Below are 57671 nucleotides of genomic sequence, written 5' to 3'. Positions count from 1 at the left end.
GGCAATGTGCTGCTGTGCTGCAATCGTTTTGCCACGTTTAGCCAGCATGTAATAAAACAGCGGCGTTAAAATCAGACCAAAAATGGTGACGCCTATCATACCGGCGAATACCGCTACCCCCATGGCCTGGCGCATTTCGGCGCCGGCACCGGTTGAGAACACCATTGGCACCACACCCATAATAAAGGCGATAGAAGTCATCAAAATTGGCCGCAAGCGTAAGCGACCGGCTTCTAAGATCGCCTCCAGTGCGCTCATGCCCTGATCTTGCAGCTCTTTGGCAAACTCGACGATTAAGATGGCGTTCTTGGTGGCGAGGCCAACCAGTACGATCAAGCCGATCTGGGTGAAGATGTTGTTATCGCCACCGTAGATCAGCACGCCGCTTAGTGCCGATAACAGCGTCATCGGAATAATTAAGATAATCGCCAGCGGTAAGCGTAAGCTCTCGTACTGCGCCGCCAGGACCATAAATACCAGCAGGATCACCAGCGGGTAGATCAGCATGCCCGCATTACCGGCCAGAATTTGCTGGTAAGTTAACTCGGTCCACTCGTAGGTCATGCCGTTTGGCAGCGTTTCGGCGAGGATTTTCTCAATCGCCGCTTGCGCTTCGCCACTACTGTTGCCTGCCGCCGGGCCACCGTTAATTTCAGCAGTGGTAAAGCCGTTGTAATGCATTACCCGATCTGGCCCTGCGCTGTTAGTGACGTTAATAAATGACGCCAGCGGGATCATCTCGCCCTGGTTATTTCGTACCTTTAACTGGCCAATTTGCTCTGGTGTTTGGCGAAACTTCTCGTCGGCCTGCATATTGACCTGATAGGTACGGCCAAACTGGTTAAAGTCATTGACATACACCGAGCCCATATAAGCCTGCAGCGTCTGGAAGATTTCATCCATCGCCACGCCCTGCTGCTTAGCTTTAGTGCGGTCGATATCTAAATCCAGCTGCGGCACATTCACCTGATAGCTGGAGAACACACCGGCCAGCTCTGGCGTTTGCCAGGCTTTCATCATTACCTGCATGGTTACTTTATACAGTTCTTCATAGCCGTGGTTACCGCGGTCCTGAATTTGCAGCCGGAAACCACCTATGGTACCCAGCCCCTGTACCGGCGGCGGCGGGAAGATAGCGATAAAGGCATCTTCAATACTGGCAAACTTCTGGTTTAGTGCACCGGCAATCGCATTGGCCGATAAAGCGGCACTGTCGCGTGCCTCAAAGCTGTCTAAGCCGACAAACAATACGGCACTATTCGGGCTATTGGTAAAACCGTTAATGCTCAGGCCCGGGAAGGCAATGGCATTGGCCACGCCAGGGTGATCCAGTGCAATAGCTGACATGCGTTTTACTACTGCATCGGTGCGATCCAGTGACGAAGCATCCGGCAACTGGGCAAAGGCCACAAGGTACTGTTTGTCCTGCCCCGGCACATAACCGGTTGGCGTACTGGCAAACTGCAGGCCGGTTAAGCCAACCAAGGCGATATACAGCATACCGACGATGGCGCCAAAGCGGATCACTTTACGCACCAGATAGCCGTAGCCTTGGGATAATTTGCCGAAGAAACGGTTAAACGGCGCAAATAACCAGCCACCTAACAGTTTATCCATGGCGCGGGTTAAGCCATCTTTCGGTGCATCATGGCCTTTTAGCAGCAGCGCGGATAGCGCCGGGCTTAGCGTTAACGAGTTAATGGCCGAGATAAAGGTCGAAATGGTAATGGTTAAGGCGAACTGCTTATAGAACTGCCCGGTTAAGCCCGACATAAAGGCGGTAGGAATAAATACCGCTGCCAGTACCAGCGTGGTGGCAACAATAGGGCCGGTCACTTCTTTCATCGCTTTTTGCGTTGCCACTACCGGCGATAAACCCTCACTGATATTACGCTCAACGTTTTCCACCACCACGATGGCGTCATCGACCACTATACCAATCGCCAATACCAAGCCAAACAGGGATAACGCATTAAGCGAAAAGCCCATCAACTGCATAAAGGCAAAGGTACCCACTAATGACACCGGCACGGCCACTAACGGAATAATAGAAGCGCGCCAGGTTTGCAGAAACAGCACTACTACTAATACCACCAGTAATACCGCTTCGAGCAAAGTTTTTACTACCGCTTCAATCGACCCGCGCACAAAAACTGTTGGGTCGTATACGATGTCGTACGTTAAACCGTCCGGGAAGCTTTTTGACAGCTCGGCCATTTTGGCGCGTACATCATCCGAGATTTGAATAGCGTTAGAGCCAGACGCCTGGAAAATCGGGATGGCCACCGCTTCTTTGTTATTTAACAAGGAGCGCAGTGCATAAGTTGAGGCGCCCAGCTCAATACGGGCCACATCTTTTAAGCGGCTAATTTCACCATTGGCACCTACTTTAATAATGATGTTTTCAAACTCTTCCACCGCCGATAAGCGGCCTTTGACGTTAATCAATAACTGAAACTCAGCGTCGCCACTTGGCTGCGCCCCCAAACTACCGGCAGCAGCCTGCTGGTTTTGCTCACGAATCGCTGCAGTGATTTGCGACGGCGATAAACCCAGTGCTGAGACCTTGTTCGGGTCCAGCCAAATACGCATGCTGTAGTCACCGGCACCAAACAAACGCACCGCACCCACGCCTTCAATGCGCGCCAGCTCATCTTTTACATTCAGCGCGGCGAAGTTAGACAGGTACAGCATATCGTAACGCTCATCTGGCGAGGTTAAATGCACCACCATCGTTAAATCGGGTGAGGATTTCTCGGTAACCACACCCAAGCGCTGCACTTCCTGCGGCAGGCGCGGCTTGGCGCGCTCTACTCGGCTTTGCACCTGAGTTTGAGCTAAATCGACATCGGTGCCAATAGCGAAAGTAACGGTTAAAGTCATGCGGCCATCGGATGTAGCCTGCGATGACATATACAGCATGTTTTCCACGCCGTTAATCTCCTGCTCCAGTGGCGATGCCACCGTTTGAGCAATTACTTTCGGATTGGCGCCGGGATAATTGGCGGTCACCACCACGGTTGGCGGCACCACTTCAGGATACTCGGTGACAGGCAACTGCCACACTGCGATAGCCCCGGTTATAAAAAACAGCAAGGATATCACCGCAGCAAAGATTGGCCGCCTAATAAAAAATTGCGATAACATGATTTACACCTTACCCCTGATTTTCCGAAGTACCTGTTTTAGCTTCGCTAGCGATTTTGTCAGTCTGAACTGTCAATGACCTTGTTGTCTGATCCAGCAACTCTTGCGCACTTCTTAGCTCAGCTAACTGCTCGTATGAAGCCATTTCGACTAATTTGGGTTGAATTTGCATGCCGGGACGCACACGCTGAAGACCGTTTACGACAATACGATCTGAAGGATTCAATCCTCTTCGTACGAGGCGCAGTCCATCAAGTTTTTCGCCCAATTCGATAGCGCGGTACTCAAGCTGATTACTTTCATTCACCAAAAGCACAAACTTATTATTTAGATCGGTGCCAATAGCTTTCTCATCAATCAGCACACCGTCATAGGTAGCACTGCCTGCCAACCTTACCTTAGCAAACAGCCCAGGTAATAACTGGTTGTCTGCATTAGCAAAACTGGCACGTAAACGGATAGTTCCGGTTTGAGAGTCGACGCGATTGTCAACGAAATCGATAGAACCAACGTGGCGAAACTCGTCATCAGTCGCCAACGCCATATAAACTGGATTAGCGCCAACTTCCCGGGTATCGACTCTATGTCCACTTTTTGCCAAGTGCCTATATTTTAAAAAAGTCTGCTCATCAACATCGAAATATGCATACATGATTTCTGTTGATACCAAGTTGGTGAGCAGTGTTTGACCAGCGGTCACGTAGTTCCCAACAGTAACTTCTGCAAGAGACACTCGACCACTAATCGGAGCTTTAACTTTTGTAAAACTTAATTCCAATTCAGCACGTTCCAACGCTGATTTGACAGAGTCATGCTTGGCCTTGGCTTGGCGTTTGTTAGCGAGTCGATTGTCCAGAACTTCTATCGATATCGCTTGTTGTTGACTGAGTTTCTCAGCTCGAGAGTACTCATTGTCAGCTAAAATTGCGGCACTATTGGCACTCTCAAGCTCAGCTTTCAAACGAGAAACCTCAGCTGAAAAAGGGCGAGGATCAATCTGAAATAACAGATCTCCTTTTTGCACTAACGATCCCTCAGTAAAGTTAAGATGCTCAATATAGCCCGATACCCTTGGCATTAATTTCACCGATAATGGAGCTTGTAAGCGCCCGGTAAATTCATCCCACTCAGTTACTTTTTCATAAACGACCTCTGCAACACTTACTTCAATAGGCCCTTGCTCGACTGGCGCACCACCCTGGTTACCGCATGCAGTGAGGAAAATAACTGCAAAACCCATTTTTAACATTAACTTACGTATATTCTTCAACATCGTTAGCGCCTTAAAATTTCAGCTCTTTACGCAGTAAGGAGCATTGCCCCTTCCAAATGTGTACCGGTCGGTATATATTACATTACAAGAAATCCGTGTCAAAAGATTTATGTACCGCGCGGTACATTTGTATAAAAAAATCTAGATATATTCAATAATATCTGATACTTACTAGAATATTGACTTGTGTTAACCGACGTTATCAAAAGTGATTTTGGCCATGGGGAATAGAGACCTAATGGGTACTCCTTGAAGGCTAAACGTGATAAACTTGCAACTGCCGAATGGTTATTCCAGCGCTATAGCCTAATGCTAAGCAATTGTTTCTGGACTGGTGATTGGTTTTTAACTGTACTATCTGAATGTAGGAATTGTTGTCATGTCAGATGCTCATAACTCCCCTTCTGTTGGACGCCCACGCACTTTCGATTGCGAGGCTGCACTGGAGAAAGCTCTGGAAGTTTTTTGGCAAAAAGGCTACGACGGCGCTTCACTCTCTGATCTAACAGAAGCAATGGGCATAAATAAGCCCAGCCTGTATGCCGCGTTTGGCAACAAGGAAAAGTTGTTTTTAAAAGCAATTGAACTTTATGAAAACAGACCGAGTTCGTTCTTTTTACCTGCTTTAGCAAAACCCACAGCTTATGAGGTCGCAGAACATATGCTATACGGCGCAGCAATGAATATGGCCGATAAAAGCCATCCTCAAGGCTGTGTCATCATACAGGGCGCTTTATCCTGCAGTGAGGCTGCCGCTACGGTTAAGGAAGAATTGATTAATCGACGCATTGAAGGTGAACTGAAACTGCGAGAGCGGTTTGCCAAGGCTGTTAGGGAAAGCGATTTGCCAGTAGATACGGAAGTCGAGGTGCTAGCTCGATACATAGGAACTGTCCTACAAGGAATGGCGATTCAAGCAAATAACGGTTCTACCCGAGAAGAGTTAATGCAAGTAGCTAATATAGCTTTAAAAATTTTCCCTAAGAACGATCATGAATCAGCCTCCGCCAATGCGGACAGCGTCTAAATACTATGAACCTTAATAAATAGATGCGTGTTTTCGTAAAGAACTTTTCACGATCGTAGTCAGCATCTCCCTACATGACGCCTAAAGCGTCTTTATCGACGTCCTGTGGTTCGATTTTCCAACTTCCAACCCAATATCGTCTCTACGCGGCTGATTTTGGCCCTGTTTAAGGCCAATTTTCCCATTTTAGGTAGATCTCGCCTGTGCCCGTATCAATTAGTCCACTCGAACCAGGTTTGCCAGGGCAAATAACATCTCCAACGGACTGTCGTTTTTAGCCAGCCCCTTGTACCTAGCTTTGACGAAACCAAACTGACATTTAACTATCCGAAATGGATGCTCAACCTTGGCTCGGATACTCGCTTTCAGATTTTCATACCTGATGTTAAGCTTATTCTTGCGCGGGTGTTTCGTTAATGCATTCACCTTGCCGGGACGCTCGGCGATAAGCCAGTCCGCGCTGACATGGCAAAGCTCATCGCGCTTTTCGGCCCCCTGATAGCCAGCATCTACTGAGATAAATTCTTCATCGCCATGCAGTAACTTACCAACCTGATTGAGGTCGTGCTGTTAGCCGCAGTGGTCACCAAGCTGTGGATCGGGCCACTTTGGGCGTCCACCCCGATGTGCGCTTTCATACCGAGCTACCACTGGTTACCTTTCTTGGCTTGGTGCATGTTTTGGTCGCGGCTGTTGTCTTAGTTTTTAGTGGAACTGGGGGCTTGAATTATCGTGGCATCCACCAAGGAGCCCTGAGTCATCAGCACGCCACACTCTGCCAGCCAGTGAATAAATAGTACTGAAGATTTTGCGTGCCAGTTCATGCTGCTCCAGTAAATGAATGATATTCATGATGATAGTGCGGTCTGGAATGGCTTTATCCAGTGACAGGCGAGGAAATTGGCGCATGGAGGCGATTTCATAGAGGGCATGTTCCATGGCCTCATCGCCCCAGATTATACCATTGTTGCATACAGTGAATGCGCAGTTTGGTTTCCAGTGGATAAGGCCTGCGACCATTACCGGCCTTGGGATACACAGGCTCGATAACGCCAAATAGTTTGCCCCAGGGAAGTAAGCTAATCCATTCTATCAAGGGTGAATTCTTTGCGGGTCTGGCGGCGTTTGCTGGAAAACTCACTGTCGGAAAAAGTCAGCTGGTGGCTCATCCGGTTACTCATTCCTGTTTCAGGTCACGACAAGAAGATCGCACATCTCGGTCTTATTCGCCCGCTCCTTAATCCTAGCTTCCTTAACGATTCCTGTTCATTTTAAGATTTGCGTTGCAAATCTTAAACATAAACTTAGTACCCCCCAGCGCCCGCGGTAAACTGTCCCTAGAGGATTCACTCCTTTGTCATCGTCTTTTGGCAAGTCAGCCCCGGGGAGGGATTATGTTTAGAGCCCTGATGTTTTGTTTTCTGTTACTCTCGAGCGCACTACCCAGCTTCGCTCAGGCCGAGGAACACACAGTGTCTCAGAATGCCACCTGGCATTATGTAGATGCCGACGGTCAGCTGAAGATTAAGCTCTATTTCTTCTGGTCTAAAACCTGCCCGCACTGTGCCGAGGCGCACCCCTTCATCGACAGTCTGCCGGAAAAGTATCCCTGGATAGTGCTGGAGTCACACATGGTGTCTCAGGCGGGTACGCAGGAAAAATGGCAAGCCATCGCCGAGCAGACCAAGGTTGCCGCCCGTTCCGTGCCCTATATCGCCGCCTGTGAAAATGCGATCATAGGCTACAGCAACGAAGCCGTGACAGGACAATTTATTCTGCAGCAACTCAAGGCCTGTTACCGCGCCTTGGGCGGTGTGGTCGCAGTCGATGATCAGGCTACCCAGACAGGGACGGCTTCCACTGAGGGCGAGCTGCTGTTTGCCACCTGTAGCGCCAGTAGCGAACTCGGTACCTGTGACCTAGGACTGGAAGAAAGCGCACCTGCAGCGCCCGTCACTAAGGTACAGCCTATAGATCTGCCGCTGATCGGCGTGGTGGCGCCCGAGCAGCTCTCCTTGCCAGTGTTAACCGTGGTGCTGGCAGGCGTCGATGCCTTTAACCCCTGCGCCTTCTTCGTGCTGCTGTTTCTGCTCTCTATCATGGTAAATGCCAAGAGCCGCAGTCGCATGTTGATCGTCGGCGGCATCTTCGTCTTCTTCTCGGGCTTTATCTACTTCCTGTTTATGATCGCCTGGCTCAACATCTTCGAGCTGCTGGGCGCGGGGAGCGATGGTGGCCTCATCATACTCGGAGCGGGCCTGATGGCATTGGTCGCCGGTGCCATCAACATCAAGGAATACTTCTTCACCAAGGGCGAGGTCAGCCTCTCCATGTCGGCGGAGAACCGCACCGGGCTTATCAAGCGCATGGGTAAACTCACCAGCGCCAGTAGCATGGCGGCGATGATTGCCGGCACTGTGGTCTTGGCCATACTGGCCAACGCCTATGAGCTGCTGTGTACCGCAGGCTTCCCGATGATCTACACCAGCGTCTTGTCTATGCATGAGCTGCCGGCATTCGAGCGCTACCTCTATCTGGCCTTCTACAACATAGTCTATGTGATCCCGCTAGCGGCTATCGTGATCGCCTTCAGTGCCACCCTGGGTAAGCGCAAGCTCACCGAGAAAGAGGGACAGACATTGAAGCTGATGTCGGGTATCATGATGATAGGCTTGGGCGGCATGCTGGCCCTAGATCCGACCGCACTGCAAAATGCCGGTTTGGCCATTGGCTTGATCTTCGCCTCCATCGGCCTAACCTTCATCATCAGCATGGGACGCAAGTTGATAGAGAGACGCGATACCATCAGTTAATTAGGAAAAGCCTAAAACTATCCAAAACGTTGCCGATAGGACTATGGTTAATCTGTGCGAAGTATTTCGATTAACCATAGTCAAAGTAAATATGCTCCCACCCAGTTAAAGGTGGTAATCATGGCACTAACAGTTGGAACCAGTAACCTACAACCGAATCTCAGCAATAAAACCCACCTCAACACTAGCTCATTCTCCGAATATTTAGACTTCCAATTAACCATACAAATAGAAGTAAGCTCCACGACAAAATTTTCCTCTTGTGATTAGTACTGTTAGATAAAGTAAATTTCAAATGTTAAATTGCCCCCCAAAGTGATCCACTTTACCCCTTAATTTGAACAGAAAGCTGGTCTAGATATTTAATAAATCCTGCGTCTTTAAATCGGGAGTTTATTAAATATTTGGAGTGTTCGATATTTCACTATTAAGCATCATTCGCCGTTGGCAATTCCATGATAGGATGTCTAGCCGAGAAATGGTTTAGACCGACAAGATCATCGAGAAGTACCGTCAGACGTTATCTCAACAGCAAGCTTCCAGTGCCTAAATATCCTATACGCATATCTCAGAATAAAACGGATGAGTTTCAGGAAATACCTATTAGTTAGTTGAAACATGAAGAAAAAAACAGAGCAAGGCGATAAAAAATATCTATGAAGACTTCGTATGTTTGTATCATAGCGGCGCTTATGACAAACTGGCCGCCTTTGACCATAAATGCCGCGAAGAAGAAAAGCCAGCAATTTTTGTTCCAGCAAGTGTGCCTACAAAAGACTATTAGTTTAACTTATCTGACAAATAATCAATTAACGTTCTGACACTTTGCGGCATATACTCTCTAGATGAATAATAGAGATAGACTGGTAGTTGTGGCCCCCAGTGTTTTTGCAGAATGGGCACTATCTCCCCTTGCTCTAGCTCCGCTTTGATCATCCACTCTGATAGACCTACAATCCCCCAACCAGAACATAGCAGGGTCTTTGCTGCGATAAAGCTATCCACGGTAATGCTTCCCTGTGGCGTAATTAAGTGCTCCTTATCACCGTCATACAAATTGATACTTCGAAACTTACCCGTTTCAATCGAACGGACCGGTAAGCAGCGGAAATCAACCAGTTGCTCTATCGTATTCGGCACTCCATATTTTTCAACAAACAGCTTTGATGCATATAGACCAATATTGCTATGAAATAGTCGCTTAGCTATCAAACGAGAATCTTGGTTGATTGAAGTACCAATACCCAAATCGAATCCATGGCTAATCAGATCTACACTGGCATCACTAAAGTATAAATTTAGCTGCACATCTGGATGTTTATAATTAAACGCCATCAAGTGCGGGAGTATAGTATCCACACCCAAAGCTGTTCCTGGAAGATTAACTTTAATTGTGCCAGCAAGCTGTAAGTTCGTTTCTTTACATGAGTCTATAGCAGAAAAAATACTCATCACTGCTGGTTCAAGATTTGCCACTAACTGGCGTCCAGCCGAGGTTAAGCTCAGAGAGTGGGATGAGCGATGAAACAGTTTAAGCTTCCATTCATCTTCTAACTTATTAATTGCTTTACTCACAGCAGGCGCAGAAATGCCAAGGTTTCTCGCTGCTGCGGAAAAACTCTGTTCTTTGGCGACCTCAATCAAAATAGGTAGCTGGCTTGGGAGTGATTTCATAGAAAACTCTTTATTAACCATTGGTTAAGGCGGTTATAACTTATACTCTATAGATGGTTTATGAAACCTAATATATTATTCCTGCCAACGCAACTAATGACGAGATTGAGATTATGTTTAAGCAAACATTTACGACTTTAACTCTAGCTACTGTAACGATGATGGCTCCAGCTTTGGCTGCAGGCAAACATCACCAACAGCCAGTTATTGATTCAGTTATATCCATGCCAGCAGGTCACTTTTTTGAGAACCTTACCTACAAAAACGAGCAGGAACTGGTTGCGACAGATTACACAGGTCAATCGCTATATAAGTACAATGAACAAGGTCAAGCAGCACTTTGGGCGAAGGTAGATGGTCATCCTGCATCAATCCGTTTTGATGAAAAGGGCGAAGGGCTACTATCAGTACATGAACTATCTATCATGGCAGGTGCTGACTTTCTAAACCATATGGCTCTATATAAAGTCTCAACGAAAGGTAAACTAACACGTCTTGTTAGTCTTGATACCCCTGCTTTTCTAAATGGCATGCTCTATCTTGGCGAACAGCAGTATCTCATTGGGGATGCTGCTATGGGTAAAATTTACCGATTTGATATGAATAGTAACAAGATGTCGTTGTGGCTTGATGATGAGGCACTACAGCCAATGCAAGAGCGCCCTAGTCTGCCTGGTGTAAACGGAATTCAACTCTACAAAGGTGCGATTTACTTTACAAACTCAGCACAACAAACTCTCGGAAAAATCACTTTAAAAAATCATCAAGCAACAAAGGTTGAGATCATCGAAACAGGTATTCAAGCCGATGATTTTATTATCAATGAACAGGGTGATTGGTTTATCACGACTCACCACAACGAAGTGATCAAATTCACCGCTCGAAAGGAAAAATCTGTGGTTTTAGAGGATGGTATAAAGGGCAATACAGCGATTCAAATGAGTAAGCAAGACAAAGGCTACTTCTACATAACTAACGATGGCGGCTTATTATTTGGTGGTAAAGAAAACGCTGGCCTGTATAAAGTTAAGCTGTAAATAACATTCGCAATATTAACTAGTTCAAACAGAGCAGTCCGCGCAGATGATCAGAGTATTGGAGAGAATAAAATGAATATCCTTGTTGTTTACTGGCACCCTGAGCCAAAAAGCTTTAACGGCGCAATGTTTCGCACCGCCATAAAAACACTAGAGGCAGCAGGGCATAGCGTCGAAACCTCTGACTTGCATGCGATGAATTTTAATCCAGTGTCAGGCCGCCATAACTTCATTAGCACCAATGACGCTGAATTCTTCAAACAACAACTTGAAGAAGTGTACGCCACCGAACATGATGGCTTCGCACCTGAGATTGAGACGGAAATCCAAAAATTGGAATGCTGTGATCTCGTCATCTTCCAGTTTCCACTCTGGTGGTTTGGCATGCCGGCCATGATTAAAGGCTGGGTAGATCGCGTGTTTGCAATGGGTCGAACTTACGGTGGTGGTCGTTTCTATGAAAATGGCGTCTATAAAGGCAAAAAAGCTATGATTAGTGTAACCATCGGCGGTTCAGAAGAAATGTATCTCAAAGGTGGTTGGAATGGCGATTTAGATGCTATTTTACGCCCTATTCATCGCGGCATTTTTGAGTTCAATGGTTTTTCAGTATTAGCACCACAAAAAGTGTTTGGCCCAGCGAGAAGAGCTGAACAAGAACGCATCGCTGAATTAGAACGGTATGCAAAACGTTTGCAAACGATCTTTGATGAGTCTGCGATAGAAATAGGTCAATACTAAAACCGAATGATGGAGACCGCGATGAGTGTAGAAAGAGTGAACAAGATCCTGGAGCATTGGGGAGCAACACTAAGTCAAATTGAGTTGATTTTACCCCGCGCCATCGAGTCAGAAATACAACAACGTGAGCAGTATATCATAGCGATTAATGAGTGTTTGCAGTTGCTGTATAGAGAAAGTTCAGAACAGAAAAACTTTATGAATCATGTGAGTAAAAGTTTGTTCTTTAAAGGAAGGAAACCACTTGCGGTCATAACATCAGGCACGCTCGATGACTTAGCCCAAGCACATCAGAGCATTCGCAGTATGGTGTGCATTTAGCATGCTGTTCTGCTCTATGTTTTAAACTAGTAAAGCCTGAATTTTGTAGGTGAGTCTAGAAGTCACGACACTTAGGCATACTGGCACTGACCTCTCCCCCAAATTTAAGACCATGACATTGATGAGATTTCCAATAAACTGGAGCCAATGGAGATCTCATCATCAAGCAACGCTACACCGAATAACAAATCATTAAGGCCATTAAACAGCATGAGGCAGAGGCAAAGGTCGATGACATTTGCCGAGAGATGGGCACATCCACGGGCACATTCTACAACTGGCGCAGCAAGTATGCGGGGCTAGAAGTAAATGAAGCGAAGCGGCTGAGAGAGTTGCAGGCCGAGAACAACAAACTCAAAAAGATGCTGGAAGTCGAAACCATGAAGGATGTCCAGTCAAAAAAGTGGTAACGCTAGCGGAAAAAAGCCTGTTGCTACACAATTGATTGAATGTTTCAGTCTCAGTGAGCGAGTGGCCTGCAAGCTGGCTGGGTTGAGCCGGACCGCGTTTCGCTATCAGCCCAGGACAAACGCTGACAATGAGCTCAGACAGCGGCTGAAGGCGCTGGCGACGCAATATTCCCGCTATGGGTATCTAATGCTGCATGGTTTGCTCAGAGGCGAAGGCTGGGTCAAAAACCGCAAACGAACCTATCGGCTCTACACGGAGGAAGGCTTGCAGGTCAGAACGAAGAAGCGCAAGAAGCTAACCCGGCCAAGGCAGCCGATGGAGGTGCCGACAGCACCGAATCAACGTTGGTCTATGGACTTTGTGTCAGAGCAACTCAGCAATGGTCGCCGCTTTCGGTTACTGAATGTCATGGATGATTATTCGCGGGAAATGGTCGGTCAATTAGTCTCTGTAGCCATCAGTGGCAGGCAGGTCGCCAGATTCTTGGACCAGTTGATGGAAGAGCGAGGCAAGCCAAACAAGGTTACTTTCGACAATGGGACAGAATTTACCAGCAAGGCAATGTTCTTCTGGAGTAAGGAAACGGGCGTCACACTGCCCTTTATCCAGCCAGGAAAGCCGCCGCAAAATGCCTTTGTGGAACGCCTGAATGGCAAATTCCGGAACGAATGTCTGAACTGAACCATCACGCCAATCCTAGACAAACACAATTATTCTACCTCCTTTGTTGCGCTATTAATCTTTAGGCAGTTGACCTTTATCAAAGCTCAAGATCAACATAAAATGCAGGAAACTAAACAAGCTTTGGTGTCTTTGTACCCGCTTATAATTGTTGTTAACCAATGCAATCTCTAAAAAACCGTTTCCATCATGCCGTCCTAGAAATTGACCTTCAGTGGTACTCGCAATGGTGAAATTGGTGTCACTGAAACCATATTCACAGATTGTCTTCTTCCACCTAGCCTTAATTAAGCTGCTCTTTTCAGTGTCAAGATCCGCGCTATGGTGCCTAAACTTTAAGTGCCGTGCTTTAAGTCCAAGCAGTTGACAGAGCCGTATAAACATTCTGGACACTTTTGAATCGGGACACCGTAAGGCATAATCTTTCCCAGGTACGGCGTACAAGATAATTTCCATACCGAGACGAATATGTTCCAAGGTCAATGCCCCTGAATCCAAACTGGTATCTAATTTTTTGCACAAAAATGAGAATACTTTTGTGGAATTAGCTGCTGGCGAGTTGTTTTGACCATATTCTCCGCAAAAATTCGGAAACTTGGGTATTAAGGGTAACCGCTTCCCTCTGCGAGGATAAGTTTGATGAATGGCCTCTGCATTTGTGAATAACTGCTGCAATTGCGGCAATGGAACTGCAAAATGAGTCGCAACGTCAATGGCCGATGATGATTTCAACGCCTTCAATGCTTTTGACCAAGTTAAACTGCTTATAGTCTGATCTGCTTTTATGTTGATGGAGAAATTCGTTAAATTTGGGAGTTTCAAACCCAAAACAAGAGGCGCTGGCTTGATAGCTAGTTTCTGTGCTACTTCCTGAGTGTAATAATTAATTCGCTCGGCTAAGCTGAGGCCAGGCTCTGACGGCGATAGAGTCGCACGTCCCAGACTCTCTGATGTGAAATATTTTGTCAGAACGAAACGCGATTTTTGTTGCAGGTAATAAAGTACGTCTTTCAAATGAAGGTAACTGTTCAGCGTCGATTGCACGTCTTTATGGCCCATCATGTGTGACAAGATGAACATCTTTTTTCGTGTGTTGTCGCTGAAGCGTAAGCGACTTTGTAACCTGCATAGATATTGAACATCAAAAATTTCATCACTGAACATCGCTAGCTCTGCTCTGCCAGCCTCTATAAGCTTTGGATTCAGACGGCACCAGGTCCAATTGGCGAAACTGTGGCGTAAATGATGAATGCGCAGGCTATGATCTTTTGTGTAATGGCGCATTAAATTCGTAATAAGTTCATAGGCAAGGTTTACTCTTCTCTCATTCTCGAACAATAAGGTGCTATTGTTAGTGCCTGTGCTTTTGACGATTCGATAGAAGCTGCGCAATTTCATTATTTCCGTTTTAGGCCACAATGCGTCTAGTGGTAGCTCTCGTCTAGCTGACGTTGTTTTTAATGACCTATGTTTATTGGGTCTTACTGAAAGTTGAACATAGTCGAAATCGTTCATACTTGGTTCTTCAAGAGAGAATGAAAAGTCACCCCAGGTTAACTTCGCAGCTTCATTTCGACGTAATCCGCTGTAAAAACAAAAGCACAGCAGGAAAAAGGCGTCACGATGCACCAGACACTCAGCTGACTTGCCACCCAAATAGGACAATATGACTTGTGCATGTTCTACTGTTATAAGGTTCGCATCTACTTCACTCGAGCTACCTACTACCTCTATATCAGATAGACATAAATCTCTTGAAAATCCTGAATCGACTAAGAACTTGGCAAAATAATAGACATATATTCTTCTTTTTGGCGATGAAAAATGGTCAGTGGCTTCATTTAATTTGTTGGTCCACTCTGCACCAGAAAGCAAGCTGATGTCACTTGTGCAAAAAACGAGTAAAAATGGTCGGCTAAGACTTCTTACGTAATCGATTGTTGTTGATATTTTTAAACGACGTTTGATAGTACCGCCGACTTTCAGTAGTGAGTACAGCCATGCACACAGTATCCAAAAGCACGGATTCATTTTAGACGACGATTGTTCGAGGATAATGGCAAGTGAGTTAAGGCAATCAGTACGAGTGGCTTTTTGGCTTTCAAGTTGTATAAGGTGGCTAAACACTTTATCTAATTGCTTCAATGTCTCTGACATTGGTACAAAGCATGTCGTTCCGTTAGCAACTTGCGACCACTCGCGAAGAGCCTTCGTTTTTTCAGAAATGGAATCTAAAAGGTTTGGTTCAGCATATGCACAGGCTTTTCCTGTCATAAGACGCAGGAATGAATGGATTGGCAATGACTGGCAAACGCCTGGTAAAATGTACATCTGATATTGAACGGGTCCATATCTCAGCACTGTATCTATCCGGCGTATTACCCTTAATTTCAATATTGACATATCAGACCAATCGAAATGCGATACTTGATTCAGGTAGCGCACTAATGCAGGTTTGATTTGACTTGATTTTATTGCAGATGTTGAAGCAGCATAATGCTCAAGATGCCATTGTTGCAATGCCATAACCGCCATGTCATTGAGTACATACCGTGGTGAGTTAACTCTAGGAGTTTGACATTGCCAATAACAAATTCCGCCGACATAGAAGATGTCTTTAGGGTATGCCAACATTAGACATAAATGTTCAGTCTTCTCAATATTCACAGTCCAATATAATATAAGAAACAATCTACCGATTTTAACCTGACGATCATGCGTTCTTGCTGGTGAGATCAACTCTGCCTGCAAAATTGAGTTGATTTTTTCTACGAAAATTAATTTGGTCAAATCGACAGGTGAAAGTAACGGTTTCTCGCGCTTCAGAGTCACTATCGCAGGCACGTTAGGTGAATCGATGTCGAAATGAAGTTTGGCGTAATTGAGTAAGGACTGTAGGATTGTCAACTGTCTCTGTCGATTTGAAACTTCAGCCTTTAATCCTGAAATAACATTTTTTAACTCTTCATGTAATAGTGTTTCCTTAGATAATCTTACATTTTTATTCAATAAAACCAATAGGTTAAAGTAATCAGACCATAGTTCACATTCCTTTTTGACCTGCTTGTTATTTAATGGGTCTAAAGTTGAATAATGTTCTTGGAACACTGCCAGGTACACTTCTTGGTAAAACGGGTGTTTTCTCCCCTCTTTCCGAAGGTCACTTATGAAAGTGCGGATTTTACAAACTGCCATCCTACCTCCCTGAACAGATGGTCTAGAGTGGGTATTAACTCATTGATGGCATCCAGGTGACTTAACGCTGAATAATGCCCGAGCGGCACTTCACCGGCTTGCCAATGACCCATCTGGAAATTGATAAGCTCTGATGCAACATTCATTTCCAACAAGCGACTCTTCAACCAATGGCGCCCCGCATTAGCAGGAAAATTTATCTCTCCTTCGTACATGCCCACGAGTTGTGATGGCGACAAGCTCTTTGCGACGATGCCAGATTTCTGAGTCTGGAACACGAAAAACGGCCCATGCTGGTGACGTGAATGTCTGACTGTTCTATACCATTGAGACGCTTGTGAATGTCCATAACCCAACACTTCTTGGTCGACATCTACAATCGAGTCTAGGTTATTACTTAGTCCCGGCATCAAAATACGTATTAGTCCTCGTAAGCATCCAAGATGGCGTCGGTACTCATTCAGCTGCGCAGTCAATACCGTCGGGACTGCAACGATCCTTGAGTGTGTAAAATCGGAATCATCTTTGTCACTTATCCCCATTAAATTGAGAGATGGCAGAAATAATGCCAAAGTCGGTAATGGATTCCAGGCCGCGCGGTAGCCAGTTCCGAACAACAACATCCACACCGTATAGGCTGTAAATGCGTTATGGTAGGCAGTGATTTCATCTAATCGATGCCGATATGTGGGAGTTAATTCGTTGAGGCGGGTGACAGACAATTGGATCAACTGCTGAACGGATGTTTTCGATGGGGTGAAGGATGACCCCACATAATTCTCTTTGCATTGCCGATTTTTTAATTCAAATAAACTCACCGGCAGTTCCTTGCCACTGTATAATTTGCAGCCCATCTCGACATCGAGCCAAAGTCTGTGAAGTTGGTGAAGGCGACTGGACATATCAACACAGGCATAGCTACGAGCCACGCGCGTTGTATACAAATTAACGGCATAGCTAAAATCAATATAAATGGGGTCTATCACCCCTGTAGAATTGATATAACAGCTGACAAAGTTTGTTAGCCTTCTCATACTAAAACGCCCTGCGCCATGTCGATCTGAAAGCTTTTTTAGCTTCTTTACCAGTTGAGCTTCTAACTGTTTCATTTCTGTTTGGTCAACTAGACTGCCGGTCAATTGTCCACATTTATGAGTGACAATTAACTCGACTAAGAAGCTTGGGCAAGGAGTGAATGAAGTCTCTATCGTCTGCCTGAGACCCGATTGATTCAAACGCGACTTCGCTGATTGGTGAACGTGAAAACTCCACCACCCGTCGTTATTTTTATCAATATACAGGCCTTGTTTGATGGGAGAACTGTCACAAAATACAACAAGGTTCATCACCTCCGAAACAGTTTTACTAAGGAGTAACATGACCCATGCGACGATTGCAATCTGGCGAGTCTGCGCGCGATTACCATACGCGAGCAACTTATGTACTAGAATATGTAACTCTGCCGGCATCAACAATTGGGTATCTTGTATACCCATGTTATGAGAGCGTCTAATGCTGCTGGTTACATCGATTTCTGAACGTAATTTTACTGACGAATTGAACGCTATTTCAGTCGCCAACAGATCGGTTTTTTTCCTCTTTTCAGTCAAGTTTCTATTGGTCATCACGAATGATTGCGATGGGTAAAGGTCGTCCTCATCAAGGCCTTCTCTATCTGGGAAAAGCCGCGTTTTAGGCGTCAACACGCCCAAATCATCTGCTGCTCCAACTACGGGTGCTACATTGGGGTCTTGGTAACGTTTAGGTGTTCGATCACCATCACTATTTCCACGGATATAGCTTTTTGAGGGCTTCCAATCATTGTGGAAAAAATGACGTAGACAGCGTATGTATCCCAGTATTATAGGGTCCACATTTTGGCTTTTTGCTTTAATGAAAAATACATCCAGCTTAGCCGCTATGGATGCAGGATCGTCTTCGTGTGATGTAATAAATTCGTAGCTAACTCTAGCGAACAGATTATTATTAGGTTTCAAAATCAGGCGCAAACTGCGGCAGGCGTCTTCTGCTCGCGTCGAAGTTTCTGTGGCTAAATCAGGGTCATTCAGCGTATCAATCGTAGCAAAATACTGTTTGATGAATGCAGCTAACAGTGCAAAAGATGTGGGTTCCGACTTGTAAGTCGCACCCTCTAGAAGCAGGGTGTAGAACGGCCGTTCACTGCACCAATTGGCGCGTTTACTTTTCCGATAGAACTCTTTTTTTAATACCGGATCATCTAGGGAAATCGCTTTGCTGTGCAAGGCATCATAGATATAAGTTGCTAAGTAAAGTTCTTGTCTAATGAACTGGGCAAGGTCTTCAGCTACCCCACTCACCCGAGAAATAAGACCTATCACTTGATGGAGACCAGCAAGGTCATCCGGAGCTTCAATACGCTCGAGAAAATCATCGAGATCAGCCAGTATCTCTTCTTCATCAATGCCAATATTCAGCTGCAAACAGTACAGACGAAGATGATTTACGACGTTAATTTTTAGTGATGTCATCGTAATTTCACCGTTTTTGTACTGATATGTAACCATTTGCACAACTCAGTTTTACTGCGGATCTCTGGGAACATTATTTGCCATTCGGGCGATTGAAATACCGATGGTTGCTCATCATTTGTGAACCAGGCATGCAGTGATTCGGTGACCGTACTGCCATTGACATCAACAAACTGTTTCAACAATGGCCTAACAACATCATTAAGTAGAAGAATCCTTAATACCAGAGATTTGGGCCTTCTAGGCAGGACAAAACAGGGGATAATTGAGTCATCTTTGAGACCGAATTTCATCTTACACAGCTTGTGAAATGTCAGTAATCCGGAAACCAACCGGTAGTGTCCAGTCGCGGTTTTGCACACCAAAATGGGGGCTTGGTAGGCATCAAGCATGATGGTGGCAGATGGTTCAGACGCATCGTCTGAACTGGGTTTTAGCGTACTAAACAAGTTAAAGTTTTCGACAAATAGCAGTACTGATTTATCGAGCGTTACCCGATGGAAAGGCACCCGTTCAAACTTAACATCGGCGAGCAATTTGGCCATTTCGCGTTTTATGAATTCTGCCTGTTCATTCATCAAATACCGCCGCACATGTTGGGGTAGTGGTCAATTTTGACATTTACAGAATGTGCCTGTTTTGTGACCAAAACTACACCAGTTTTAGAATAAATCCAGTAAAACGATTAAACGAAAAAGATAGTTGTGGGTTTTAATTGTTTAAAAAACATCAATATAATATAAAGAACATATGGTTGCAGAAATTGCAGAGCTCGATGATTAACGTCTTGACATGGTAGGGGTCGGTGGTTCGAGTCCACTCGGGTGTACCAAAAAGCGCTCTTAGCTCAGTTGGTTAGAGCACCACCTTGACATGGTGGGGGTCGGTGGTTCGAATCCACTAGAGCGCACCATTCAAACCTGCATTAGCAGGTTTTTTTGTGCCTGTTATTTCTGCTCTTTCCTGGCAACCACTCCCCTGCGGCTTATTCCCCTTACTATCGCGCTCGGGATTCGGCCAATAATTCGTATTAACATTATAAATTCATGATATTTCTCAAGTGATGCCTGTCTGTGCTTCATGTAGACTGTTTCCTATGCGTCAAAGGATGGAGTCTTCATGAGTCAGCGCACCCTCAATACCCTGTTCAAACCTTCGTCAATCGCCATTATCGGTGCCTCCAATGGGCCAAGGCGCGCCGGTAATGTGGTGATGAAAAATCTGCTTGCGGGCGGTTTCTCAGGCCCCATCATGCCGGTCACTCCCAAGTACCAGGCGGTGATGGGCGTGCTTGCCTATCCAAGCATAGAAGCGCTGCCCATAAAGCCTGACCTTGCCATCATCTGTACCCGCGCCAGTCGTGTGCCGGGAATAGTGGAAACCCTCGCTCAGTTTGGCTGCAAAGTCGCCATTATTATGGCGTCGGGGATGGCAAATGAATTGGATACGGAGGGACAGTCGCTGCTCGCCACCACCCTTACCAACGCCAAACGCTATGGCATGCGAATTCTGGGCCCCAACAGTTTAGGCATGATGCTGCCCAATCTCGGGCTCAATGCCAGCCTGGCCCATACTTCCGCGCAGCCCGGAAAAATAGCCTTTGTCAGCCAGTCTGCCGCCGTATGCACCACGGTACTGGACTGGGCCAATAACAAAGGCATCGGCTTTTCATCGTTTATTTCACTGGGCGACGCTACCGACATCGACTTTGACGAACTGTTGGACTTTCTTGGCCGCGATGGCCGTACCAGCGCCATCATGCTCTACATGGACGCCATCAATGAAAAGCGTCACTTTCTTTCGGCTGCGCGAGCTGCCGCCCGTAATAAGCCCATACTGGTGATTAAATCCGGTCGCAGCCAGGAAGGGGCCCGGGCCGCCAAACTGCATACCGGTGGGGTCAGTGGCAGTGATGCCGTATACGAGGCCGCGTTCAGGCGCGCCGGTATGCTGAGGGTGAATGACCTGGTTGAGATGTTCGCAGCACTGGAAAGCCTCAACCATGGTAACGATCTTAAAGGTGAGCGCCTTGGGATCATCAGTAATGGCGGCGGTCCTGCAGTGCTTGCGGTGGATGAGCTTATCAGTCGGGGGGGCAAGCTTGCTGAGCTGTCTGAGGAAACCTGCCGAAAACTCGATGCCGTGCTGCCCAAGACCTGGTCGGCGCAAAACCCCATCGACATCATAGGTGATGCCGATGCCAAGCGTTATGTGGAAGCGCTGAATATCCTGATGGACAGTGATGATGCAGACGCCATCTTGGTGCTGCACTCACCATCGGCACTGGGCGAAAGCGAATTGATTGCCGAGGCTGTTGCGGACGCCATTAAAAAGCACCCTCATCGCGGAAAACTGAACATCTTAACCAACTGGAGCGGTGAAAACTCGGCCTACAAAGCCAGAAAACGCTTTACCAAGGCCGGTGTGGCCACCTACCGGACGCCAGAAGGGGCCGTAGGTGCCTTTATGCACATGGTGGAATACCGCCGTAACCAAAAACTGCTCCAGGAAGTGCCACAGTCCATTACCGACAAGGTGCCCCACGATGCCGGGAAAGCCCGTGAAGTGATTCAGGCCGCCCTCGCCAGGGGCAAAACCGTACTGGAAACCCACGATGCCAGTGCCATTTTGGGCGCTTATGGCCTCAATACCATAGATACCTGGTTTGCCAAAGATGCCGCCGAGGCCGCAGATATCGCCGAACGTGTGGGTTATCCGATAGCCCTGAAAATACAATCGCCGGATATTCTGCATAAATCCGATGTGTATGGAGTGACCTTGAACCTTACCAGTGCGGATGAAATCCATCATGCCGCGTTGGCGATGATGCAGCGGGTGCATCAGTCCAACCCTGAGGCGAAAATTGAAGGCCTGATAGTGCAGCGGATGGCACTGACCGCAGGGGCCCAGGAGCTTCGCCTTGCCGTGATAAGTGACCCGGTGTTCGGGCCGGCCATTTGTTTGGGTGAAGGCGGCTCAGAATGGCAACCCACCCGGGATGCCGCCGTTGCCCTGCCCCCGCTCAATATGGCACTGGCGCGCTATATGGTGATTCAGGCGTTAAAGACGGGTAAGTTGCGGGACCGCCACCTGCCACAGGGCCTCGACATGCACGCCCTGTGTCTGATGCTAACCCAGCTCAGCCACCTGGTGATTGATTGCCCGCAAATTCAGGCACTTGATCTCAACCCCGTGCTGGCAGCCGGTGACAAGATAACCCTGCTGGATATTAATCTGAGGCTCGATCCGAAGTGCAGCGATAACAGCAATCGCCTCGCCATCATGCCCTATCCCAAGGAGCTCGAAGAGCAGGCTGTGCTGCGCAACGGTATTCAAGTGATGCTAAGGCCCATCCTCCCTGAGGACGAGCCCAAACACCTCGCCTTCGATAATTCGCTGACAGATGAAGACAGGTATAAGCGCTATTTTGGAGCCCGTCAGCGCATGACCCACGAAGAAATGGCGGTGCTGACCCAAATCGATTACGCGAGGGAGATGGCCTTTATTGCCACGGCCAAGGACTCGAATGGCGAGGATTACACCCTGGGCGCGGTGCGGGCATCGATTGACCCCGATAATACGGAAGCCGAATTTGCCATGGCGGTGAGAAGCGATCACCAGGGACTGGGCCTCGGTAAATTATTGCTGGAAAAGCTTATCCGCTACTATCAGGCCAATGAAACCCCGGTGCTGACAGGCTTTACCATGATTGAAAACCGTAACATGGCGAATCTGGCACGCACCCTGGGTTTTACAGTGACTTTTGATATGGAAGAGCACCTGATAAAGATGCATATGGATCTTAAGGCAATCTCACTCCAGAGCGGTGCACAAAGCGATGCGCCTGCAACCTGACTGCTGAAAACCGCCATCTGAAATAAAGGGAAACGACCAGCGACCAATAACGGTCGCTATTCAGCAAGGCAAACCCGGTTCCGGCCACTGCCCTTGGCGCGATATAGCGCACTGTCCGCCCGGTCAAAAAACTGCTCCGGGGTTTCATTGGCTTCGGCCTTGGCGACCCCAATGGATACGGTGACTTTGCCCAAATCCAGATTATCTTTTTTCAAGGTCAATTTTTTGTTGGCGATACGTTCGCGCAGCTTTTCGGCAATATTGGCAGCATCGGCGGCGCTGGTATCCTTTAGCACGATGACAAATTCTTCACCACCGTAGCGAGCAACCAAATCCTCCCCCTTAACAGCCTGTTTCAGATTCTGCGCCACATACACCAACACCTTGTCTCCGGCGTTGTGACCCCAGGTGTCGTTAAACTGCTTGAAGTGATCGATATCGATAACCAGCAGTGAACATTTCGGCGTTGACGGTAAAAACTCCTGCGCCATACGCGATTCAAATGCCCGTCGGTTATTTAGCCCGGTTAACTTATCTGTAAGAGATATCACCGACAACTCGCTTATCTCTGCTCGCAGATGATTGAGCTCCTGATCCATCGACTTAAGGCTTGAGTGTATATCGGCGTTTTCGCTAACCACCTTGTCCACTTCAACCAACACACCCTCAACCAATCGATGCAGGGAATCGGCTTCCTGAGGAAGCCGCAATTGGTGGCCAAAACTTTCGATGGCGAGCTGAAACGTCTCAGAGCCAGACGTCAGCAAACTGATTTTGCTCAGCAGCCCATTGATGAGCAGCTGAGTTTCGAGGTGCACGTTTTCCAATACTTCAGGTGCATTGTTCTGGATAAAGCTGCTGTAGAGTCCCCTGCAGACTTCCGCTGAAAAAGGTACCTGATTTTCCATCAGGCCGTTGATAGCCCTGACAAGCGCCAGGTCTGCGCCCTGATAGTAGGCATACCAGACGGCGTAGTTGTCAGGTGTTACAGGAATGCCGAGTGCCGACATTTGTGGCACGGCCTTTCTCAATATCCCGGCCGACTCATCTTTTTCTTTGGCTTTGTGAGCTGCGAGTGTCATGGCAAATGCTTCATCCTTAACTGCCCGTGGCTCAAAGACCACGGGGCTTGCCTGATTCTGGGTTTAGTTTGTGTTGCTTGCGCTTATTACACCGCAGGGAGTCGACAACGACTGAAAATGTCCTGCTCCTTGCGATACACACTGGTGTGAATATTCATCCAGCCTAACAAGCTATCAAACAGATTGTCATGGGACCAATCGCCCTGCAAGCTTCTTAAACAGCTTTCATCCAGGCGATTTTCATCTCTAAAACCGTCAGATAGCCATAAGAGCCAGGGCACACTGATTTGCTCGATGGGCGCAAATGCATAGGGCGCGCCGTGAAGATACAAGCCCTTTTCCCCCAGAGACTCACCATGATCCGAAATATACATCAGTGCGGTATCGGCGTGCGACTCTTGCTGTTTCAGCCGCTTAATCACCTCCGCCATGATGTAGTCACTGTAGCGGATGGTGTTGTCGTAAGTATTCACCAGCGCCTCGTTACTGCAGTTTTGAATGTCACTGCGGGGGCAATCTGGTGTAAAGGCTTTGTGTTCGTCCGGATAGCGCTGGAAGTAAGTGGGTCCGTGGCTTCCCATAATATGCAGCACCAAAAGGGTGTCTTTTTCAATGGGGCTCGCCAGTATGGTATCGAGACGATTCAACAGAATTTGATCCAGACAAGACTCGCCATCACAGAGCGCCGGGTCCTCGTCCAGCTTTATCATTTCATTGGCAACTCTGTCACAAACGCCCTTGCAACCACTGTCATTATCAAGCCACTGCACGGCAACACCGGCGTGATCCAGTACATCGATTACCGAGTCCTGGGCTCGGGCTTTTCTCGCATCGTATTCTTCCCTGCCCATTCTGGAAAACATACAGGGTAAGGATTGCGCCGTTGCTGTACCACATGAAATGGTTGCATTCAGCACTATAGGATTATGGGGCTTGGTAAACACGTTGGTGTCTTTTTGATAGCCATAGTACTGATAATTCATTGAACGAGCGGTTTCCCCGACCAACAAGACAGTCAACAAGGGTTTATGGTTGCGGTCCGGGGTTTGATTGCTGGCATCTGTCCCCAGCGGCTGATATTCCAGCGGCGTTTCAATGTAACGCTGATTCACGTACTTGGCCGCGGCACCAATGTAGTAAGTAGGCACAACCAGTTGTTTTATTTCGTCATTGTTGCGTCCAAAGGCAACATAGTCCTGATAGTAGCCAGCAAGAACACCACCAGCTACCGATACCATTCCCAGCATAAAGCCAAGCTTTACCAGCAGCTCTTTCCACCAGACGCGATATTCAATTTTGACTTTGGCAATAAAAAACGCCGGCAGTATCCCAAGCAGCAAAAAGCCAACCACGGACTCAGCATTGAGATACATGAAGGCTTCGGCGCTGTGAGTCTCAAAGATGTTTTCCATCATGGCACGGTCAAACACGATGCCGTATTTGTACATGCCAAAGACAACCAACGCTGAAACCAACGTCAGCAGGACAAAAAAGGGTTTTACAAGGTACTTAACACTGAAAAGCGAGAAGATGAGTGCCAATAAGGATGTCAGCAGCACGGGTAAACTGGCTACAAATAACCAATCGATGTGTGACAATGACTTAAGCCCTTCTGCCGCCCTGAGATATAGGGGAATATTCAGGATCGCTGCGTAATACAGGGCGACAAAAAACGTGAACCGATTCAAACCAATAGACTTCAAACTAATTTTCCCCCAAAAAAGCCCTTTAAAAGTAAGCTTATTGTAAACATGACATTAGAAAATAAAACAAAAGTCTCAGCCTATAGGACAGATGCCCAATAAAAAAACCACCGGGCCGGCAGCAGCCTCGGTGGTTTTGTTAAGGTCTCAGCCAGTTCTTGGCTGTTACAACTTAAGCTGCTTCAATAAGTAGGCATACGCCAGGCTATTTAGTTCCGCAGTTTGTTTGTTATCTGCAGCGCCGGCATGGCCGCCTTCCATGTTTTCGAAGTACAGCACCTCGTAACCCATGTCTTCCATCTTGGCCACCATCTTACGGGCATGGCCTGGGTGCACGCGGTCGTCACGGGTAGAGGTGGTGAAGAACACTTTTGGATATTGGGTGTCTTTCTGCAGGTTATGGTATGGCGAGAAGGTTTTGATGTAATCCCACTCGGCAGCCACATCCGGGTTACCATACTCGCCCATCCAGCTGGCGCCGGCCAGCAATTTGTTGTAGCGCTTCATATCCAGAAGCGGCACCTGACACACCACGGCATTATAAAGGTCCGGCCTGCGGGTAAAGGCGGCGCCCATCAGCAGGCCGCCGTTACTGCCACCCTGAATACCCAGGTGTTTTGGCGAGGTGATTTTGCGCTTAATCAGATCTTCAGCAATGGCTTCAAAGTCTTCATAGGCCTTATGACGGTTTTCCTTCAGCGCAGCCTGGTGCCAGCCAGGACCGTATTCACCGCCGCCACGAATGTTGGCAAGCACATAAACGCCGCCCTGCTCGAGCCAGTTCTTACCTGTGGTGGCAGAGTAGAAAGGACGCAGCGACACTTCAAAACCGCCATAGCCGTACAGCAGCGTTGGGTTGGTGCCATTAAGCTTGATGTCTTTGGCCATCACGGCAAAGTAAGGCACCTTGGTACCGTCTTTACTGGTAGCAAAATACTGTTTGGCTTCAAATTTTGATGCATCGAACTGCGAAGGCATCGCCTTGAGTGACTCACGCTTGAGACTTTCGGCGTTCACACTGTACAGGGTCGATGGTTCGAGAAAGCTGGTGTAGGTAACAAACAGATCGTCTCTGTCGCGACTGCTGTCGAACACGCTGATGCTGCCGTTACTTGGGAAACCGACGTTTTCACCCTGCCATTGGCCCTTGGCATCTTTACGATAGCGCACCAGCTTGCTCTTAACGTCTTCAAGCCAGTTCACCAGCACCGCATTACGGGTAAAGGTCACCTGACTGATGGATGAATTGGCGTCGGGTTTAACAAACAGTGCAAACTCAGGCTTACCGGCCAGCAGTTTGTCGGCCTTGGTGTAAACAATGGCGCCCTGTGGGAAGCTGCTGCTCCCCTGCTTGAGCTCGCTTTTAAGCTCAACAAAGATGTCACCGTTAAAGAAACCCTTGAGTTCGGCATCCTTTGGCAGCGGTAGATCCACCAGCTTGCCATCAAGGAGCGCCTTGTAGCTGGCTTCGTAGAAGGTTTCAGCTTCAGAGACCAGTTTAAGCGGCGTTTTGTCATCCCACATCACGTAACCGGATGCCGCCACCGATGCCTTGTTGCCTGCATAGATTTCTTTGGCGTCTTTAATGTCGGTGCCGCGGGTCCACACTTTGACCTTGCGTGGATAGCCGGAATCGGTCCAGGCATCGCCTTCGGCAAAATCGGTGCCCACAAACAAGGTATTTTCGTCAATCCAGCTCACGCTGGACTTGGCTTCAGGCAGGAAGAAGCCCTGCTTGTCGGCAGGGACGAAACTTAAGCTAGAGAGGTCAAACTCACGAATTTCCACCGCATCGGCGCCGCCGCGGGACAAAGACACCAGGCAACGCACGTTCTTTGGATATTGGCAGTCCATGCCCTTGAATACCCAGTTAACCCCTTCGGCTTTACCGAGGGCGTCGATATCGAGCACGGTTTCCCACTTGGGCGCGTCTTTGACGTATTCCGCCATGGTAGTGCGGCGATAGATGCCGCGGGGATTGGCTTCGTCTTTCCAGAAGTTATAAAGGTAGTCACCAATGCGGCCCGCATAAGGAATACGCGCCTTGTCATTGAGGATATCCAGTGCATTGTCCACCAGCGCATTATAGCCGGGGACGGCTTTGAGCTCTTCGAGGGAGCGATCGTTTTGGGTTTTGACCCAGGCAAGCGCTTTTTCACCCTCGACATCTTCCAGCCAAATGAAGGGGTCTTCCCCTTCAGCGACAGCATTGAAAGCCAGCAATGAGGCTGCGCCAAGAAGCAGTATCCTTTTGTTCATATTGAGTCCTTGGTTACAAACGTTTTCAAGGACACTAAACTAGCGATTTTCCGCCGCTTGGCAACTTTACCTGTGAATGAAGTGTAAGCGTCTGTTACAGATGTTTTACCTGGTGCTGCCTGTATGCCGAATCGAAACCGCAGGGCTATTCTGGATTTCGGAAATGGCGGTTCATTTTCTCCAGCATGCCCAGTAGGTTTTGCTTATCTTCGGCGCTGAATGCTGCAATCAGATCTTCAGTCAAATGAAGATGCGCCTTATCGTGGGTAGAAAAGTGCACCTCGCCCTGCTCAGTGAGCGAAATCAACAATGAGCGCCTGTCTTCGGGATTGGCAATCCGGGTGACGAGCCCGTCTTTCTCCATGCGATCGATGCGGGCTGTAAGGGTGCCGGTACTGATGCTGAGCTTGTGCGCCAAATCCGTCATCCTCATGGGGCCGTATAGTCCCAGCAGCTCCAGCGTATGCATGACCGGCAGCAGTAAACCACTGCCTTCCACCAACTGATGCTCCCAGGCCGCCATGCCTTCAAAAAATTCCACCAGAGCCCGATTTAAATCCTGATTGATATCCATGTAGTTAAGGCTTCCTTCTTATCACGGCGCTGAGCCGAACTAATACCAGTGGGCCCAGCGCCATACATACGAACTGAGTTTCAGTCCCGGGATGAGGGCCTGACTTCGCAGTCACAGCAATGCACTTCCACAGTCACATGATGCAGACCCAACTCTTCCTTAAGCCGTTTAACAAAATAGGCACTGGACTTGGGTTGATGGCTCACGACCCCCAGGATACAGGCACGATGATCGGCACTGATACGCCACAGATGCAAATCGGATACCCCGTGGTCCGGCACACTGGCCACCAGACGAATCACGTTTTTCCGTAATTTTTCGTTGTTGTCGGCATCGAGCAGCAAGGGACCTGTGTCTTTAACCAGCCCCACAGCCCAGCGGCCGATAATGATGGCACCGAGTATGCCGATTAGCGGGTCGAGCCAGCCCAAACCGAAGAATTTACCCGCAAGCAAGGCGCCAATGGCCAGTACGGACGTCAATGCATCGGCAAGCACATGCAAATAGGCCGCACGCAGGTTGTGGTCGTGGTGCCCGTGATGCTGATGTTGATGATCATGATGTTCATGGCCGTGGTGATTCGTCCCCTGATGGCTGTGATCATGATGGCTATGATCACAATGGGAATGCCCGTGATCGTGGCCATGATCTTCATCATGATGCAGATGAGCCTCATGGTCATGGTGTTCGTGCCCATGGTCATCATCGTGATGGTGCCCGTGGTGATGATGGTGGTGATGATCCTTCAGCAGAAAAGCGCTGAGCAGGTTGACCGAAAGGCCAATAATCGCCACCAGAATGGCTTCATCAAAGGCAATTTGATGGGGCGATATCAAGCGCACCGCAGACTCTATCACCATAATCAGCGCGACCAACCCCAATGCAACGGCACTGGCGAAGCCACCGAGTACACTGACTTTACCTGTGCCAAAGGCAAACGCCGGGTCATCTTTATGTTTCAGAGCATAGCGGTATGCAAACAGGGTGATAAGGAAAGCCGCTGCATGGGTGCCCATATGCCAGCCGTCAGCCAGCAGGGCCATAGAGCCATACACGGTACCGGCAAGAATTTCGGCTACCATGGTCACCAGTGTCAGCACCAGCACTATCCGGGTGCTGCGTTCACCCGCATCGTTGTGTTTGAAAAAGTCATGACTGTGCTGCCAATTGGCAACGGAGTGAAAGGGTTTGGCATTCATAGACGAAGGCATGTTGAGTAATTGATGAGTGAACGTTAGCGTGTTTTCAGTGTGAATTAAATTAGTTTGAACATCAAACTATTTGAAACGTGAATTAACCGGCAATTCATAACACGAAAGGCGAAAATAAATTTTTTTCATGGGCTTTAACCCTTTTTCGGATTAGCCTCGTTTACAGGAATACAGCGGGTATGAATCCCGATGACTTTTTGGGGATATCCCCTTCCAAGGAGCTATTATGCAAAAAGCCTTTTCTGTTAAAAACCTGATGTTGACCGGTCTATTCTCCCTGGCAACCCTCTCGGTTGCCCACGCCACATCACCGGCGCATCCTGACGGGGTAAATCAAAACATGATCACCGCCCAGCATTTTACCTCTGCCGATTACCAGGCGCAGGACGCCAGCAAAATGTTTCCAGCCCCCGCTGCCGGTATGGTACAGCACATTCTCACCTTACCGGCGCTTGAGAACGAAGGTAATTACATGGTTGAAGTCCAAATCGGCCAAACCAAGCTGGTGGACTGTAACAAACATGGCCTCAGAGGCGAGATGCAAACCAGGGATCTCAAAGGGTGGGGTTATAACTACTACGAAGTCACCGAAATTGCTGAGGGCCCAAGCACCATGATGGCCTGCTTCGATAAAGCCAAGACCGAAGCTTTTGTGCACATTCCAGGTGACTACAAGTTTGCCTACAACAGCAAGCTGCCGATGGTGTTTTATATTCCGGAGGGTGCGGAGCTGAAGTACCGGGTCTGGCGCGCTGACACTGTGTTCAACACCTCTAAAAACTGATGTTGGCCCGAATCAGCCAATAGTCTGGCCAGATAACAGTTCAGTTCAGATAAAAGAAAGCCGCGCTTGCGCGGCTTTTTTATCGTTATCGTCACGCGTTAAGTGCGGCGGCGACGGGTAAACACCTGACCAAGCGCCAGCAACACCAAACCAAGGGCACCAAGTGCTGGCACCCAAGACGCTGTTTTTGGCAACTCGGCGGGGCGGGTTTCAGGCGCCACAGGCGCAACGGGCGTTACCATAGTCACCTCATCCACCTCAAAGCGGTCGCTGGGGACATAAAACTCCAGCTCATAACCACGGGGCAGTGCGTCCCAGCCGACCTGATTGCCTCCTGCATCCACTGTAGCACCAGACTTGAGGGCGACCGTTTGACGCTGCTTGGAGCCATCGGACTCATAAACGTCCAGCATAGCTTTACGGGGCTCACTGTAACGGACAAATTCAGCTTTGAGCTTGACGTACTGCTTGCCATCTTTCTCAATAACATCCTGACAAGCGTTAGCAACGCTGGGGTATTGAGCAAGCACATCCTGATGCCAAACCACGTCACTGCAGTCGGCAGCAAGTGCCGGAGTGGCAGCACCAAAGGCCAAAAGACCAGCGGCGAGAGCTTTTTTCATGGTTATTTCCTTAGTGTTGGTTGGTGGAAACTTTTTTGGCCCGCACTATGTACCGCTGAGGTGCGCTGCCTACAAAATAAAACGGATAGCAAGTCACCAGAGTCAGCACATCAGTGCTGACGGGTGCCATCACCCAGGTATCTTTGGGAGTCAAAATCCAGGAGTCGGTTATTTGATAGCGATGCAACTCGCCATCTATCGACATGATGTCTATCACCGCGCCCTTCCCAAGCTGCCCTAATTTGCGAAAGAAGGAATCCCTGTGACCGGCAATCACCAGATTACCGCTCTCACCCAAAGCGGCCCCCTGATGAACCCGGGCCACGCCCTTATTCAGATTGAGCTCTGAATCACCATCAAACAGGGCCACCTCCAGGGAAATGTCATTGATGGTCAGTTTTCCCAAAGGTATTGCGGTCGATAACTCATGAAACCCTTTTTTACGGGCAGTCGACCAATCGGACATATCGGGTGTTGAAAGCTGCGTATCCGTTGCCGGGTTTGCATCACCAGAAATGGCCGCTGTCGTTGCTGGTGAGGTATCGCCCGACACCAAAGGCTCTGAACTCAGGCTTCTGTCAGCTATTTGTCTGTCAACTTCAGCGAGTGCTGAATCCCCCGCTGCTGCCTGATGCCACTTGGCTGCTCCAAACGCCAAAAGACACCCAATCCCGGCGATGTTAAGTAGCGTTGCCAGGGGGGGCTTTCTTCTGACGAGCGTGATTTGGCTGTCGGGCATAGGAGATGTTCATGACTGACTATGGCTACTAAGTTATGCACATAACCGTAGGTCATACCCTAAGGAGTTTGGCTGAAATTTAACCGGATAACGCATCGAAAGCAGTAAACCTTTCCCGTCAGGCATCAGTCTTTGCTGTTTATCGGCATCAACCTTGTTAAGGAACTGAAAAGGCTCGGGCTCATACGGCTTTACCGATATACTCTTCACCAGATAACGCTGTACTGGAGAGTTTTGTAGTTATGTTGTCCGTTGTACTTGTAGAACCTGCCCGCGCGGCAAACGTAGGCGCCGCGGCTCGGGCCATGAAAACCATGGGATTTACCCAACTGATTTTAATTGGCAGCCAGCAACATCTGGAGGATGAAGCGCGCTGGGTTGCCCATGGTGCGACAGAAATACTCGATAATGCGCGGGTGTTGGACTCCTTCGATGACCTGCGCGCAGAGTTTGACCTGCTCATCGCCACGACCGCCAGAGAGCGAGGCAGCCCCCGCACTTTTCTCACCCCTGAAGAACTGGGCACTACCCTCAAGCAGTCCGGCGCCCCTTCCATGGCGTTGGTGTTCGGCCGGGAGTCCAGTGGCTTATCCAATCAGGAGCTCTCCCAGTGCGATCTCTTCAGTTACGTACCCCTTGCCGGTGACTATCCATCACTCAATCTTGGCCAGGCGGTGATGGTGTATACCTATGCCCTCACTGGTGTTGAGCGTACAATTGGCCTGCAGGCCAGGGCCGCCGATGAGCGCCAGATACAGTCCCTCAAACACAAAGCCCAAGAACTTGCCGGCCTGCTTGGACTCTCGGAACAGGACAAACTCAGACCCTGGCTGCAGGACAGCATTGGGCGTTTGCCTGAACGGGATTGTAAGCTGGCACATCAACTGATAAGTGATATTATGAGCAAAATAAACAGCTGATTTTAATCGGCATTAATACGAAAAAGGAGTTTTGGATATGCTGTACCTACGCAAAAGCAGTGTGGCAATTGCCCTGATGCTCACCCTTGGAGCCTGCTCCGGGGGCGGTGGTGATTCTTCATCCGGTGATACAGGTTCCGGTGGCAATAACGGCGGTACGTCAGGTGACATCACCTGGGTACAGGGAACCTTTGCCGATGCCGGGGTTTATAAAAATTTCTGCGCCAATCCCCGTGGCGGTACCAGTGATAAAACCGGAACCGCCCTCCATGAGAAGATGTGGCTGCGTTCCTGGACCAATGAAACCTACCTCTGGTACAGCGAAGTTCCAGATAACAATCCAAGTAACTTCAATACAGTTGAAGCCTATTTTGACCAGTTGAAAACGACCCAAACGACATCAAGCGGTGCCTATAAAGACAGATTCCATGGTTCCATGTCCACAGAAGAATGGGAGGCGCTGTCCAACTCAGGTGAATCTTTGGGCTATGGGGTCGAGTTCCAGCTGCTTAAAGCATCCCCTCCGCGGCAGATTGTGGCCGCCTATACCGAGCCCGGCAGTCAGGCTGCCAATGCCGGAATTCTTCGCGGTGCCGAGTTTTTGGAGGCCAATGGTGTGGATGTGGTCTACAGCAACGACGTGGATGCGTTAAACGCCGCGTTTTTCCCCACAGAAAAAGGCAAGGCATCGACCTTTAAAATTCGTGACATGAATGGCACAGAGAGAACCGTGTCGTTGACCGCCAATACCGTGACACAGGTTCCGGTGCAAAATGTCAAAGCTATCACGACAACTTCGGGCAAGGTTGGCTATCTGCAGTTCAATAGCCACATCGCCACCGCAGAAGGCGCACTGGTGAGTGCCATCGATACCCTCAAAGCGCAAGGCGTAACCGATTTGGTGCTGGACGTGCGCTATAACGGTGGTGGTTTGCTCGCGATTGCCAGCCAGCTCGGCTATATGATTGCCGGGCCAAGCAGAACCTCAAACAAAATATTCGAAAACACTACCTTCAACGACAAACACACCAGCACCAACCCAGTGACTGGCCAGGCGCTGGTGCCCATGCCCTTTATTAATACCGGCGTAGGCTTTTCTTACAGTCAGGGGCAAGCACTCCCTTATCTGGGGCTGGGCCGGGTATTTGTATTAACGACAGCCGCCACCTGCTCTGCCTCCGAAGCCATTATCAACGGACTCAGAGGCATTGACCTGGATGTCGTGCAGATTGGTAACCGTACCTGTGGTAAGCCTTATGGTTTTTATCCTACGGATAATTGCGGTACGACCTATTTCTCCATCCAGTTCCGCGGTGAAAATGACAAAGGCTTTGGTGACTATGCTGACGGCTTTGAACCGAGAAACTCACCGGTTCTGAGTGGCGAGCCAGTCAACGGCTGTAACCTGGCTGACGATTTCACCAAGCAGCTTGGCGATCCTGCCGAAGCTATGCTGGCGGCAGCGCTTCAATACCGACTCGATGGCAGTTGTCCAGCTGCCGCTGTTGCCCAGTTTGCGCCGTCAAGGGTAACCCAGGAGACTGTTGAGGGCGATGCACTGTCAGATGGACGCGAACTGAACGTGTTCCGTAACAACAGGATAATGACTTTGCCTCAAGGCAAGAGCCAATAAGGCGTCAGTCCATTCTCAATGAAAAGGCAGGTAAAACTGCCTTTTTTATTTCACCTTGTTGATGCCTGCCTGTGGTCGCCATCGACACTCTCCTATCTGTCCCTGTCAGCGACCAGCGCTGATGGTGTAACACAAGACTGTGTCTATTTCTTCCATAGTGATTGACCCAATAGGATGCCAGGTGCGTATAGTTAACATACTCAGGTTTACCTGGACTAACTTCAGATAGAGGCAACAGGTGGCGGTTTTATTAAGGTTTAAGCGAAGCGCTACAAGGCTAAAGACGCCGTGTTTACTCATGGTTTTGTGTGGTGTGTTGCAAGCTTGCTCACCCACTGGCGCCGATGCCCTTTGGGAAGATTATGAACAACGTCTTGTGAGAATCCTGGGTGATGAGTCACCAGACGAAACGCCCTTTTCTGCCGTAACAATCCCGCGGTTTCCTCTGCCGCCAAAGCGTGGATTACATGAAGGCGGCTCCATTGGTCTGCTGGAACTTGGCAGGCTTGGGCACTGCCACCTCGGCGGCCTTATCGCCAACCACAACAGCAGTCTGGGTAAGGTTGCTGAACCCGCGGTCCGGTTCGCCTATGAGATTGAATTTATTCAGGCCGCCCCAAAATGCATAGAAACATTGCTAGACGATAACGCACTGAGCGCCAAGCTGGCTGAGGAACTTGAGCGCAAGCAATCCACACTGCATGAAAGCTTTATCTGGTTTTTGGAAAACGATGATGACATACGGCAACGTCTGTTTGTGAAACGGATTGGCCTGGATATCGCCAGTGGCAATGCCGGACTTTCCGATACCCAGCAGCAAATGCGCACCCTGCTGGCAATTCGCAACGCTATCGAGTCTGACAATGTAGGCTCTGTCGACGTTATGGATGTTAATCGAGCAGTCAAGTTACTCAGCAAAAGTGAATTTTTAGCGCGCTACATGGCAGGCATGGATTCGCATTTGAGGGCCCTGCGAAGACTCAATCAGCGCCTCGATGGCCATAAATTGATGCGCTGTACCCCTGGCCACAACCCCGCCCAACAGAAAATTCTGCTCAATGTTCTGACGAAATATTTTATTGGCAAGATTCAGCCCTATCTCGGTGTGTACAGTGAGAGCCAATTTGCACTCTCATCCGATATGCAATCGCTGTTTAATGGCAGCGAGTGGCAAGCTCAAGTGGAATATTACTTCAGCGACAGCGGCATCACCGCAGAAATAAAAACGGCTGTGAGAGACCATATCCGTCTCTGGCAAGGATTACAGCAAAGTTGCATGCTTGAAATTAAGCACGGCACGGCAGGCCGCTCGTCCGGCTGAATGGCTAACGCCAGTGGATGCGTCAACCCAAGGTTTCAGTGCCACATAGAGATGCCGTTACCCAAGACTTCAGGGCTTACGGGCCAGATATTGATGGATTAACTGCGTGAGCTTGTCGTGAAACCGCTCTTCAAAGGAATCTATATCCTCGCCAAAGAGTTGCAAATACTTGCCCGCCTGTTCGCGGGTGAGTTGTTTGGCCCCGAGGAAATAACTCATTTCGGCAAGACGCTTGTCATAGCGGGGCTCCAATTGCCAGCGGCAGATCCCGGGAGAGACTTGCTTCATCGCCTCCTGGGCCAGACGACAAAAGGCCTCAACATGGTTAACACCATCCGGCCCAAGACAACCCGGTTCGAGACGGTGGTGGATTTGCAACATAACAGTCGAGGCTTGCATAGGTTCATCCTTACCTATTGTGATAACAAGAGTATAGGCTCACCGAGAGCCCCCCTTTCATTCAATCGTCATACTTAATACACACAAACGTCATTTAACACCACTAACTTGTCGTTTCGAATTAAGCCAACATTACAATGTCTTATCGGAGCGATCATGAGCAAGGCCACCCATAATCCAAAATGTTTTAACCAAAGCAACAATACCCCCTTTGCCGAGGTGTTGGACCGTCATCTTTCTCGCCGCAACTTTGTAAAAAGCGGTTTGGGTCTCGGCGCCATGACCGCGTTTGCAGGTTTGGGCCTCGCTGGCTGTGGCAGTGATTCTAACCCGGTAACGCCTCCCGTGACCACGCCTACACCATTGCCACCGCCGACCCAGTCTGACATCACTCTGGGCTTTAACTCCATTCCCGGTTCGCTCACCGATGGCGTTTCCATTCCAGAAGGCTACCGTGCTCAGGTGCTGGCTCCCTGGGGGACGCCACTGAATGACAAAGCTGCCCCCTGGAAAGCAGATGGCAGTAACACGTCAGACGATCAGGCCAATGCCGTGGGTCAGAACCACGACGGTATGCACTTTTTCCCACTGAATGATGCCGCCGACGATGGTCTGCTGTGTATCAACCATGAATATATTGAACCCGACGCCCTGCATCCTGCCGGTCCGACCGTTGACCCAGTCACGGGTCTTCGCACCATCCTTGATGAAGTACGCAAGGAAATCAACGCTCACGGCGTCACTGTGGTACGCATTAAACGCACCAATGGTGTATGGGAAGTCATTAAAAACGATCCCCATAACCGCCGCTTCACCGGCGCTACCACGTTTGATATGGCAGGCCCTGTTGCATACAGCGACCATCTGGTTACCGCATTCTCGCCCGATGGCAGTCAGGCCCGCGGTACCCTGAACAACTGCGGTAACGGTTCAACGCCATGGGGCACTTACCTGACCTGTGAAGAGAACTGGCCCGAGTATTTCGTCAACAAAGGCGAAATGTCTGCCGCCAATGCCCGTATCGGTGTTGCAACCAAAGACACCCGCTACGGATGGAACCATTTTGCTGGCCACGATGAAGAGCGTGCAGATGAGTTCAGCCGCTTCGACACCACCCCCACAGGTATGAGTGCCCTCTACGATTACCGCAATGAGGCCAATGGCCACGGCTATATCGTTGAAATCGACCCATACACCCCTAATCAGCGCGGTATCAAACGTACTGCCCTTGGTCGCTTCCGCCATGAAGGCTGCACCTTCGGCAAGCTCGAAGAAGGTAAACCCGTGGTGTTCTACTCAGGCCATGACTCCCGCTTCGAGTATCTCTACAAATATGTGTCAGATGCGCTTTGGTCTGAGGCCGATGCCAACAGCAGCAACCGCATTGCCACCGGTGACAAGTACATGAATAACGGTACCCTTTACGTGGCGCGCTTCGACGAGGATGGCCAGGGTGAATGGTTACCACTGGTGCCCGATACTGTCACCACCGACGGTAAAACCCTCGGTGAGCATTTGGGCTCGCTTGCCGACATCATAGTTAACACCGCAGGTGCTGCAGACTTGGTGGGTGCGACCCCAATGGATCGCCCTGAATGGTGTGCTGTCGACCCTTTCACCGGCAGTGTGTACCTGACACTGACCAACAACACCCGACGCACCGAAGCCAATCCGGCCAACCCACGTCTGAAAAACAGCTTTGGACATATCATTCGTTGGGATGAAGGCGCCTCCGACACGGAGTTCAGCTGGGATATCTTCGTATTTGGTTCTCCTGCCAATGGTGACAGCGAAACCAATCTCAGCGGCCTGACCGATGAGAACCAGTTCGCAAGCCCCGATGGTCTGGCATTTGACCCACGTGGCATCATGTGGGTACAAACCGACAACGGCGCCAAGGAAGTGACTGAGCACACCAACGACCAGATGCTGGCCGTGGTGCCATCAAAGTTGCTCGACGCCGATGGAAACCAAAAGCCGCTTCGCGCGGATAACCAAATGGAACTGCGCCGTTTCTTCGTTGGTCCCAACGACTGTGAAGTAACAGGTGTGGCCTTCAGCCCTGATTATCAAAGTCTGTTTGCCAATATCCAGCACCCAGGTAACTGGCCTTACAGTGATGATGCGACCCAGGTTACCCCAGCCGGCATGATCATCAGACCAAGGGCTGCCACTGTGGTTATCTCAAAAGTCGATGGCACCGAGGTAGGTGTGTAAATTGGAGTCGGGAGTATGAGCTGAGCGTCCAGATATGGCTCCCGCCAAAATAGAAAACACCGGCTAAGGCCGGTGTTTTTTTGTTCTGCTATCGCCATCTTGTGAAGTCATCGAGACAGCTGTATGTTTTTCATATGGTTTCGGAGCGTAGCTCAGTCCGGTAGAGCACTGCCTTCGGGAGGCAGGGGTCGCAAGTTCGAATCTTGTCGCTCCGACCAACTCAGTATCGCCGGCTGCTTTAACCCTAAATCGGGGTTTGCCCCTCATTGAACCTGGCAATAAGGCGATGGCGCTCATCAAGGCAGGCGCCGGGTCTGCGGTTGCGTCCAAGCAGGGTTGACTCCACAAACAAATCAAACCAGGTGGCAAGCTGCTCACTGTTATGGCTTTCACCCATAGCGCCAAGCACCATGGCCGCCACTTCTGCGGTACCAAACTGAAAATCCCGCTGGCCTTTGCGCAGGGCATAGCGCGCAAGTTCACCGGCATCGAATGACAGCAGCGGCAAGCCTGCCAGATAGGGGCTCTTTCGAAACATCTTCACCGCTTCCCGCCAGCAGCCATCCAGCATGATAAAGAGTGGCCGTTTGCCCGCCAGCATCTCTTCACTGATGGCCTGATGTACTACTTGCTCAGGCGCGGCATATTCCCCAGGGAAAACCACAAAGGGCATAAAGTCAGGATGCTTTATCAGCGCCAGCACCTCATCATCTACCTGGGTACGGCTCCACAAAAACGCCCAGGTGTCGGGTATCAGATCGGCAATTAGGCGACCACTATTGGTTGGCTTGAGCACTTCATCATCGTACATCAGCAACATAAAGGCGGCTTTGGTATTTAGCTGTGAGCGATATTCACAGGTGCAAAACTGGGTTCCCAATAGACATTGCTCGCATCTACGTAAATTTTTACCCCGTGCGGTGAATGGTTTTGATGATATGGATTTACGATACTGATACAGCCTGTGTACCGCGTGTTCCTTCTTCTCATTAACCATGGTGAAAGGCGCTCCGAAACTGGCAAGGGTGATAATCGCTATCCCGGCTCACACTGCCGGGGCGGAGCATAATACGCGAGTTGGCATCAATTTGCCCCTGAATTTGAGGTCTTGAGTTTGAATAATCGCAATAAAAAGGCCGGCGATATTGCCGGCCTTCCTGTCCGCAATATCGCCGGACTTACAGGATGCGACGAAGCAAGATGTCAGCCTTAAGCCTGCGGATGCGGTTCATGATTTTCTTCACCGGTACCGGGTAATGATGCAGGGTATCAACCTGGCTGTAGTGATACAGCCTGTGAGTGTGATTGAGAATATGGGCCTGCTCCTTGGCAAAACTTTGCTGCCACACTCCCGTCTCATCCTGTACCAGCAGACCGTTTTCCAGATCCAGTGCCCAGGCTCTGGGATTCAGGTTTGAGCCTGTGATCAGATGGCGGCGATTATCCGCACTTATCCCCTTGAGGTGATAACTGTTGTTATCGTGCTTCCACAGGTGGATATTGAGCAGTCCTGCCTCTATTGCCCACTGCTGACGTTTGGCAAACTTGCGCAGTGACTGTTCATACAGATAAGGCAGCGCGCCTATGGTGTTGAACTCTTTCTCCGGTGGGATAAAGAAGTCATTTGCGGTCTTGTCTCCCACCACGATATCGATTTTAACGCCGTTTCTGAGCTGTTTAACCAGTGCGCGCACCAACACCCGGGGAGGATTGAAGTAAGGCGTACAGATAAAGAGTTCAGTGCGGGCACTCTCAACCAGGGAAATCACTGCCTTATTCAAGGCATTGTGCTTGCTGCCAAGGCCAACGAGCGGGGTTACCCTGTTCCCGCGGGAGACTCCCTCAAACTGGTATTGCGCTTCACACAAACGCTGTTTGAACGTGCGTACATCTACCTTTTGCGGTAACACTTCGTCTTCGGCAGCCTGGGTCAGCAGGCTAACTGCAGGGTCCGCGAGCAGATAGTTATCAATCATCGAGCGCATGCTCAGGGCAAGTGCGTGGTTTTCAATCAGGTGATAACGGTCGAAGCGATACTTATCTACTTGATGTAAATACACATTATTCAGACTGGCGCCGCTGTAGATGACGGCATCATCGATGATGAAGCCCTTGAGGTGCAAGACCCCCATAAACTCTTTGGCTTTTACGGGCACGCCGTAGATGCCAAAAGCGCAGGGGTGATTCTCCATCACGCGGCGGTACATCAGGTAATTACCGCTGTCACCCTTGTGGCCGATCAGCCCGCGACGGGCCCGGTGAAAATCGACCAACACCTTGATGTCCATCGACGGGGTGGCAGCTTTGGCAGCCAACAAAGCGTCCATCACTTCCCTGCCCGCTTCGTCGTCTTCAAGATAGAGAGCCGCTATATAAATGGCCTGTTTGGCCGATGCGATGCGCTCGAGCAGACAAGATTTGAAATCCTGAGGGGTCAGCAGCCACTTGAGCTGCTCAGGTTGAAGGGCAATGCCTTGCAGCTTTTCAACCAAGATCTGTCTCCTTAGAAGTGCCGGCCATCACGGTAATAACCCCGCTTGTCCAACCCAATAAATATGACGGCAACACTCAATTGGGTTTCAACCAAAAGGTGTTCACGAATGCAGGCTTCCATTTCGTCCTGCGTTGATTCATTCCGTTGAAACCAAAGCACCTCCACTGTTACCAGTGGTTGGCATGCCTCTCCCTGTTGGAAAAATTGACTTGGGATCCACTCCAGGGTGTAACTTGACACATCTGTCGCCGTTATTGCGGCCAGTTGCGCTGGCAAGTTACGGCTCATTCGGGCCACAGCGTCAGATGCAAGACCGCGAATTCTGAGATGAGGCATAGAGGGTCCTTAGTCGATTAAGGGCTAGAAATTACCGATAAGCGCCCTTCGGGGCAAGCATTTTTGCCATCATAGCCATGCCTGATGAAAATTCCGACCAACTTTTGTCCAATAGGTGACAGACCCCCTGCTTAGTTGGTGCAGTGGTTACACCCCTAATCGGCTTTTGCTATAGTGACCGCATAGAAGCTGCTGCCCCCGGAACAACCATGAATCGCCCTAACCTGCAAATCCTGTTCACTGTAGCGCTTGCCCTCGTTGGCGCCTTTGTGTTGTTTCATTACAAAACCGTGCTGGGCATTTTGGTGCTGCCGCTGTTTATCGCTCTGGTGCTCTTTGTTACCCTGCGTTTCTACCGCTTAATGGAAAAAGACGATCCCCGGGATCAAAACTGACCGCAGCAATCGAGCCCCCATAAGCGCAGGAGTCAATGGATAGAACTGCCACCGGGTTTTGGATAGAACCCAAAAAAGGATGCAGCATGACGGCACGTTTAATGACTACCAAAATGACAAAGGCACTCGTTCGCTCTCTGGCAGGGCTATCGATTTCATTTGCATTTGTGGCATCAGCCACTCCCTGGCTTTCACTTGATATGGAAAGCACGGTGACAGCCTCCCCCTCAGCAAGCTCTCAACCAGTGAAACCAACTGAGGTGCCCGATAACGCGCCTGTCGAGCCGCTACTGCAAGACACACTCCCTATCGATGAGAAGCGCGACTCAAAACCGGCCTTTTCCGCCGATACTCCATTTTCCATATTACCTCCAACTGCGCTTTCTCCCTCGAAGGATATTGCGCCTGACTGGTATCTTGCCATTAAACCCAAACAGACCAATGTCGCCGTACTTGCCGTTGATCTGAAAACCCAGCGGGTGGTTATCAGCGATAACAGCGAACGCGCCATGTTACCCGCCAGTGTGCAAAAGTTATTGCTGGCATTGGCAGCCCAGCATACCCTGGGGCGGGATTTTCGGTTTCATACCCAGCTTTTCGTCCAGGGATTTAAACCTCCTGTAATCGAGCGCCTCTATATCGGCTTCAGCGGCGACCCACTGCTCACCAGCGCCGAACTCAGCGCCCTGCTTGGCAGCCTTAAGCAGCAAGGCGTACACACCATTAATCGGGTTTATTTGGTTTCAGCTGTCGATAAGAGCGATAAGGCGCCCGGATGGGTTTGGGACGACCTGGGAGTGTGTTACGCCTCACCGGTTGCCGAGTTCAGTCTCGATAAAAATTGCGTCAAGGCATCACTGCGACCAACAGAAAATGGCGATGGCACCTATGTGAGACTGGCAAAGGATGCCGCAATTTCCATTGATAACCAGCTGAGCTATCGCCCGGGGGCCAGCTTCAAAGAATGCAGCCCCCACCTGTCGGTGGTTGGCCCCAACCGATACCTGCTCCATGGCTGCTATAGCGGCAAACAAGCCTTGCCTTTGTCCATCGCAGTGACAGACACGGATGTTTGGTTACAGGAAAAGGTTGCAGGCCTTTTGAAAGCAGCCGGATTCAACGCCCCCATACCCGAACGTTTACATACGCTGCCTGCCAGCGCTCATCTGGTTGCCGACCATCAGTCGGCTCCTATGGATTCATTACTGAGTGAAATGCTCAAAGAATCGGATAACCTGATTGCCGATGCGCTGCTTAAGCAATTGGGTAAGATGAAGGGGCAGGATGAATCGGACTTCTATCAGGGAAGTCAGGAAATGGCCGCCAATTTGACGCTGCTCGGTGTGGATCTGTCCAGCGCCAATCTGGTTGATGGCTCAGGATTATCACGCTACAACCTCCTGAATGCACGCCAATTGATGCAAACCTTGCTGTTAATCCATCACACAGAAGACTACGCTTCCCTCAAGGATGGGCTGCCTGTGTCAGGAAAAGACGGCACGCTGCTTTACAAACGCGGTTTCAATTCGCCGCCGTTAAAAGACCGGGTCCAGGCGAAAACCGGCAGTATGCAAGGTGTGTCAAACCTGGCCGGTTTTTTACGCAGCGGTGATAGGGAATATGCTTTTGTGGTGCTGGAAAACGGTTTGGTAGAGCCCGAAAGCCAAAACGGCAAACGTAAGCCGGGCTTCGCTGCTATCGTTCTTAAAGCTCTGCTACAGCACGAACCGCAGCTCATGTCCGCACAAAAATGACCCTTAATGTATGTTAGGGCCCAGTTTTTGTGTGATGCACCATACCACAAGCTCAATAGCCTGCTTAATTATTCGCCAAGTAAAAAGGGCCGATAAACGGCCCTTTTTTATATCGCGCATCAGCACCTGGTTTGTCACCTGTCAGAAATAAGCGTCAGGCAGTGACATTAAAAGCTCATCCCCGGCTTTTGCTGCGCGCAGCAGCGCGTCCGCTCTTGGCATCAGTTTGGCGAAGTAGTAGTCACAGTAAGCCGCTTTTTCACCAGCCAATTCACTGCCGGCGGCATTGGCCGCATCACGCATCAGCAAGTGATAATAGCCATAGAGCAGGTAACCAAACGCATCCAGCATATCAACTGCCACCGAATTGATTAACGCGGGGCGATTTAACTTATTATCGTTAATCCAGGTTGCCACAGCGACGAAATCTGCAAAACCGGCTCTCAGTGCATTTGCCTTGTCACAGGTGCCGCTTAGCACCTCAATATGCTCGGCAATGAACTCCTTGAGGGTTGCCAGATTATCGCCAGTGACCTTGCGCCCCAGAAAGTCGATGGCCTGAATGCCGTTGGTACCCTCATAAATCTGGGCAATGCGGGTGTCACGCACCAGCTGCTCAATCCCGGTTTCCCGGATATAGCCGTGACCGCCAAATACCTGCTGCGCCATGATGGTGATATCAAGACCTCGGTCGGTTAAAAAGGCCTTGGCCACCGGGGTCAGCAGTCCCACATAACGCCCTGCTTTGGTTTTAACGGCGTCATCGTCGGCAAACTTAGCCAAATCCAATTGCTTGCCTGTGTGTACTGCCAGTGCCCGACCCGCATCGGTAAGTGTGCGGGTGGTGAGCAGCATACGACGAACATCGCCATGAACCAAAATGGGATCTGCCGCGGCAGTGCTGCCAACGGCATTACCCTGCAAACGCTCTTTAGCATAGTCAGATGCCATTTGCACTGCTGCCTGTGCGCTGCCGAGCCCCTGAATACCGATGGCAAGGCGCTCATAGTTCATCATGGTGAACATGCAGGCGAGCCCCTTGTTTTCACGGCCAATAAGCCAACCACGGGCACTGTCGAAGTTCATGACACAGGTTGAAGAGCCCTTAAGCCCCATCTTGTGTTCTATACTGCCCACTGAAACGCCATTGGGCTCAGTCAAATTGCCGCTGTCATCAACAGCAATTTTGGGGACTAAAAACAGCGACAGACTGTTGGAGCCGCTGATTTTCGCAAGCACCAAGTGGATCACGTTTTCAGTCAAGTCCTGATCGCCACCCGTAATAAAAATTTTGCTGCCAGTAACCAGGTAACTGCCGTCTTCCTGGGGCTCGGCGCGAGTGCGGATGTGGCGAAGGTCAGAGCCAGCCTGCGGCTCTGTCATGTCCATAGCACCAGCCCATTCACCACTGTAAAGCTTGGGCAAATAGGTGCTCTTAAGCTCATCTGAGCCATGGGCGTTAATGGCCAGCGCTGCCCCTGCAGTCAAAGAACCATAGAGATTAAACGCGTTACAGGCGCTGTAGCCCATTTCGTCAACCAGCACGCCGAGCATCTTGGGCATGCCCATGCCGCCGTATTCCGGGTCGCCACAAAGACCTATCCAGCCGCCTTCAACAAAGGCGTTATAGGCCTCTTTATAACCCTTTGGCGTGGTTACCTTACCCTCGCTGAAGCCAACACCCTCTTCATCGCCAGCACGGTTGATGGGATGCACCAATTCGCTGTTCAGCTTGGCGGCTTCTTCTAAAATCGCCAGCGCCGTGTCCATATCAACCATGCCCTCGAGGGACGCAAGACCTTGCCAGGTCGCTTCAGCATTAAACACATGTTCCAGCAAAAAACGCATCTCGCCGAGTGGCGCTTGGTAGGGATTCATTGGCTATTCTCAAACGGTGAATTTAAACAGTTGTTTCAATTTATCGAATAAAGGCGGGAAACTCAATCCATTCCACAAGCATAGCCATAAAAAAGCCCCGGTCTGTTAACCGGGGCTCGTTTTGTTACATCGATTACCACATGAGATCGTCCGGGATCACATAGTCAGCGTAAGGATCGTCCTCTTCTGCCATGGGTGGCTGGTTATCAGTTTCCTGCCACAGATAGCCACACCATTCCGGTACCAACAGATTCACCCGTTCAGCCAGTTTATGCGGTACCAAGTAGCTGCTGTCTTCGTGGCGTACTATTCCGAGGTGGCCACCAAGCAACTGATTTTGGATCTTCTCGTTGATGTAAACGCTGTAAATTTTACTGCCGATGGTGTAGTTGAATTTCACATCCGCATGTTCAGGTAAGCTGATGGCAAGGCGCTTAAGCTCTGTGATCAGGCTGCGAACCTGGCCCTTGGCTTCGGCTTCCTGAAAACGCTTTTCGTTAAGTGCCTTATCCTGCGCCGCCTGGGATGCCTTCTGTTCGGCGATGCTCTGTTTAAGGGCCGTGGACCCATCATCAACATTACTTTTGCGATCACGGCGTTTTTTGGTTTTAACGTCTTTTATCTTTTGCTTGCTGGTCAGCCCCGCTTTAAGCAGCTGCTCCTGTAATGCGTTAGCCATGATGCTCTCTCTTTATTGCAATCTATTCAGTTGTACTTTTTTAAACCTGATGCTGGTCAATGTAAGTAACCAGACTTAAGCCGGGCCTTTGCTCTGCTTTGATAAGAGTTGCCCAAGCTCTGTCATGGCTGTACTGGCTCCGCCAAGTGACCAGCCGCCATCAACCGGTAACACCACCCCATTGATGTAGCTGCCAAATTCAGACGCCAGAAACAGTGCGCAGTTGGCAATATCCGTGATGCTGCCATTTCGTCCAAGCGGTACACTTTGCGCCACTCGTGCCTTGAGGGCATCACTGGGAGCGAGTCTATCAAAGCCTTCTGTACCTTCAATGGGGCCTGGTACGATGGAGTTGATCCGAATTCCTTCCTGGGACCATTCCATCGCAAGTGTACGGGTGAGCATATCAACACCGGCCTTGGCAGCACACACATGGGCCTGCATCGGCATGGGGACAAACGCCTGGGGGGCCGAAATCTGCAGAATCACACCCGGGCGTGACAACAAAGGATAACAGGCTTTCAGCACTTGAAAACTGCCAAGGAGGTCAATGTCCATCACCGACTTGAAGCCGTTTACACTCATTCCTGCAGCAGGCGCCGGGAAGTTTCCTGCCGCGCCGCTGATAAGCACATCAACGCTGCCAAGCCCTTGATGTAAAGCCTTAATGCCGTCATTAACAGCGTCATTGTCACGCACATCGAAACTGACACCGAGCGGCGTTACCTCTGGATTATCACCAGTCAGGAGTGTAAGCGCCGCATCGACCTTATCCTGACTGCGACTCGCTACCGCAACCCGGCCGCCGGCTTTCGCAAACGCCCTGGCAATCCCCAAGTTGATCCCACTGGTACCGCCAACCACCAAAATGTTTTTCCCGTGAAAGTCGAACATCTTACCTCCTTGTCAGCACTAATTGCGTTTCAGCCGTAAGTGTCGGTTAATGGGGCCCTGTGGTTTATATTCCGCGGATTGACTGGTGAATTTCTGTCAGTGTCTTGAGCGGATCTGCAGACTTGGTGATGGGACGACCAATCACCAGGTAATCGGAGCCCGCTTGCAGAGCCTGAGCGGGTGTCATGATGCGATGCTGATCGCCTGCGTCACTCCCCTCGGGGCGAATACCCGGGGTAATGAGTTTAAAATCACGGCCACACAGGTCTTTAAGCATAGTGGCTTCCTGGGCCGAGCACACCACGCCATCAAGACCTGCATCCCGGGTCAATTTGGCCAGACGCTTCACATGCTCAGCGGCGCCAACATCGATGCCCAAAAGCTTCAGATCTTCATCGCTCATGGAGGTAAGCACAGTCACGGCAATCAGCAGCGGCGCATTGTCGCCGTATGGCAGCAAGGCTTTGCGCGCGGCTTCCATCATGGCAAATCCACCTGAGGCATGGACGTTCACCATCCATACGCCTAACTCAGCGGCAGCGGCAACTGCCTTGGCCACTGTATTGGGGATATCGTGGAATTTAAGGTCAAGGAACAGGTCGAAACCACGATTTTGGATGTCTTTGACCAGCTCTGGCCCAAACAGGGTGAACATTTCCTTGCCTACCTTGAGGCGGCACATGGCGGGATCGAGCTTATCAACCAACTGCAACGCTGAATACTTGTTGTCAAAATCAAGGGCAACCAGAATGGGCTTGTCTCTCATGGGATCTCCGATGCAGTGGGACTAAGGTTATTCGCCATCCAATCCTTTCACCCGGGCAATGCTGCCCCAGGATTTACAGGAAGGGCAATGCCAGTAGAGTGCGTGTGACGGAAAGCCACAGGACTTACAGCGATAGGCGGGACGGAATTTTATTTGTTGTTCGACCAATTGTTCAAGTAAAGAAAGGCTTTCTTTCGCCTGCCCTTCTTCGGCTTGGGCTAAATGCAGCTTCATCAGTTCGGAGAAGCCTTTCATACTGGGCTGACGATAGAGGTTATCCAGCAGCATTTTTTCAGCCATTTTTATCTGGCCTCTGACGACCATTTCTTCTGCCAGTGCCACCACGACTGACGCGCCGCCACCATTGGCGAGCGCCTGCGCCAGTAATTCGCGATACCCTTCCTTATCATTGAGGTCGGCGTATACCTGGCGGGCAATTTTAATACCGTCAGCAAAGAGTAAAACATCGACTTCAGCAAGGCTGGTCAACATGGCGGCAGCATCGCTCAAACGCGCTTCATCGAGATGCAGTTTAGCCAGGGTTAGTAACACCCGGCCGCAATTTGGGTCTTGCTTGAGCGCCTGGCTCAAAAGCTTTTGCTTTTCATCTGCGGTTTTGGCTTCGTCCGCTAGCTGACAGTAGAAATGGGCGACAATGGGTTTTAAGGATTGCTGGCGCTTTTTAGAGAGCCCCTTGGTGATATCGATGGCCTTTTGCCATTCCTTGATGATCTGATAGATGGCAATAAGCTGATTTTCAGCTTCTTCGCTGTGATCATCTTCTTTAATCAATGCCAGGAATATTTCTTCGGCCCTGTCGTAGAACCCGGCTGCCATGTAGTCTTTGCCAAGCTCCATCATGGCCGCATCGCGCTGCTCTGTGGTTAAACTTGGGCGGGCGATGAGGTTTTGATGGATACGAATGGAGCGGTCGACTTCACCACGCTTACGAAACAGCGCACCCAGCGACATGTGAGTGTCTATGGTTTCATCATCCACATCCAGCAGACTGATGAATAAGTCTACAGCTTTGTCGGATTCGTTGGAGAGCAGGTAATTCAGGCCGGTGAAATAATCGCGGCTGAGCTTTTTACGTTGGTGATGCTGGTTCTGACGTAAACTGCGACGTCCCATATACCAACCGTATCCGGCGGCAATGGGCAGCAGCAGAAACAGAATTTCCAGCATATCAGGACTTCACTTCACCCGAAGAAACCAGAGGAGCCGGATTGGTCGCGGTCTGCGGCTCGAGTTTCTGTAACTTCCGATTTGCCCGGGAAAGCGCATACTTGAGTTTGCCGATGTGGTACACAGCAAAACACCAGCACAGCAGGAAGCCGGCAAAAAATACGCTCGCGAGAACGACGGGTAATCGAAACTCACCCTGCGCCACAAAATAGTTGATGGTGACAAGCTGCTCATTGCGTGAACCAAGCAGTAATGCCAAAACGAACAACAGAGCAATGACCAAGGCCACAAAAAATCCTTTCACGGCTGCCTCCTTAACGCATGTCAATGGGCTGATTATCCAAGAATTTCACTTGGCTGACCAGTGTCTGTAGTACGGATAAACAAAAAAGCCTCCACAGGGAGGCTTTTTTAATCAACGTGTCTTAGACATTAACAGCGTCAACACGCTCGCGCAGCTCTTTGCCGGGCTTAAAGTGCGGAACGTACTTGCCTTCCAGCTCGACTGATGTACCAGTCTTGGGATTGCGGCCAGTACGAGGCGCACGATAATGAAGTGAGAAACTGCCAAAGCCGCGGATCTCGATACGCTCACCGCTTTCCAGCGTAGTGGCCATCTGTTCCAGCATTTCCTTGACTGCACTTTCTACTTCTTTCGCCGACAGTTGCGACTGCCTTGTGGCGAGTTTTTCGATCAGTTCGGATTTAGTCATCCTAGCTACCCCTATTATCAAGCCAAACACAGCCGCGATGAGGGAGCGGGAAATCCAACTCCCTCATATTTGGCAATTACTTACGAGCGGCCTTGAACGCTTCGGCCATAGCATTACTAATAACAGCGTCGTCAGACTTGTTCAAGTTTGCCATAACTTCTTTTTCGTCAGCTTCGTCTTTTGCACGGATAGACAGGCTCACGTTGCGGTTCTTGCGATCCACACCCATGAACTTGGCTTCAACGGCATCACCAACTGCAAACACGGTAGAAGCGTCTTCTACGCGGTCACGGCTGATGTCAGCAACACGGATGTAGCCTTCAACGCCTTCAGCCAGCTCAACAGTCACACCTTTGGCGTCAACAGCAGTCACGGTACCGTTAACGATAGCACCTTTCTTCTTGTCGCCAACGTAACCGTTGAATGGATCGTCTTCAGTCTGCTTCACGCCCAGGCTGATGCGCTCACGCTCTGGGTCAACAGACAGTACAACGGCTTCGATTTCGTCGCCTTTCTTGTACTCGCTAACGGCTTCTTCACCGGTGGCGTTCCAAGAAATGTCAGACAGGTGAACCAGACCGTCGATACCGCCGTCCAGACCGATGAAGATACCGAAGTCAGTGATAGACTTGATCTTACCGGAAACCTTGTCGCCCTTGTTGTAACGGTTAGCGAAGTCTTCCCATGGGTTGGTCTTGCACTGCTTGAGACCCAGAGAAATACGACGACGCTCTTCATCGATGTCCAGAACCAGAACTTCAACTTCGTCACCCAGGTTAACAACCTTTGATGGGTGGATGTTCTTGTTGGTCCAATCCATTTCAGAAACGTGTACCAGACCTTCAACGCCTTCTTCGATTTCAACGAAGCAACCGTAGTCAGTCAGGTTGGTTACGCGACCGGTCAGACGAGTGTTTTCTGGGTAGCGCTTGCTGATTTCCAGCCATGGGTCTTCACCCAGTTGCTTCAGACCCAGAGAAACGCGAGTACGCTCACGATCGTACTTCAGAACTTTCACATTGATTTCATCACCAACGTTCACGATCTCGGATGGGTGCTTAACGCGCTTCCAAGCCATGTCAGTGATGTGCAGCAGGCCGTCTACGCCGCCCAGGTCAACGAATGCACCGTAGTCAGTGAGGTTCTTAACGATACCTTTAACGGCTTGACCTTCTTGCAGGTTCTCCAGCAGAGCGTCGCGCTCAGCGCTGCTCTCAGACTCGATAACTGCACGACGGGAAACAACAACGTTGTTGCGCTTCTGGTCCAGCTTGATAACTTTGAATTCCAGCTCTTTGTTTTCCAGGTGAGCAGTGTCGCGCACAGGGCGAACGTCAACCAGAGAGCCTGGCAGGAACGCACGGATACCGTTCAGTTCAACGGTGAAACCGCCTTTAACCTTGCCATTGATGATACCGATAACGGTCTCAGCATCTTCGTAAGCTTTTTCCAGAACGATCCAGGCTTCATGGCGCTTGGCCTTTTCGCGAGACAGTTGAGTCTCACCGAAACCGTCTTCTACAGAGTCCAGAGCTACGTCTACCTGGTCGCCAACGGCGATTTCCAGAACGCCTTGGGCATTCTTGAACTGCTCGGCAGGGATTGGGCTCTCAGACTTCAGACCGGCGTCAACCAGTACCAGGCCGTTTTCGATGGCAACTACAGTACCACGAACGATAGAACCTGGACGGAACTCCAGTTGTTGAAGGGATTGTTCAAACAGATCAGCAAAAGATTCAGTCATGTTAAGTTACTTTAAGTAATAAACCAGCGACCATCCTGGACGTTGGAGTCAGTAGTTATATCCGCTTCATCCGTGAAGCGAATTCCTATACGCCCCCGGCTTACAAGCCAGATGCGGATAATCTGTCATTGATGTGGGCCACACATTGGGCGAACACATCGTCTATGCCAATACCCGTGGTGTCAATCACCAGGGCATCATCAGCAGGAACCAGAGGCGCAACCGGGCGATTCATATCGCGGTCATCGCGTTCCTGGATCTCGGCCAAAAGGCGGTCGATTTTAACATCGAAGCCCTTGTCCTGCAACTGATTATAGCGTCTCTGCGCCCGCTCTTCGGCAGATGCAGTAAGATAAAGTTTGGCAGGTGCTGTTGGAAAAACCACAGTGCCCATGTCGCGACCATCGGCAATCAGCCCAGGTGCCTGACAAAATGCACGCTGCCTGCGCAGCAGAGCTTCCCTGACGCGCGGGAATGCCGCGACTTTGGAAGCCGCATTGGAGCATTCCTGGGTGCGAATGGCACCGGTCACATCCTCACCTTCGAGCACCACCTTGATGGCGTCTTTGTCACCACCGGCCAGAAACTGCACATCCAAATGCGCGGCCAGCAGGGTGATGGCTTCTTCGTTTTCAAGTTCAACGTTATGGTGCAGCGCAGCCAACGCCAATACGCGATAAATGGCACCGCTATCGAGTAACTGCCAGCCATAGTGTTTGGCAAGCAAATGGGCAATGGTACCCTTACCGGCACCACTGGGGCCGTCGATAGTCACTACTGGAGCCCTTTCAGACATAAAATCCTCCACAATAGACATATCATCTTCCATGAATGCTATGGGTTCACCGAAAATGAGCGGGCGGCATTATACATCAAGGCCTGATAAAGATCCGTGTAAATTTTCGGCAAAAGAATGGGCCATCAGATGACAGCCCACTTTTACCGCATTCAGACTTATTCAGCTAAGTTAGCGAAGCGATTGAAATAATCTGGAAATGTTTTTGAGGTACAGCCGGGGTCGTTAATTGTCACACCGCAATCGGCGAAGGCCAGCAGTGAAAAACACATGGCCATGCGGTGATCGTTATAGGTATCGATTTCGGCATGGACAGGCTTGGCCGGCGGTGTGATATGGATGTAATCGTGCCCCTCTTCCACAACAGCGCCGACTTTTCGAAGCTCAGTCGCCATGGCGGCCAGACGGTCCGTTTCCTTGATGCGCCAGTTGTAGATGTTGCTCATCCGGGTTGGCCCCTCGGCAAACAGCGCCGCGGTGGCTATGGTCATGGCCGCATCTGGAATGTGGTTCATGTCCATATCGATGCCGTGAAGCTTGCTGCCGCGGGCGATAATGTAATCGTCACCCCATTCGATGTCGGCGCCCATGGCGGCAAGGGCATCTGCAAACTTCACATCACCCTGCACCGCCAAACGGCCAACGCCGGTGACTTTGACTTCACCGCCGCCAATGGCACCGGCTGCGAGAAAGTAAGAAGCTGACGACGCGTCCCCTTCTACCAGCACTTTACCCGGTGACACATAGCGCTGTCCGGCAGCAATTTCAAAGCGCTGATAGTTGTCGTTGCTGACTTTTACCCCAAATTTGGCCATCAAATCCAGGGTGATATCGATATAGGGCTTGGAAACCAGCTCTCCTTTTACCGCGATGGTCACTGAGTCCTTCGCAAGGGGAGCCACCATTAAAAGCGCGGTCAGAAACTGGCTGGAGAGGCTGCCATCGATTTCCACTACTCCGCCGGCAAGCCCAGTGGCATTGATGGTGAGCGGTGGAAAGCCATCGTTTTTAAGGTAACGGATATCGGCGCCAAGTTGACGCAGTGCATCCACCAGATCGCCGATGGGGCGCTCTTCCATACGCGGCTCACCGGTGAGGGTAAATTCGCCGGTTCCCAGAGTCAGCGCCGCGCACAAAGGGCGCATCGCCGTGCCTGCGTTACCCAAAAACAGCTCAAAGGCTTTATCGGCATGAATGGGGCCGCCAAGGCCCTTAAGAGTGCACAGGGTCTTGTCATCTGACAGGGTGAAGCTTACGCCGAGGCTTTCAAGGGCACTCAGCATATGGCGGATATCATCAGAATCCAGCAGGTTTGCCAGAGTGGTCTCACCGCTTGCCAGGGTTGCCAGCAGCAAGGCGCGGTTGGAGATACTTTTGGAGCCGGGGATGTTAACCTCCCCGTTGACCCGGGATACGGGCTCAAGACGTAATTGGTCCATTTCTCGTACTTCTCATTAAAAGCGAGTGAAGGCCAGATTGGCCGAAGTTGGCAAGGCTTTGCTACAACGCTGTAAGCCCCGCGTTACGTTTGAGGGAAAAACGATCCCTTTTGAGTCTTCGTGGTAATTAAATTACTGATCCCCAGCCGCGATTCAACCGTTTTTCAGTAAAAAATGGCGGATTGATGCTGATTTTTGTTCAATCAACACAAAATCGGCAAAAAACTGCCCCAAATGCTGCTCAGTATTGCAAGATTTGTTGCCAATCGGGCAACGGCCTTTTCAATCACGGCGGGATTTGCGCTCAGGGCTCTTTTTCCCGGCAACCCTTTCAGGCTATGCTAAGGCATTCGGGTCATGCTTGGCACAGGCATCCGGCTTGGCATTAACCAGGCTACAGCGCCCCCGTGCAAGCAGCTACACCCTATCCCTGCGGCTTTACCAACAACGATTACAAGGTAGAAGGAATTATGTTTGAGCATCTTTCGGCGTTGCCTGCCGATCCTATTCTGGGTCTTTTAACCAAATACCGTGAAGACAGCCACCCACAGAAAGTCGACCTGGGCGTGGGTGTGTATAAGGATCCCGCCGGCAATACGCCTATTCTTGACTGTGTTAAAACCGCCGAGAAGCTGCGTACCGATTCTGAAACCACCAAGGTCTATATTGGCCCAACCGGCTCAGCACCTTTTAATGAGTTGATGAACGAGCTGGCCTTCGGCGCTTCTCATCCCGTGGTTCAGGCGCGCCGTATTCGCACCGTGTCTACCCCGGGCGGCACCGGCGCCCTGCGGGTAGCCGCTGAATTCATCGCCAAATGCAAACCCGGCGCTACCATTTGGGTGAGCGACCCAACCTGGGCCAACCACACAGGGCTGTTCCAGGCCGCTGGTTTAACGGTAAAAACCTACCCCTACTACGATTACGACAATAAGTGCCTGAAGTTTGATGAAATGTTTGCGGCGCTTAAACAGGTTGGCGCAGAAGATGCTGTGCTGCTGCACGCCTGCTGCCATAACCCATCCGGCCAGGATTTAAGCACGGCTCAGTGGGATTCGGTGGTCGAGGTTGCCAAAGACAAAGGCTTCCTGCCCTTTATCGACATGGCCTATCAGGGCTTTGGCGATGGCGTGGATGAAGATGCCTACGGCGTGCGCGCTATGGCGGCGGCCGTGGATAACATGGTGCTTGCCTCTTCCTGCTCGAAGAACTTTGGTCTGTACCGCGAGCGCATCGGTGCCTGCTCCATTATCGGTAAAGACAGTGCCCAGGCAGACGTGTCGCTGTCGGTGCTGCTGTATGTGGTGCGCTGCATCTACTCAATGCCACCAGCCCACGGCGCCGCCATTGTGGAAACCATTCTGGGCTCAAACGAACTCAAGGCCCAGTGGCTGGATGAGCTCAAAGTGATGCGCGATCGCATCAACGGCAACCGCGCCATGCTGGTCGACAAACTGCACGCACTGGGCGCCAGCCGCGATTTTTCTTTTATCGCCCGTCAAAAGGGCATGTTCTCCTTCCTTGGCATCAACGAGGCCCAGGTCAACACCCTGATGAAGGACTACAGCATTTACATGGTAGGCTCGAGCCGGATCAGCATCGCCGGTATAAGCGAAGATAACGTGGATTATCTGGCCAAATCCATTATCGCCGTGCTGTAACCAACAAAGAATGCGATAACAAAAAGGACTGCCGAGGCAGTCCTTTTTTATGCGCGATTAAACTGATTAGCTACTGTGCTTGGCAGCAAAGGCCTGCATAAAGCTAACCAGTGCATCAACGCCTTCCAGCGGCATGGCGTTGTAGATGCTGGCACGCATGCCGCCCACAATGCGGTGGCCTTTGAGCGCAACCAGCCCCAAAGCTTCGGCTTCTTTAAGAAAGTCTTTATCCAGCGACTCATCAGCCAGTTGGAAGGTCACGTTCATCTGCGAGCGGTTTTCAGGCGCCACACCGTTTTTGTAGAAATCAAGACTGTCGATGCAGGTGTAGAGGCGACGCGCCTTTTCGACGTTAACCTGGGCCATCCCCTTTATGCCACCGACAGACTTAAGCCATTTGAACACTTCGGCGGCCAGGTACCAGGCAAAGGTTGGCGGCGTGTTGTACATGGAGTCGTTTTCGGCGGTCAGGCGATAATCCATGATGGAAGACTGGGTCAGCTGCGGCAGCTCCAGCATGTCTTTACGCACAATCACGATAGACAAACCCGATGGACCAATGTTCTTTTGGGCACCGGCATAGATAAGGGCAAAGCGGCTGACATCAATCTCGCGGGACATGATGTTGGACGACATATCCGCCACGATCGGCCAGGGACTGTCGATGTCATCAAAAATTTCGATGCCATCTACTGTCTCATTGGGGCAATAGTGCAAATAGCGGTACTCGCTGCCGTTGCCGCTCAGAACTGGAATGACTACCTTATTCATTCCATTTACTTTTTCAACGACATTAATGACATCAATATTGTCATCACCGGCAAGCTTTTTTGCTTCTTCAGTGGCGGCTTTTGACCATTGACCGCTGACGAGATACAGGGCTTTGCCGTTATCACCCAAAAAATTATTCACAACAGCAGAAAACTGACCGCGACCACCACCATGCATAAAGAGCACATGGTAGTTGTCGGGGATATTCATCAGCTCGCGCAAATCGGCTTCCGAGTCTTTGGCCAGTTGAATGAAGGGCGCACCACGGTGGCTCACCTCCATCACAGACACCCCCTGCCCGTTCCAGTCCAGTAACTCAGCTTGTGCCTTCTTCATCACGGCAGCCGGCAACATCGCCGGTCCGGCACAGAAATTATAAACCGCGCTCACTCATGATCTCCTTGCTAGCCTTTGGTGATACCCGTAGGTAGTCACACGTTTGGAAAAATAAAAAATCTGTTTGGCAAAAAAAACGAGCGCCCATTGGGCGCCCGTCTTCAATTATGCCTCGTCGTTGGCATCGTCTGTCGGCTGTGTATCAGCTTCGGCGATGATGTCGCCTTCGGCGCCTTCAACATCCTCTTCCAGATATTCGCTGCCGTCATCCTGTATTTCATCGATGCGCTGCAGACCAACAACCTGCTCGTCATCCGCGGTACGGATGATGGTCACGCCCTGGGTGTTACGGCCGATGATAGACACACCGTTGGCAGGGGTACGCACCAGTGTACCCTTGTCGCTGATGAGCATGATTTCATCGTTCTCGCCCACCTGCACGGCGCCTACCACAGGGCCGTTACGCTCGGTGACCTTGATGGATACCACACCCTTGGTGGCACGGCTCTTGGCTGGGTATTCAGCAAGCTCGGTACGCTTACCAAAGCCGTTGGCAGTCACAGTCAGAATGGCGCTGTCGTCTTTCGGTACAATCAGCGACACCACACGTTGACCATCTTCCAGGGCAATACCACGAACACCTGTGGCACCACGGCCCATGGGGCGCACGCCCTTGAAGTTGATTTGCGGCTTGCCTTCTTCATCCAGCACAGGGTTGCCGTTTTCATCAACTACAGCAACTTCTTCGCCTTCTTTGAAGCGCACCACTTTACCGGCGTCAGAGAACAGCATGATTTCGCTGCTGCCGTCAGTAATATCCACGCCAATCAGCTGATCGCCGTCTTTGAGGTTCACAGCAATAATACCGTTGGAACGTGGACGGCTGTACTCGGTCAGGGCCGTCTTCTTCACGGTACCGTGAGAGGTAGCCATCAGGATGTACTTGCCTTCTTCGTATTCACGCACCGGCAGAATCGCGGTAATGCGCTCACCTTCCTGCAATGGCAGCAGGTTAACGATTGGGCGACCACGGGCCTGACGGCTTGCCAGAGGCAACTGGTATACCTTAAGCCAGTAGAGCTTACCGAAGTCAGAGAAGCACAAAATGGTATCGTGGGTGTTGGCAACGAGCAGTTTTTCAACGAAATCTTCGTCTTTCACCTTGGTCGCGGCCTTACCCTTACCACCACGGCGCTGGGCCTGGTAGTCGGTCAGCGGCTGATACTTGGCGTAGCCGAGGTGCGACAGGGTCACTACCACGTCTTCTTCGTTAATCAGATCTTCGAGGCTGATGTCCACGGCAGAGGCGTTGATTTCAGTGCGGCGGTTATCGCCAAACTGCTCAAGAATAAGCTCAAGTTCTTCTTTGATGACTTCCATCAGACGCTCTGGGCTTCTGAGGATGTGGAGCAAACCGGCAATGATTTCCAGCAGCTCTTCGTATTCCTGCAGGATCTTCTCGTGCTCAAGACCAGTCAGCTTGTGCAGACGCAGGTCCAGAATCGCCTGGGCCTGTGGCTCAGTCATAAAGTACAGACCGTCGCGAATACCAAACTCTGGCTCCAGCCACTCTGGACGGGCGGCGTCGTCACCGGCCTTCTCCAGCATGGCTTTTACTGTGCCGAGCTCCCAACCCTTGGCAATCAGGCCTGCCTTGGCGTCGGATGGACTGGCAGA

General features: G+C 50.1%; 43 protein-coding genes, 2 tRNA genes and 2 pseudogenes (2 of these 47 running past the window's edge). 17 read left to right on the top strand and 30 right to left on the bottom strand.

Going from position 1 to position 57671, the window contains the following annotated elements; translation table 11 throughout:
• A protein-coding gene (locus tag K0H63_RS09530) for an efflux RND transporter permease subunit (RefSeq protein ID WP_220067871.1) crosses the window boundary here: on the bottom strand, positions 1-3150 show its 5' portion. The gene continues 63 nt to the left of window position 1, outside the view; only the first 3150 of its 3213 coding nucleotides appear in the window; its start codon is at positions 3148-3150; its stop codon lies beyond the left edge, outside the window.
• Positions 3151-3157: 7 nt separating this feature from the next.
• On the bottom strand, positions 3158-4420 hold the full coding sequence (locus K0H63_RS09525) for an efflux RND transporter periplasmic adaptor subunit (RefSeq protein ID WP_220067728.1): 1263 nt from the start codon (positions 4418-4420) through the stop codon (positions 3158-3160).
• 379 nt (positions 4421-4799) lie between these two features.
• Here K0H63_RS09525 and K0H63_RS09520 point away from each other — a divergent pair, with 379 nt between their 5' ends.
• On the top strand, positions 4800-5447 hold the full coding sequence (locus K0H63_RS09520) for a TetR/AcrR family transcriptional regulator (protein ID WP_220067727.1): 648 nt from the start codon (positions 4800-4802) through the stop codon (positions 5445-5447).
• Between the two features lie 216 nt (positions 5448-5663).
• Here K0H63_RS09520 and K0H63_RS09515 read toward each other — a convergent pair.
• Positions 5664-6616 (bottom strand): annotated as a pseudogene (locus K0H63_RS09515) (IS5 family transposase).
• 225 nt (positions 6617-6841) lie between these two features.
• On the opposite strand from K0H63_RS09515, the gene K0H63_RS09510 reads away from it, so the two are divergent.
• The gene (locus tag K0H63_RS09510; RefSeq protein ID WP_220067726.1) at positions 6842-8260 is read left to right on the top strand and encodes a cytochrome C biosynthesis protein; all 1419 of its coding nucleotides are present in this window, start codon (positions 6842-6844) and stop codon (positions 8258-8260) included.
• Positions 8261-9040: 780 nt separating this feature from the next.
• On the opposite strand, the gene K0H63_RS09505 is transcribed toward K0H63_RS09510, so the two are convergent.
• A complete protein-coding gene (locus K0H63_RS09505; RefSeq protein ID WP_220067725.1) occupies positions 9041-9934 on the bottom strand; it encodes a LysR family transcriptional regulator in 894 nt (297 codons plus the stop codon).
• A 113-nt stretch (positions 9935-10047) separates the two neighbouring features.
• Here K0H63_RS09505 and K0H63_RS09500 point away from each other — a divergent pair, with 113 nt between their 5' ends.
• The 4 genes and pseudogenes from K0H63_RS09500 to K0H63_RS09485 all read left to right on the top strand — a co-directional run.
• Positions 10048-10971: a hypothetical protein gene (locus K0H63_RS09500; protein ID WP_220067724.1), complete on the top strand. Its 924-nt coding sequence runs from the start codon at positions 10048-10050 to the stop codon at positions 10969-10971.
• Positions 10972-11043: 72 nt separating this feature from the next.
• Positions 11044-11712, top strand: coding sequence for an NAD(P)H-dependent oxidoreductase (locus K0H63_RS09495; RefSeq protein WP_220067723.1), 669 nt, complete (start codon positions 11044-11046; stop codon positions 11710-11712).
• 21 nt (positions 11713-11733) lie between these two features.
• Positions 11734-12033 carry a hypothetical protein gene (locus K0H63_RS09490; RefSeq protein WP_220067722.1) on the top strand — a complete coding sequence of 100 codons (300 nt, stop codon included), beginning with the start codon at positions 11734-11736 and terminating at the stop codon, positions 12031-12033.
• Positions 12034-12221: 188 nt separating this feature from the next.
• Positions 12222-13122 (top strand): annotated as a pseudogene (locus K0H63_RS09485) (IS3 family transposase); the annotation flags it as partial.
• Between the two features lie 57 nt (positions 13123-13179).
• Here the strand turns inward: K0H63_RS09485 and K0H63_RS09480 are convergent.
• From K0H63_RS09480 to K0H63_RS09470, 3 genes are read right to left on the bottom strand one after another with little or no spacing between them, the layout of a single operon-like run.
• Complete coding sequence (locus K0H63_RS09480; RefSeq protein ID WP_220067721.1) at positions 13180-16320, bottom strand: site-specific integrase; 3141 nt, start codon at positions 16318-16320, stop codon at positions 13180-13182.
• Positions 16290-18830, bottom strand: coding sequence for a hypothetical protein (locus K0H63_RS09475; protein WP_220067720.1), 2541 nt, complete (start codon positions 18828-18830; stop codon positions 16290-16292). The genes K0H63_RS09480 and K0H63_RS09475 overlap by 31 nt, the downstream gene beginning before the upstream one ends.
• The gene (locus K0H63_RS09470) at positions 18827-19408 is read right to left on the bottom strand and encodes a hypothetical protein (protein ID WP_220067719.1); all 582 of its coding nucleotides are present in this window, start codon (positions 19406-19408) and stop codon (positions 18827-18829) included. The genes K0H63_RS09475 and K0H63_RS09470 overlap by 4 nt, the downstream gene beginning before the upstream one ends.
• Before the next feature lie 258 nt (positions 19409-19666).
• On the opposite strand from K0H63_RS09470, the gene K0H63_RS09465 reads away from it, so the two are divergent.
• Both K0H63_RS09465 and K0H63_RS09460 read left to right on the top strand, forming a co-directional pair.
• A tRNA-Val gene (locus tag K0H63_RS09465) sits at positions 19667-19743 on the top strand.
• Between the two features lie 206 nt (positions 19744-19949).
• Positions 19950-22685, top strand: coding sequence for an acetate--CoA ligase family protein (locus K0H63_RS09460; protein ID WP_220067718.1), 2736 nt, complete (start codon positions 19950-19952; stop codon positions 22683-22685).
• Between the two features lie 56 nt (positions 22686-22741).
• Here the strand turns inward: K0H63_RS09460 and K0H63_RS09455 are convergent, their stop codons facing one another.
• From K0H63_RS09455 to K0H63_RS09435, 5 genes are all read right to left on the bottom strand, one after another.
• Positions 22742-23767: a GGDEF domain-containing protein gene (locus K0H63_RS09455; RefSeq protein WP_220067717.1), complete on the bottom strand. Its 1026-nt coding sequence runs from the start codon at positions 23765-23767 to the stop codon at positions 22742-22744.
• Positions 23768-23853: 86 nt separating this feature from the next.
• Positions 23854-25470 carry a phosphoethanolamine transferase gene (locus K0H63_RS09450; protein ID WP_220067716.1) on the bottom strand — a complete coding sequence of 539 codons (1617 nt, stop codon included), beginning with the start codon at positions 25468-25470 and terminating at the stop codon, positions 23854-23856.
• Positions 25471-25635: 165 nt separating this feature from the next.
• The gene (locus K0H63_RS09445) at positions 25636-27729 is read right to left on the bottom strand and encodes a prolyl oligopeptidase family serine peptidase (protein WP_220067715.1); all 2094 of its coding nucleotides are present in this window, start codon (positions 27727-27729) and stop codon (positions 25636-25638) included.
• A 145-nt stretch (positions 27730-27874) separates the two neighbouring features.
• Positions 27875-28303 carry a MarR family winged helix-turn-helix transcriptional regulator gene (locus K0H63_RS09440; RefSeq protein ID WP_220067714.1) on the bottom strand — a complete coding sequence of 143 codons (429 nt, stop codon included), beginning with the start codon at positions 28301-28303 and terminating at the stop codon, positions 27875-27877.
• A gap of 80 nt (positions 28304-28383) precedes the next feature.
• The gene (locus K0H63_RS09435) at positions 28384-29502 is read right to left on the bottom strand and encodes a cation diffusion facilitator family transporter (protein WP_258405691.1); all 1119 of its coding nucleotides are present in this window, start codon (positions 29500-29502) and stop codon (positions 28384-28386) included.
• 238 nt (positions 29503-29740) lie between these two features.
• On the opposite strand from K0H63_RS09435, the gene eco reads away from it, so the two are divergent.
• Positions 29741-30298 carry a serine protease inhibitor ecotin gene (gene eco / locus K0H63_RS09430; protein WP_220067712.1) on the top strand — a complete coding sequence of 186 codons (558 nt, stop codon included), beginning with the start codon at positions 29741-29743 and terminating at the stop codon, positions 30296-30298.
• 98 nt (positions 30299-30396) lie between these two features.
• Here the strand turns inward: eco and K0H63_RS09425 are convergent, their stop codons facing one another.
• Positions 30397-30921: an LPXTG cell wall anchor domain-containing protein gene (locus K0H63_RS09425; protein ID WP_220067711.1), complete on the bottom strand. Its 525-nt coding sequence runs from the start codon at positions 30919-30921 to the stop codon at positions 30397-30399.
• Between the two features lie 10 nt (positions 30922-30931).
• Positions 30932-31579, bottom strand: a complete 648-nt coding sequence (locus K0H63_RS09420; RefSeq protein ID WP_220067710.1) for a class D sortase — start codon at positions 31577-31579, stop codon at positions 30932-30934.
• 323 nt (positions 31580-31902) lie between these two features.
• Between K0H63_RS09420 and K0H63_RS09415 the strand changes: the two genes are divergently transcribed.
• From K0H63_RS09415 to K0H63_RS09405, 3 genes are all read left to right on the top strand, one after another.
• On the top strand, positions 31903-32580 hold the full coding sequence (locus K0H63_RS09415; RefSeq protein WP_220067709.1) for a tRNA/rRNA methyltransferase: 678 nt from the start codon (positions 31903-31905) through the stop codon (positions 32578-32580).
• A 37-nt stretch (positions 32581-32617) separates the two neighbouring features.
• Positions 32618-34213: a S41 family peptidase gene (locus K0H63_RS09410; RefSeq protein WP_220067708.1), complete on the top strand. Its 1596-nt coding sequence runs from the start codon at positions 32618-32620 to the stop codon at positions 34211-34213.
• Positions 34214-34526: 313 nt separating this feature from the next.
• Positions 34527-35534: a DUF3080 family protein gene (locus tag K0H63_RS09405; protein ID WP_220067707.1), complete on the top strand. Its 1008-nt coding sequence runs from the start codon at positions 34527-34529 to the stop codon at positions 35532-35534.
• A gap of 69 nt (positions 35535-35603) precedes the next feature.
• On the opposite strand, the gene K0H63_RS09400 is transcribed toward K0H63_RS09405, so the two are convergent.
• The gene (locus K0H63_RS09400) at positions 35604-35933 is read right to left on the bottom strand and encodes a hypothetical protein (RefSeq protein ID WP_220067706.1); all 330 of its coding nucleotides are present in this window, start codon (positions 35931-35933) and stop codon (positions 35604-35606) included.
• 156 nt (positions 35934-36089) lie between these two features.
• Between K0H63_RS09400 and K0H63_RS09395 the strand changes: the two genes are divergently transcribed.
• A complete protein-coding gene (locus K0H63_RS09395) occupies positions 36090-38150 on the top strand; it encodes a PhoX family protein (protein ID WP_220067705.1) in 2061 nt (686 codons plus the stop codon).
• A gap of 141 nt (positions 38151-38291) precedes the next feature.
• A tRNA-Pro gene (locus K0H63_RS09390) sits at positions 38292-38368 on the top strand.
• 26 nt (positions 38369-38394) lie between these two features.
• Here K0H63_RS09390 and K0H63_RS09385 read toward each other — a convergent pair.
• From K0H63_RS09385 to K0H63_RS20205, 3 genes are all read right to left on the bottom strand, one after another.
• Positions 38395-39147 carry a tRNA-uridine aminocarboxypropyltransferase gene (locus K0H63_RS09385; RefSeq protein WP_220067704.1) on the bottom strand — a complete coding sequence of 251 codons (753 nt, stop codon included), beginning with the start codon at positions 39145-39147 and terminating at the stop codon, positions 38395-38397.
• Positions 39148-39328: 181 nt separating this feature from the next.
• Positions 39329-40642 carry a CDP-diacylglycerol--serine O-phosphatidyltransferase gene (gene pssA, locus K0H63_RS09380; protein WP_220067703.1) on the bottom strand — a complete coding sequence of 438 codons (1314 nt, stop codon included), beginning with the start codon at positions 40640-40642 and terminating at the stop codon, positions 39329-39331.
• Positions 40643-40653: 11 nt separating this feature from the next.
• Positions 40654-40932 carry a DUF1904 domain-containing protein gene (locus K0H63_RS20205; protein WP_350355127.1) on the bottom strand — a complete coding sequence of 93 codons (279 nt, stop codon included), beginning with the start codon at positions 40930-40932 and terminating at the stop codon, positions 40654-40656.
• A gap of 257 nt (positions 40933-41189) precedes the next feature.
• On the opposite strand from K0H63_RS20205, the gene K0H63_RS09370 reads away from it, so the two are divergent.
• Both K0H63_RS09370 and dacB read left to right on the top strand, forming a co-directional pair.
• Complete coding sequence (locus tag K0H63_RS09370) at positions 41190-41375, top strand: hypothetical protein (protein ID WP_220067701.1); 186 nt, start codon at positions 41190-41192, stop codon at positions 41373-41375.
• Positions 41376-41620: 245 nt separating this feature from the next.
• A complete protein-coding gene (gene dacB, locus K0H63_RS09365) occupies positions 41621-43129 on the top strand; it encodes a D-alanyl-D-alanine carboxypeptidase/D-alanyl-D-alanine endopeptidase (protein ID WP_220067700.1) in 1509 nt (502 codons plus the stop codon).
• Between the two features lie 141 nt (positions 43130-43270).
• Here dacB and K0H63_RS09360 read toward each other — a convergent pair whose 3' ends face one another.
• The 10 genes from K0H63_RS09360 to aroA all read right to left on the bottom strand — a co-directional run bounded on the left by K0H63_RS09360 (position 43271) and on the right by aroA (position 53226).
• Positions 43271-45007: an acyl-CoA dehydrogenase gene (locus K0H63_RS09360; protein ID WP_220067699.1), complete on the bottom strand. Its 1737-nt coding sequence runs from the start codon at positions 45005-45007 to the stop codon at positions 43271-43273.
• A gap of 133 nt (positions 45008-45140) precedes the next feature.
• Complete coding sequence (locus K0H63_RS09355; RefSeq protein WP_220067698.1) at positions 45141-45686, bottom strand: DUF2058 domain-containing protein; 546 nt, start codon at positions 45684-45686, stop codon at positions 45141-45143.
• Between the two features lie 75 nt (positions 45687-45761).
• On the bottom strand, positions 45762-46580 hold the full coding sequence (locus tag K0H63_RS09350) for an SDR family oxidoreductase (protein WP_220067697.1): 819 nt from the start codon (positions 46578-46580) through the stop codon (positions 45762-45764).
• 64 nt (positions 46581-46644) lie between these two features.
• Positions 46645-47346 (bottom strand): orotidine-5'-phosphate decarboxylase, encoded by a 702-nt coding sequence (gene pyrF / locus K0H63_RS09345; RefSeq protein WP_220067696.1) that lies wholly within the window; start codon positions 47344-47346, stop codon positions 46645-46647.
• A gap of 27 nt (positions 47347-47373) precedes the next feature.
• On the bottom strand, positions 47374-48534 hold the full coding sequence (gene lapB / locus K0H63_RS09340; RefSeq protein WP_220067695.1) for a lipopolysaccharide assembly protein LapB: 1161 nt from the start codon (positions 48532-48534) through the stop codon (positions 47374-47376).
• Position 48535: 1 nt separating this feature from the next.
• A complete protein-coding gene (locus K0H63_RS09335; protein WP_220067694.1) occupies positions 48536-48838 on the bottom strand; it encodes a LapA family protein in 303 nt (100 codons plus the stop codon).
• Between the two features lie 121 nt (positions 48839-48959).
• The gene (gene ihfB, locus K0H63_RS09330; protein WP_011759850.1) at positions 48960-49247 is read right to left on the bottom strand and encodes an integration host factor subunit beta; all 288 of its coding nucleotides are present in this window, start codon (positions 49245-49247) and stop codon (positions 48960-48962) included.
• A gap of 76 nt (positions 49248-49323) precedes the next feature.
• Positions 49324-50991, bottom strand: coding sequence for a 30S ribosomal protein S1 (gene rpsA, locus K0H63_RS09325; protein WP_203326981.1), 1668 nt, complete (start codon positions 50989-50991; stop codon positions 49324-49326).
• 100 nt (positions 50992-51091) lie between these two features.
• Entirely contained in the window at positions 51092-51787 is a 696-nt protein-coding gene (cmk, locus tag K0H63_RS09320) for a (d)CMP kinase (protein WP_220067693.1), read from the bottom strand.
• 158 nt (positions 51788-51945) lie between these two features.
• On the bottom strand, positions 51946-53226 hold the full coding sequence (aroA, locus tag K0H63_RS09315) for a 3-phosphoshikimate 1-carboxyvinyltransferase (protein WP_220067692.1): 1281 nt from the start codon (positions 53224-53226) through the stop codon (positions 51946-51948).
• Positions 53227-53696: 470 nt separating this feature from the next.
• Here aroA and K0H63_RS09310 point away from each other — a divergent pair, with 470 nt between their 5' ends.
• Complete coding sequence (locus K0H63_RS09310; RefSeq protein ID WP_220067870.1) at positions 53697-54887, top strand: amino acid aminotransferase; 1191 nt, start codon at positions 53697-53699, stop codon at positions 54885-54887.
• Between the two features lie 66 nt (positions 54888-54953).
• Here the strand turns inward: K0H63_RS09310 and serC are convergent, their stop codons facing one another.
• Positions 54954-56048: a 3-phosphoserine/phosphohydroxythreonine transaminase gene (gene serC, locus K0H63_RS09305; protein ID WP_220067691.1), complete on the bottom strand. Its 1095-nt coding sequence runs from the start codon at positions 56046-56048 to the stop codon at positions 54954-54956.
• Positions 56049-56159: 111 nt separating this feature from the next.
• Positions 56160-57671 carry the 3' portion of a DNA topoisomerase (ATP-hydrolyzing) subunit A gene (gyrA, locus tag K0H63_RS09300; RefSeq protein WP_220067869.1) on the bottom strand. Its footprint extends 1194 nt past the window's final position, so 1512 of the gene's 2706 nt are visible here — the last part of the coding sequence; its start codon lies beyond the right edge, outside the window; its stop codon occupies positions 56160-56162.

The sequence above is a fragment of the Shewanella zhangzhouensis genome, assembly GCF_019457615.1.
In the GTDB taxonomy this organism is placed as follows: Bacteria; Pseudomonadota; Gammaproteobacteria; order Enterobacterales; family Shewanellaceae; genus Shewanella; species Shewanella zhangzhouensis.
This window is presented reverse-complemented; position numbering and strand designations above follow the sequence as displayed.

Bases quoted from the DNA above. Each gene is read 5' to 3' on its own strand.
- K0H63_RS09525 (WP_220067728.1), bottom strand. From the start codon at position 4,420: ATGTTGAAGAATATACGTAAGTTAATGTTAAAAATGGGTTTTGCAGTT.
- K0H63_RS09520 (WP_220067727.1), top strand. From the start codon at position 4,800: ATGTCAGATGCTCATAACTCCCCTTCTGTTGGACGCCCACGCACTTTC.
- K0H63_RS09510 (WP_220067726.1), top strand. From the start codon at position 6,842: ATGTTTAGAGCCCTGATGTTTTGTTTTCTGTTACTCTCGAGCGCACTA.
- K0H63_RS09505 (WP_220067725.1), bottom strand. From the start codon at position 9,934: ATGAAATCACTCCCAAGCCAGCTACCTATTTTGATTGAGGTCGCCAAA.
- K0H63_RS09500 (WP_220067724.1), top strand. From the start codon at position 10,048: ATGTTTAAGCAAACATTTACGACTTTAACTCTAGCTACTGTAACGATG.
- K0H63_RS09495 (WP_220067723.1), top strand. From the start codon at position 11,044: ATGAATATCCTTGTTGTTTACTGGCACCCTGAGCCAAAAAGCTTTAAC.
- K0H63_RS09490 (WP_220067722.1), top strand. From the start codon at position 11,734: ATGAGTGTAGAAAGAGTGAACAAGATCCTGGAGCATTGGGGAGCAACA.
- K0H63_RS09480 (WP_220067721.1), bottom strand. From the start codon at position 16,320: ATGGCAGTTTGTAAAATCCGCACTTTCATAAGTGACCTTCGGAAAGAG.
- K0H63_RS09475 (WP_220067720.1), bottom strand. From the start codon at position 18,830: ATGACATCACTAAAAATTAACGTCGTAAATCATCTTCGTCTGTACTGT.
- K0H63_RS09470 (WP_220067719.1), bottom strand. From the start codon at position 19,408: ATGAATGAACAGGCAGAATTCATAAAACGCGAAATGGCCAAATTGCTC.
- K0H63_RS09460 (WP_220067718.1), top strand. From the start codon at position 19,950: ATGAGTCAGCGCACCCTCAATACCCTGTTCAAACCTTCGTCAATCGCC.
- K0H63_RS09455 (WP_220067717.1), bottom strand. From the start codon at position 23,767: ATGACACTCGCAGCTCACAAAGCCAAAGAAAAAGATGAGTCGGCCGGG.
- K0H63_RS09445 (WP_220067715.1), bottom strand. From the start codon at position 27,729: ATGAACAAAAGGATACTGCTTCTTGGCGCAGCCTCATTGCTGGCTTTC.
- K0H63_RS09440 (WP_220067714.1), bottom strand. From the start codon at position 28,303: ATGGATATCAATCAGGATTTAAATCGGGCTCTGGTGGAATTTTTTGAA.
- K0H63_RS09435 (WP_258405691.1), bottom strand. From the start codon at position 29,502: ATGAATGCCAAACCCTTTCACTCCGTTGCCAATTGGCAGCACAGTCAT.
- eco (WP_220067712.1), top strand. From the start codon at position 29,741: ATGCAAAAAGCCTTTTCTGTTAAAAACCTGATGTTGACCGGTCTATTC.
- K0H63_RS09425 (WP_220067711.1), bottom strand. From the start codon at position 30,921: ATGAAAAAAGCTCTCGCCGCTGGTCTTTTGGCCTTTGGTGCTGCCACT.
- K0H63_RS09415 (WP_220067709.1), top strand. From the start codon at position 31,903: ATGTTGTCCGTTGTACTTGTAGAACCTGCCCGCGCGGCAAACGTAGGC.
- K0H63_RS09410 (WP_220067708.1), top strand. From the start codon at position 32,618: ATGCTGTACCTACGCAAAAGCAGTGTGGCAATTGCCCTGATGCTCACC.
- K0H63_RS09400 (WP_220067706.1), bottom strand. From the start codon at position 35,933: ATGCAAGCCTCGACTGTTATGTTGCAAATCCACCACCGTCTCGAACCG.
- K0H63_RS09395 (WP_220067705.1), top strand. From the start codon at position 36,090: ATGAGCAAGGCCACCCATAATCCAAAATGTTTTAACCAAAGCAACAAT.
- K0H63_RS09385 (WP_220067704.1), bottom strand. From the start codon at position 39,147: ATGGTTAATGAGAAGAAGGAACACGCGGTACACAGGCTGTATCAGTAT.
- K0H63_RS20205 (WP_350355127.1), bottom strand. From the start codon at position 40,932: ATGAGCCGTAACTTGCCAGCGCAACTGGCCGCAATAACGGCGACAGAT.
- K0H63_RS09370 (WP_220067701.1), top strand. From the start codon at position 41,190: ATGAATCGCCCTAACCTGCAAATCCTGTTCACTGTAGCGCTTGCCCTC.
- K0H63_RS09360 (WP_220067699.1), bottom strand. From the start codon at position 45,007: ATGAATCCCTACCAAGCGCCACTCGGCGAGATGCGTTTTTTGCTGGAA.
- K0H63_RS09355 (WP_220067698.1), bottom strand. From the start codon at position 45,686: ATGGCTAACGCATTACAGGAGCAGCTGCTTAAAGCGGGGCTGACCAGC.
- K0H63_RS09350 (WP_220067697.1), bottom strand. From the start codon at position 46,580: ATGTTCGACTTTCACGGGAAAAACATTTTGGTGGTTGGCGGTACCAGT.
- pyrF (WP_220067696.1), bottom strand. From the start codon at position 47,346: ATGAGAGACAAGCCCATTCTGGTTGCCCTTGATTTTGACAACAAGTAT.
- lapB (WP_220067695.1), bottom strand. From the start codon at position 48,534: ATGCTGGAAATTCTGTTTCTGCTGCTGCCCATTGCCGCCGGATACGGT.
- ihfB (WP_011759850.1), bottom strand. From the start codon at position 49,247: ATGACTAAATCCGAACTGATCGAAAAACTCGCCACAAGGCAGTCGCAA.
- rpsA (WP_203326981.1), bottom strand. From the start codon at position 50,991: ATGACTGAATCTTTTGCTGATCTGTTTGAACAATCCCTTCAACAACTG.
- cmk (WP_220067693.1), bottom strand. From the start codon at position 51,787: ATGTCTGAAAGGGCTCCAGTAGTGACTATCGACGGCCCCAGTGGTGCC.
- aroA (WP_220067692.1), bottom strand. From the start codon at position 53,226: ATGGACCAATTACGTCTTGAGCCCGTATCCCGGGTCAACGGGGAGGTT.
- K0H63_RS09310 (WP_220067870.1), top strand. From the start codon at position 53,697: ATGTTTGAGCATCTTTCGGCGTTGCCTGCCGATCCTATTCTGGGTCTT.